Source organism: Microbispora triticiradicis, from assembly GCF_005864065.1.
Lineage (GTDB): Bacteria > Actinomycetota > Actinomycetes > Streptosporangiales > Streptosporangiaceae > Microbispora > Microbispora triticiradicis.
In genome coordinates this window covers 57,672-114,690 of record NZ_VANP01000021.1, presented here as the reverse complement: position 1 = coordinate 114,690, position 57,019 = coordinate 57,672, and the positions used below count along the sequence as shown (strand labels likewise).

The window sequence follows — 57,019 nt, the reverse complement described above, 5'->3', positions numbered from 1 at the left end:
AGCGAGAAGCCCTCGTACAGGGAGGGGACCACCGCCACCTCGGAGGTGGCGATCAGCTCGGCCAGCTCCTCGTCGGGGATGCCGTGCACGAACCGCACCCGGTCGTGCAGCGACAGCTCGCCGACGAGCTGTTCGGTGGGCCCGCCGGGGGTGGGCCTGCTCACCACGGTCAGGTTGACCTCCCGCTCGGTGGCGAGCTTGGCCACGGCCCGCAGCAGCGTCGCGACGCCCTTCATCGGGGAGTCGGCGCTGGCCACGGCCACGATCGAGTTCTCCCGCTTCGGCAGTTCCGGCCGGGGGTGGAAGAACCGCGTGTCGACGCCGAGGGGGATCAGCCGCATGTTCGACTGCGGCACGTTGAAGTCGCGGTGGATGTCGGCGAGCGACGACTCGCTGACGGTCAGGATCGGGCTGAGCCGGGGGGCGACGACGCTCTGCATGCGGACGAACCCGTACCAGCGGCGCATCGACAGCCGCTTCCACCCCTTGGCGGCCTTGAGTTCGATCCGCCGGTCGACGCTGATCGGGTGATGGATGGTGCCCACCACCGGCAACAGCTTCTGGATGCCGAGCAGGCCGTACCCCAGCGTCTGGTTGTCCTGGACGACGTCGAAGTCGCCCCGCCGCCTCCTGAGCTCGCGGAAGGCGCGCAGGCTGAACGTCAGCGGCTCGGGGAACCCGGCCGTCCACATGGTGGCGACCTCCAGCGCGTCGATCCAGTCGCGGTACTCCGCGAGCTTCGGCGTGCGGAACGGGTCCTCGTCGCGGTAGAGGTCCAGGCTGGGGACCTTGTTGAGGATCACGCCCTCGTCCAGCTCCGGGTACGGCTGGCCGGAGAAGACCTCGACGTGGTGGCCCAGGGCGACGAGCTCACGGCTGATGTGGCGCAGGTACACCCCCTGGCCGCCGCAGGTGGGCTTGCTGCGATAGGACAGCAGCGCGACTCGCAGCCTCTCCGCCAAGAGGCACCCCTTTCCAGTCGTGCCCCCGTGGGGCTGCTGCCAGGAACACTACCATTTGACCTTATCCGGGGTGCTGTGAGGTGGAAGTGGTCCTCGCTCGACCCTCACCCTCCCCGACCTGGGGTGTTAGGTTACCCGAACGGGATTCGGTGTAACGCGTTCTACTATCGGCCAGGTGGGTGAGGTCGGGCAGGGCGGTACATTCGCCTCTCATAGGCCGAGTTGGATGGTATGAGGAGGATCCGTTGGCCAGGCGTGCGCTGATCACCGGCATCACCGGTCAGGACGGCTCCTATCTCGCCGAGCACCTGCTGCGTGAGGGATACGAGGTCTGGGGGCTGGTCCGCGGCCAGGCGAACCCGCGCGTGCCGCGCGTGCGCCGCCTCCTGCAGGACGTGCGGCTCGTACGGGGCGACCTGCTCGACCAGGGATCGCTGATCTCGGCGGTCGAGAAGGCGCAGCCGGACGAGGTCTACAACCTGGGGGCCATCTCGTTCGTGCCGATGTCGTGGGAGCAGGCCGAGCTCACCGGGGAGGTGACCGGCATGGGCGTGCTCCGGGTGCTGGAGGCCATCCGCGTCTGCTCCGGGATCACCGCCGCGCGCCGCTCGCCCGCGGGGCAGATCCGCTTCTACCAGGCGTCGTCCTCGGAGATGTTCGGTCAGGTCAGGGAGACGCCGCAGACCGAGCGCACCCCCTTCCACCCCAGGTCGCCGTACGGCGTGGCCAAGGCGTACGGGCACTTCCTCACGCAGAACTACCGCGAGTCGTACGGGATGTTCGCGGTGTCGGGGATCCTGTTCAACCACGAGTCGCCCCGGCGCGGGGCGGAGTTCGTCACCCGCAAGGTCTCGCTCGGCGTGGCGAGGATCAAGCTCGGCATGGCGTCGGAGCTGCGCCTCGGCAACCTGGAGGCACGCCGCGACTGGGGTTTCGCGGGCGACTTCGTCCGGGCCATGCACCTGATGCTGTCGGCCGCCGAGCCCGAGGACTACGTCATCGGCACCGGGCGTACGCACTCGGTGCGCGAACTGGTCGAGGCCGCCTTCGGCGCCGCCGGGCTGGACTGGGAGCGGCACGTCGTCTGCGACTCCTCCCTGCACCGGCCGGCGGAGGTCGACCTGCTGTGCGCGGACCCGAAGAAGGCCCGCACCCAGCTGGGCTGGGAGCCGACGGTGTCGTTCGAGGACCTCGTGGCGATGATGGTCGAGGCCGACCTGCGCCTCCTCGCCGACGGGCGTGACCCCGAGCAGGACAATCCCTCCTGGCCGTGACCGTCCCGCCCGGGGCGGCGCGTTTCTGTCGGTGCGCTCTGGTACGACGGACACATGGGTGTGAGCGTCGAGGAGTTCCTGGGCATGCTGGACCGGCTGCCCGAGGTGCGGCAGAGCGAGGGAGGCGACTGGGTCTCCTTCAAGGTGCGCGACAAGGGTTTCGGCTACCTCTGGGAGCGGACCCGGACGGTCGGCCTCAAGGCCACGATCGAGGAGCAGATCGCGCTGGTGGCCGAGCGTCCCGAGGTGTTCGAGCCGCAGTTCACCGCCGGGCGGTTCGGCTGGGTCGTCGTCCGCCTGGACGGGATCGATCCGGACGAGCTGTTCGAGCTGGTCACCGAGGCGTGGTGCCTGACCGCGCCCAAGGCCCTCGTCGAGGCATTCGAATGACGTCCCGATGAACTGGAACTCGTTCTAGCCCAATTCCCGGCCTGGCTGCGGGGATGATTCCGGGAGCGGGCGGTGAATTCTAGAAACCGGCGAGCAGCCGCTCGGCGGCGAGTTCGATCCGGTGCTGGATCTGCTCGTAGGTTCGCCGTCCGCGCAGCATCTCCAGCAGCTCCTGCACCCACACCCCCACCAGGGACCCGGTGAGAGCGAGCTGGTCGTCGGGGGGAAGGTCCGCGGTGCGGCCGCCGGTGGCGACGCGCAGCACCAGGCTCGCCATCCGGTCGCCGAACGGCGCCTCCACCTCCGCGATGATCAGGGAGCGGATCAGCGCGTCGGCCAGTTCCGGCTCGCGCATCAGTCCCCGGGTCGCCCGCATCAGCACGTCGGCCGCGCGGCCGGCGGGATGGGCGGCATTCGGGGGCCGCCGCTCGATGCTGGACTCCAGCAGGTCGATCTCCTCGCCGACCACCGCCACGACCAGGTCCATCTTCGAGGGGAAGTAGCGGTAGAGCGTTCCCAGCGCGACGCCCGCACGTTCGGCCACCGTGCGCATCTGCATCGCCTCGACGCCCCCGCGGGAGGCGAGGGCCGCGGCCGCCTGCACAATCCGACGGCGTCGCTGGTGCTGGCTCCGGGTGCGGACTCCGGGAGTGGCCGGAGCCGCATGCGCGCCCGTGCCGGAGGGCGCGTCGGGACGCGGCGGCGGGACGTCGGCGACCACATGCGAAGTGCGCATGAGAACACGCTATCCGACTCCCGCCCGCTCAGACTGGTTACCCACCAGTCACAGAAACGCGGGCATTTCGCGGAATGTAATCGGTTCTACTTCACTTGTCCCGAGCGGGAAGGTCAGTGCGTGACGATCGTCGGCACGGTGAAGAAGACGACCAGCGCGATGATCAGGCAGATCAGGAAGCCGACGACCTCCCACAGCCAGTCGTAGTGCCGGTCGCTCTTCTTGCGCGGTCCCTTCCCCGCGGGCCTGACGCCGGTGGCCTCGGCGTTCCCGGCGCTACCGGCGTTCCTGGTGGTCGTCTGCTTCTTGGCTGTCTGCTTCTTGGTCGTGCGCTTCTTGGCCGGGCGCTTGCCGTCATTCCGCGCGGGCGCGACCGGCGAGGCGGCAGGGACGGCAGCAGGGACGGCGGCCGGTGCGGCCGACGCGGCTGCCGGTGTGACGGCAGGGTCGGGGACGGGGTCCACATCGGCCTTCGCCGCAGGCGCGTCGACGGCCTGCTCGCCGCCCGCCTCCTGCGCACCGTTCGTCGTCGGCGCACTGTTCGTTTCCGGCGTGCCGGGGGCGTCGTCCTCGGGGAACGCCGCCGGATAGCCGCCGACGGGATGCTTCACCTGCTCCTCGACCCGCGGGAACTGCGTTTCCGGAAACTGCGGGAACTCAGCCTCCGGAAACTGCGGGAACTCCGCCTGCGGGAACACAGCCTCCGGGAACACGGTTTGCGGGATCGCGGTGCTCTCGGCCGGGCGGAACGCCTCAGTCGGCCCGGACGCCTCGGGCGGAGCGGCGGCCTCCGTGACAAGCCGGGAGTCCGGCCCAGCGGCCGCATCAGCGGTCACGTCAGAGGCAGGCTGAGCAGCCGGCTCGCCGGCCGGCCTGGCGGGTGCCTCGGCCGGGGCCGCGAAGGCGTCGAAGGGTTCGGCGGAGCGGAGCGTCTCGAACAGGAGCGTGTGCGCCGCCTCGAACGGCTCGGCGGGCGTGGCGGCGGTGGCCGGGCCGGGGGGTGTGAACGCGTCGAAGGGCTCACCGGGCGGGAGTGCGCCGGGAGATGCGAAGGCGTCGAAGGACTCACCGGGCGGAAGCGGGCCGGCGGGCGCGAACGCGTCGAAGTCGCGCCGTTCGCCCGGCGTCTGCCGCTGCGGATCGTCCGCGAAGACGGCGGGGGCGGGTGGCGGGTCGGCGGGCCGGGCCACCCCGGGAGGGGTCGCGGGAGCGAAGGCGTCGAACGGGTCGGCCGGGCGGAAGGCGTCGAACCTGTCAGCCTCGAACCTGTCGGCGTCGAACCTGTTGGCCTCGAAGCCCTCGGCTTTGAACCACTCGACGGCGGACCTGTCTGTGGCGGGACCTTCGGCAGCCACAGAACCGCCATGACCCGCGTGTCCCGCCGACTCCGGGACACCGAAGCCGGGCACGGGAACGCCCGACGCGGACTCCGCAAGGCCGGAGCCAGGCGGCTGCGACCCAGGCGGCTGCGACGAGGCCTGAGACTGCGGCCGAGACGGCGTGGACGCCTGGGACGGCGCCTGAGATGGGGCGTCGGACAGAGCCGCCTGGGACAGGGTGTCGGACAGAGCCTGGGACGGGAACCGTGGGGGAGTCCGCGGCTCCACCGGCGCCGCCAACGCCTCCTGCCCCGGGCTCTCCTGCGCCGACGTTCCCTGTGCCCGGCTTTCGCGTGCCTGGGCTTCGCGTGCCCGGGTTTCGTGTGACCGGGTCTCCTCTGACCGCGGCTCCGGCCGGGTGGCGCGCTTTCTGCGCAGGCGGCCCTCGGTGAGCGAGTTGAGCAGCGCGCCGCGCAGCCGGGGCATGGGCTCGGTCGTCGCCTCGTGCTTGGCCCTGCGCCGGGGCTCCTGGGGCGTGAGGGCCTCGGTCTTGACCACGCAGGTGTTGGTCACCTGGTCGGGGTCGCTCAGCGGCAGCGGCCAGGTCGGGGTGGTCGGCCACAGCCTCTTGGTGACGAGCCCGCCGGACCCAGGCTGAGCACCGGACTCGTCCGCCACCTGCTCGGCACCGGTCGCGGCCGGGTCGCCGGGCTCCTCGTACGGCAGCGCCGCCAGCACCCGGTTCCGCACGGAGGCGGACGGATGACGCCAGGGCAGCCGGGCCAGCACGTCGGCGACGGGGGCGACCCCGATGGCGTCGTACACCTCCGCGACGGAGGGAGGCACGAACGGCGCGGACCTCGCCGCGGCGACCGCCGTCGCCAGCGTCTGGGTGAAGCGGCGCTTCGCTCCGGCGGCGAGTTCCTCCGCGGTGTCGACGGCCACGTCGAGCACCAGCGACAGCTCCGGGGGCGTGAGGCCGCAGACCTCCGACAGCAGCAGGACCTCCCGCTGGTGCGGCCGGATGTCGCGGAACACCCGCTCGATCAGCGCGGTGGCCGGGTCGGCGACGGAGTCCACGGCGGGCAGCGCGTAGCTGACGTCCCGGCGGTAGATCTCCCGGCGGGCCAGCGCGTACAGCACAGCGCGCGAGGGGGGTTCGGCGGCGGCCGGAGCGGTGGTGAAGACGGCCACCACGGCGTCGGCCGCCGAGGCGGTCTCGCCGAGCTGGTCGTGGCAGTACGCGAACAACCCCGCGGCGTGACGCTCGAAGAGCTCGGCGATCAGCTCGCTCCTGGAGCGCTGACCGGTGAGCGGTGATGTCACGACCGGCTCCTCTGGGGTTCGTGGCTGGTCCCTACGGGAGGAACGGAGCGGAGGGACAGGAGAGGCGTGAGAGTAATCATGCCAACACATCGGCGCACCCCGCATCAGGAGATGCCCTATTGATAGATATTCAGGCCCGGATCCCGCGAGTATCCTCCATGGCTGTCGGCCGGGCTGACGAACGCGGTGGGGGCCGCCACGATTTCCGGGGCGCTGACGGGGAAGAGCGAGGGCGCCTCCTGTGTTGCCTTGATCGCACACTCTTTCGAAGGGCAGATACGGCGTGATCACATTCGAAGGTGTCACCAAGCGCTACCGGGACGGGACGGTGGCCGTGGACGACCTGAGCCTCGAGGTGCCCACAGGTGCGATCACCGTGTTCGTGGGCCCCTCCGGCTGCGGCAAGACCACCTCGCTGCGGATGATCAACCGCATGATCGACGCCACCTCCGGCCGTATCGCCCTCGACGGCCAGGACGTGCGTGAGATCGACCCGCCCACGCTTCGGCGCGGCATCGGCTACGTCATCCAGCAGGCGGGCCTGTTCCCGCACCGCAGGATCGTGGACAACGTCGCGACGGTGCCGTACCTGCTGGGCTGGAACAAGAAGAAGGCCCGCGCCCGGGCGATGGAGCTGCTCGAACTGGTCGGGCTCGACGCGGGCCTCGCGAACCGTTATCCCTTCCAGCTCTCCGGCGGCCAGCAGCAGCGGGTCGGCGTGGCCCGGGCGCTCGCGGCGGACCCGCCGGTGCTGCTGATGGACGAGCCGTTCAGCGCCGTCGACCCGGTCGTCCGGGCCAGCCTTCAGGACGAGTTGCTCCGCCTGCAGTCGGAACTGCGCAAGACGATCGTGTTCGTCACCCACGACATCGACGAGGCGGTCAAGCTCGGCGACACGGTGGCCGTCCTACGAGTCGGCGGGCGGCTGGCCCAGATGGCAGGCCCCGCCACGCTGCTCACCGAGCCGGCCGACGACTTCGTCCGCGGGTTCCTCGGGCGCGACCGGGGCATCCGGCGGCTGTCGTTCATCTCGGCCAAGGAGGTGCGGCTCGGCCCGGCGCCGCCCGACCTCGTTACCGGCGAGGACGGCAGGCCGCTCGGCTGGCGGACCGGCGACGGCCTCGCGGCGTACGGCACCTTCGACCCCGAGACCGACTCGCTGCGGGCGGCGCTCGACGCGGCGCTGCTGTCGCCGAACGGCGTCGCGGTCGCCGTGGACGAGGAGGGCCGCGTGCGCGGGGTGGCCGGGCGGGACGCGATCGACGAGCTGCTCGCCGAGTACGCGCCGCCTGTAAAGGGCGCAGGCTCCGCCGAGGAGGCGCCCGCGTGATCGAGGAGCCCCTGGTCCGCTGGGACTGGATCGCGCGCAACTGGGACAGCGGAAGCCCTTCGGCGATCAGCACGCTGCTGGAGAACCATGTCGTGACGGCCTTCCTGCCGGTGCTGCTCGGGCTGGTGGTGGCGCTGCCGCTCGGCCTGGCCTGCGCCCGGTGGCGGTGGCTGTACCAGCCGACGGCGGCGCTGATGAACGTGACCTACTCCCTGCCCTCCCTCGTGCTGTTCTCGGTGTTCCTGTCGGTCACCGGGCTCACCCGCGCGACCGTCGTCATCCCGCTGACGTTCTTCGCCCTGGCGATCCTGATCCCCGCCGTCGTGGACGGGCTGGCCTCGGTCCCCGACCCCGTACGGCAGTCGGCCGTGGCGATGGGCTTCCGGCCCGCGCGCCGCCTGCTCCGGGTCGAGCTGCCGGTGGCGGTGCCGGTGGTCCTGGCCGGGCTGCGGGTCGCGACCGTGTCCAGCATCAGCCTGGTGAGCGTGGGCGCGCTGATCGGCCAGGGCGGGCTCGGCAACCTGTTCATCGACGGCTGGCAGCGGCAGTTCTACACGCCGATCGTGGTCGGGATCGCGCTCATCGTGCTGCTCGCGGTGCTCGCCGACGGGCTGCTCGTGCTCGCCCAGCGGCTGCTGACCCCCTGGTCCCGGGCGAGGAGCACGGCATGAACGGGAGCGGCGTGAACGGGGGCACGGCATGAACTGGCTGGCCGACTTCTTCGGCGACGCGGCGCACTGGTCCGGCCCCGACGGCATCCCGGTCCGGCTGCTGGAGCACCTGGGATACTCGGCGGCGGCCTTCCTCGTCGCGGCGCTGATCGCCGTGCCGCTCGGCATGCTCATCGGTCACACCGGCCGCGGCGCGCTGCTCGTCGTGGTCGCGGCGAACGCGGCCCGGGCCCTGCCGACGCTCGGCCTGCTCGTGCTCGTCGTGCTGCTGGCCGGGGTGGGGACCGTGCTGCCGGTGCTGGTCCCGCTGATCGTGCTGGCGGTCCCGCCCATCCTGGTCAACACGTACGAGGGACTGCGCGGGGTGGACGCCGACCTGCGCGACGCGGCGTACGGCATGGGCCTGCGCGGGCCGCAGGTGCTGTTCCGGACGCTGACGCCGGTCGCGCTGCCGCTGATCCTGCTGGGGCTGCGCCTGTCGGCCATCCAGGTCGTCTCCACCGCCACCGTGGCGGCGTTCGTCGGCCTCGGCGGGCTCGGCCGGTTCATCATCGACGGCCTGGCCACCAAGGCGTACTCCAGCGTGATCGGCGGCGCGGTCCTGGTCGCGGCCCTCGCGCTGGCCGTCCAGTTCGGCTTCCTCCTCCTCGACCGGGTGGTCGTCTCGCCGGGAGTCCGACAGACCCGCTAATCTCCGTATTATCTCCCAAAAATGAAGGGTTTTTCCTTATGAGGCGTATGTTCGGCGTCGCGGCGGTCGCCCTGACCACGGCGCTCACATTGTCGGCCTGCGGGGGGTCCGACCCGCTGTCCACCACCGCGTCGGCCGCCCCTTCGGCCTCCGGGTCCGGCGGCGCGGCCTCCGCCAAGGTGGTCGTCGGCTCCTTCGACTTCCCCGAGAGCGTCCTGCTCGCCTCGATCTACGCCCAGGCGCTCCAGGCCAAGGGCGTCACGGTCGAGGAGAAGCCCAACATCGGCAGCCGCGAGGTCGTCTACGACCAGATCAAGAGCGGCGGCCTGACCGTGCTGCCCGAGTACGCCGGGTCGCTGCTGGCGTTCATCGACAAGTCGAGCACGGCCAGGACCAAGGACGACATCCTCGCCGGGCTGAAGGCGAAGCTGCCGCCCGAGCTGGAGATCCTGGAGCCCGCCGCGGCCGAGGACAACAACTCGCTCACCGTCACCAAGGCGACGGCCGACAAGTACAAGCTCGCCACGATCGAGGACCTCGCGAAAGTCTCCAAGGACCTCACGGTCGGCGGGCCGCCGGAGTTCAAGGACCGCCAGGAGGAGAACTTCAAGACCGTCTACGGCCTGGAGTTCAAGCAGTGGAAGCCCACCGGGGCCACCACCGCGGACGCGATCAAGAGCGGCACGGTCCAGGTCGGCAACGTGTTCACCACCGACCCCAAGATCGTGCTGAACGACCTCGTGCCGTTGCAGGACAACAAGAACGCCTTCGGCTCGGAGAACGTGACGCCCCTGGTCCACAAGGCCGAGGCGAACGACACCGTGGTCTCCACGCTCAACGCGATCTCCGCCAAGCTGGACACCGAGACGCTGGTCTCGCTGATGAAGCGGATCGCCGTCGACAAGGACGACCCGCCGGCGGTCGCCAAGGACTGGCTGACCCAGAACGGCCTCCTCTAGGTGGGTCGGGAGTGAGGACCGGGTGAGTCCGGTGCAGGGGCTGTTCACCGAGGCCATGCGGCAACTCGCCGCGGGCGTCGCCGTGCTGACGGTGAAGGACGACCGTGACGACCTCGGCACGACGGTCGCGACCCTGATGTCGGTGTCGCTCGACCCGCCGCTCGTGCTGGTCAGCCTCGACTCGGCCGGTTATCTCGCCGAGGTGCTCCTGCGCCGGGACCGGTGGGCCGCCAGCCTTCTAGCCGACGGTCAGCAGGCGGTCGCCTCCCGCTTCGCCGCCGCGGGGCGGCCGGGGGCGCGGCTCCTGCTGGCCGGGGCCGCCCACCACCGCGGCGCGCACAGCGAGGCGCTGGTGGTGGACGGCGGAGTGGCGGCGATCGAGGCCGAGACGACGCAGGTCGTCCCGGCCGGCGATCACACCCTGTTCGTCGGCGCGGTTCTGGGCGTCGACTACGTCGACGCCCAGAAATCCCCGCTTGTACGGCTGCGCTCCCGCTACCGGACGGTCCAGTAGCCCGGCAGCACGAGCGGGCCGTACGCCGGTAGGCCGAGCTCTCCGGCGAGCCGGGCGAGTGGCCCCCACGCCTCCAGGCGCACCCGGGATAGGGCGGCCGACCTGTCCTCGCTCGACTCCGCCGGCCGCAGCCGCTCCAGCGGGTGCATGCGGGGATAGGTCCGCACCGGGGCGGCGGTGGCGAGCCCGGCCCGGCGGCGGGCCAGGGCGAGGGCGTCCTCCAGGCCGCCGAGCTCGTCGGCGAGACCGGCCGCCCGGGCGTCGGCGCCGGTCCAAACCCGGCCCCTGGCCAGCTCGTGCGCCCGCTCCCTGCTCAGGCCGCGGCCGTCGGCCACCTTGCCCACGAAGTCGTCGTAGATACGGTCGAGCCAGGCGTTGACCCGCTCCCACTGCGTCTCGGAGAACGCGGTCGTCGGCGAGAACATCCCGGCGTTGGCGCCCTCGGCGACCGACTCCGTCACCACGCCGAGCCTGCCGAGCAGCTCACCGACGACGGGCTTGCCGCCGAACACGCCGATCGAGCCGGTCAGCGTGCCCGGCTGGGCCACGATCACGTCGGCGGCCATCGACACGAAGTAGCCGCCGGAGGCGGCCAGGTCGCCCATCGACACGATGACCGGCTTGCCCGACTCGCGGGCCAGCACGACCTCCCGCCAGATGGCGTCGGAGGCGACGTACGAGCCGCCGGGGCTGTCCACCCGGAACACGATGGCCTTGACCTTGTCGTCCCGCCGGGCCGCGCGCAGGGCGGCGCAGACGGTGTCGGAGCCCATGGCGCCTCCGCCGCCGAGGGGAGACCTGCCGCTGCGCCCGAGGCGGATCGTGCCGGTGCCGTGCACCAGGGCCACGGTGTCGGCGCCGGGATGCGGCAGCTTCCCGGACAGCGCGCTCTTGGCGTACCGGGACACGTACTGCAGGTGGGCGCCGTCCTCGACCGTCTCCGCGTAGACCTCGTCGCGATACTTCAGTCCGTCCACGAGTCCGGCCTCGACGGCCTCGGCGCCGATGAACGGGCCCTGGTCGATCAGCTCGCGCACGCGCTCGGGGGTGAGCCGGCGCGCCTCGGCGATGCCGGCGGTGATCTGCTCGGTCACCGACTCGGCGATGCGGGTCGCCGACTCGCGGTGCGCGTCCGTCATGTGGTTCTGGGTGAACATGTTGGCCGCGGTCTTGTACTCGTGCCGCTGGCCGAGCTGATACTCCACCCCGGCCCTGGCGAGCGCGTCGCGCAGGAAGCGCTGCTCCAGCGCCACCCCGGTCAGCCCGACGTCGCCGGAGGGCTGGAGGTAGACCCGCTCGAACGCGCTGGCCAGATAGTACGGAACCGTGCCGGCGCCGAACTCCCCGAAGGTCTCGGCGAACGCGACGGTCGGCTTGCCCGCCGCGCGCAGCTTCACGACGGCTTCGCGCAGTTCCTGCACCGTCCCCAGGCCCAGGGGGTTCCCGCCGATCTTGACGATGAGTGCGGCGACCCGGGGGTCCTTGCGGGCGCGGCGCAGGCCCGACAGCACCTCCGCCAGGCGTGGCTTGCGCATCGACAGCAGGGCGGTCACAGGGTCGGCGGGCGGTCCCTCGGACAGCCCTTCGGTCAGGTCCAGCTCCAGCACCAGCGGCCCGGTGCGGCGCTGCCGCAGCTTGCCCACGGTCTCCACGATCGTCCTCGACGCGTCCATAAATGCCACCATAAGCGACGGTTTTCGCCTGTATGCCCCGACGATCAGGGGCCCCCGCGTGAGTGGGACACGCGGGGGCCCTGATCGGCTCGAAGCGGTTACCTCAACCCGTTGGACATCGCGGTGATCAGTTCGCCGTTGGCGGTGTCACCGCTGAACTCCCAGAAGAAGGCCCCGCCCAGACCCTGGTTCTTGGCGTAGGTCATCTTGCCGCCGATGGTGGCGGGGGTGTCGTAGCTCCACCAGTTGGAGCCGCACTTGGCGTACGCGGTGCCGGCGACCGTGCCGGTGGCCGGGCAGCTGTTCCTGAGGACCTTGTAGTCCTCGATGCCCGCCTCGTACGTGCCGGGCGCGGCGCCGGTGGCGGTGCCGCCGGGGGCCGACTGGGTCACGCCGGTCCACCCGCGGCCGTAGAAGCCGATGCCCAGCAGGAGCTTGGCCGCCGGCACGCCCTTGCTCCGGAGCTTCTGCACGGCCGCGTCGGAGTAGAACCCGGCGGTGGGGATGCCCGAGTAGGAGGTCAGCGGGGAGTGCGGAGCCGTCGGGCCCTGGGCCGCCCAGGCGCCGAAGTAGTCGTAGGTCATGACGTTGTACCAGTCGACGTACTGCGCCGCGCCCGCGTAGTCGGCGGCGTCGATCTTGCCGCCGTTCGTGCCGTCCGCGGTGATGGCGGCGGTGACGAGATAGCTGGAGCCGAACCTGGCGCGCAACGCGGCCATCAGGTTCTTGAACGCCGCCGCGCCGCTGGAGTCACAGCTCAGGCCGCAGGCGTTCGGGTACTCCCAGTCGATGTCGATGCCGTCGAACACGTCGGCCCAGCGCGGGTCCTTCAGCAGGTTGTAGCAGGAGTTGGCGAAGGCGGTGGGGTTGGCCGCGGCCTGGGCGAACCCGCCGGACCAGGTCCAGCCGCCGAAGGAGTAGATGACCTTGATGTTCGGGTACTGCGCCTTGAGCTTGCGCAACTGGTTGAAGGCGCCGCGCAGCGCGCCGGCGTCCCAGGTGTCGGCCTTGCCGTCCACGCTGTTGGCCGTCGTGTACGCCATGTCGTAGTCGGCGTAGGAGTCGCCGATCGCGCACTGGCCGTTGGTCACGTTGCCGAACGCGTAGTTGATGTGGGTGAGCTTGGCGGCCGAACCGCTGGTCACGATGTTCTTCACGAAGTACTGGCGGCCGTAGACGCCCCAGTCGGCGAAGTAGCCGAGCACCTTCTTGCCGCCCGGAGGGGGAGGCGTCGGCGTCACGGTGGGCGTCGCGCTGGGGCTGGGGCTCGGGCTCCTGCTGGGGCTCGGGCTCGGGGAGGGGCTCCTCGTGGGGGTCGCGCTCGGAGAGGGGGACGAGGTGGAGCCGCCCGGAAGGAGCTTCCACAGGGCCGGCACGTTCGGCGGCTCCCACCCGGTCAGGGACGTGTGCGCCTGGATGCACTCGTAGTCCTTGCCCCCGTACGTGACCCGGGCGCCGACGGCGTACCAGGTGTTGGGGGCCCAGGCCGCGTAGGCCAGGGTGACGACTCCGGTCTTCGGGGCGGCGACGGGGGCGGCAGTGGTGGTGGCGCCGGTGGCGGAGGCGGTCCCGATCGCGAGCGGCGCGAGCAGCGCGGCGCCGGCGATCACGGACCCGAGGAGGATCTTTCGCAATGGAAACTCCCGGTCTGGGGGGTAAACGATAGGAAAGTTTCCTATTAGTTCGCAGCGTAAATACCGATCGCCGGAGGGTCAACGCCCCGGCGGCCGGTTAATCGCCGGTTAACTCCTCGCTAAGGTCGCACCCGGACGTCACCTGCACCGGAGGTGCGGACTCCCGTACGATGATGCGGTGAGCGGTCTCGTTCGCTCGGTCTGGCACGAGCCCCGTCCCCCCGATGCCCCCAGGCGGGTGTGGCGCGACTGGGCGCTCGTCGTGGTGTTGGTGCCGCTCGCGGTGCTGGAGGGGGTGCTGCGGCCGGATCTGCCGTGGCGGGTCTTCTCGGTGGTCGTCACCGCCGGGCTGACGCCCGCGCTGCTGTGGCGCCGGACCCGGCCCCTGGAGGCGCTGGCGGTCTGCTTCGTCACGACGAGCCTGGTCCCGGTCGCCCTGCACGGCGCGATGCTCGACATGTACTCCCTGGCCTACCTGCTGATCCTGCCGTACGCGCTGGTGCGCTGGGGGTCGGGCCGCGAGATCGTGATCGGCCTCGCGGTCATGCTCGCCGGGGCCGGCCTGTCCGTGCTTGTCGAGCACGCCGCGCCCGCCGACGCGATCGGCCCGTTCGCCGTCGTGCTCTCCACGACCACGCTGGGCGGGGCGTTCCGCTACCGGTCCAGGGCGAGGGCCCGCGAACTCGACCAGGTCAAGCTGCTCGAACGCGAGCAACTGGCGCGCGAACTGCACGACACGGTCGCCCACCACGTCTCGGCGATGGCGATCCGCGCGCAGGCGGGCCTCGCCACGGCCGCGGCACGGCCCGACGCCGCGACCGATGCGCTGCGGGTGATCGAGGCCGAGGCGGCGCGCGCACTCGACGAGATGCGGGCCATGGTCCGCATCCTGCGCCGCGACGAGCCGGCGGACCTGACCCCCGGCCGCCATATCGCCGACATCGAAGGGCTCGCGGCTCCCGGCGGGCCGGATCACCCGTCCGTCGGGGTCGAGATCTCCGGTGACCTCGGCGGCCTCTCCCCGTCGGTCGAGGCGGCGGTCTACCGCATCGCCCAGGAGGCCGTCACCAACGCGCTGCGGCACGCCCGCCACGCCACCCGGGTGGCGGTGCACGTCACCGGGGACGGGCCCTCGGTGTGCCTGCGCGTGAGCGACGACGGAGACGGCGGCTCCGCTCGCCCGGCGGGCCCGGCGGGGTACGGCATCGTGGGCATGGCCGAACGCGCCGACCTGCTCGGCGGCACCTGTGTGGCGGGCCCGGACCCCGGCCGGGGCTGGACCGTGACCGCGGTGCTGCCCAGGAACGGGGTGGCCACGTGAGCATCCGGGTGCTCGTCGCCGACGACCAGGAGATCGTCCGCACCGGGCTCGCGATGATCCTCGACGCCCAGCCCGGCATCGAGGTCGCCGGCACGGCCGCCGACGGGCGGCGGGCCGTCGAACTCGCGCGGCGCCTGCGCCCGGACGTGTGCCTGTTCGACATCCGCATGCCCGGCCTCGACGGCATCGAGGCCACCCGCTGCCTCGCCGGGCCGGGGGTCGCCGACCCCCTCGCCGTCGTGGTCATCACCACGTTCGACCTCGACGAGTACGTCTACGCCGCGCTGCGGGCCGGCGCCCGGGGGTTCCTGCTCAAGAACGCCGGCGCCGAGATGCTCTCCCAGGCCGTGCACGCCGCCGCCGGCGGGGACGCGCTCATCGCCCCGAGCGTCACCGCGCGGCTGCTCGGGGCCTTCGCCCGGTCCGGCCCCGCGGCGCCGGCGGCGCGGCTCGTCGAGCCGCTGACGTACCGGGAGGAGGAGATCCTGGCGGCGGTGGCGCGCGGGCGGACCAACAGCGAGATCGCCGACGAGATGCACATCTCGCTCAGCACGGTCAAGACGCACGTCGCGAGCCTGATGGCCAAGCTCGGCGCCCGCAACCGCGTCGAGATCGCGATGTGGGCCTATCAGACGGGCCGCGTCACGGGCTGACGGGCGCCGAGCTTACGGGCGCCGGGCCGGCGCCGCACGGCCCACTCGGCCACGGCGAGGTTGATCACCCATGCGAGGGTCATGAGCAGCGCGCGGGGGAGCGGGCCGGGCTGCCCGCCGGTCAGCACGACCCAGGGCATGATGGTCAGCACCTGGGTGCCCGCGCCCATGCCGAGCGCGTAGCCGCGCGCCATCCACGCCCGGTGGCGGGCGACGTCCCGCCGCCGGATCGCCGCGAAGCCGAGGACGATCGACACGATCATGCCGCCGCCCACCACCAGCCGTACGCCGACGAGCAGGGCGCTGTCGTCCGGCAGGTGTGGGTAGAACAGCGTCATCCACAGGCCCGACAGGGCCGTGACGAGCCCGGCGGGCACCAGCACCCGTCCCGAGATCCGGTGCCAGCGCGGAGCGCGGCGGCGGAGCGCGGGGGCGAACTGCAGGGCGCCGAGGAGGCTGAACAGCGTGACGGCGACGATGTGCGCGACCACGGGGAAGGGCGTCGCGAAGTACCGGGCGCTGTTCGCGGTGACCGGCCCGCCGCCGGTCAGCTGCGACAGCCGGGTCGCGCCGGCGACCACGGGGACGGCGCTGAGCGCGATCAGCCCCGCCGGCACCAGCCATTCCCTTTTCCTCCGGCCGCCTCGTGTGGGCACGGACCGTCGCGTCGATGTCAGTTCTGTCATGGCCCGATCGTCGTACGCGGAGCGGGTGCGGATCATCGGCGGAACGGCTCGATCCGCACCGGCCCATCGGCTGCCGATCGGGCGTACTTTCGGCTGATGAGTCCCGGGCGCGGCGCTTCCTACGCTGGCCTCCCAGCCACGACCCAGCTACAGAGGCGACGAGGAGAGATGCGATGAAGGCCTACGTTCTACGCTCGTACGGCCCGCCCGAGGTCCTGACGCTCAGCGACGTCGCGACGCCGGAGCCCGGCCCCGGAGAGGTGCTGGTCCGGGTCCGAGCCACCTCCGTCCAGCCGTACGACTGGCACCACATGCGAGGCGAGCCGTACGTCGCGCGTCTTATGGGCGGCACGCTCGGCCCGCGCGGGCCGCGTCTCAGCGTGCTGGGCGCCGACGTGGCGGGACAGGTCGAGGCGGTCGGCGCGGGCGTCACCGCGTTCGGCCCGGGCGACGAGGTGTTCGCGCTGGTCACCGGGGGCGGCTTCGCCGAGTACGTCAGCGTGCGGGAGAGCGATCTGGTCCGCAAACCGGAGAACCTGTCGTTCGAGCAGGCGGCGGCGGTGCCGCTGGCCGCCGCCACCGCGCTGCTGGCCCTGGACGAAGGGCGGGTCCGGCCGGGGCACGAGGTGCTCGTGAACGGCGCGTCGGGCGGGGTGGGCACGTTCGCCGTGCAGCTCGCCAGGGCGTTCGGGGCCGAGGTCACCGGCGTCTGCGGCCCCCGCAACGTGGACCTGGTCCGGTCGCTCGGCGCGGGCGAGGTCGTCGACTACAGCAGAGCCGACTTCACCCGGACCGGCCGGCGGTACGACGTGCTGCTCGACATCGCGGGCACCAAGCCGCCGGCGGCCTGCCGGCGGGTGCTGAGGCCCCGGGGGACGCACGTCGTCGTCGGCGGGCCGGCCGGACGGTGGCTGCAACCCGTCGGCCACACGATCGCGGCGCTCGCGACGTCGCCGTTCACATCCCGGCGAGTGGTCCTCGCCGACGTGACCCGATGCCGCGAGAACCGGGCGAACCTGGTCAAGCTGGCCGGACTCATCGAGCAGGGCGACCTCACCCCGGTCGTCGACCGCGTCTACCCGTTCGACGACCTCCCCGCGGCCGTCCGCTACGTGGAGGAGGGGCACGCCCGCGGGAAGGTCGTCGTCACGCTCTGAACGGCCTGCCGCGGATCAGGACTCCGCGACCAGGCCATCGGGCTCCGGCTCCGCCGGCGCCGCGTCCTCCGGCTCCGGCTCCGTCCCCGGCAGGGCCCTCACGGTCCGCTCGTCCATCTCGGCGCTCACCGGGGTCGGCGTCTCCACCGGCCGCAGCCACACCACGCCGAGCGGCGGCACGCGCAGCCGCGCCGAGCAGGGCAGGCCGTGCCGCGGCGTCTCCACCGCCTCGACCGAGCCCATGTTGCCGACCCCGCTGCCCGCGTACTCGTACGCGTCGGTGTTGAGGACCTCCTCCCACCGCCCCGGGGTCGGCAGGCCCAGGTGGTAGTCGTCGTGCGGAGCGCCGGAGAAGTTGGCGACGCAGGCCAGCACCGAGCCGTCCGCGCCGTACCGGAGGAACGACAGCACGTTGCCCGAGGCGTCGTCGGCGTCGATCCAGCGGAAGCCCTCGTGGGTGTTGTCGCGGGAGTAGAGCGCGGGCGACTCGCGGTAGACGTTGTTGAGGTCCCTGATCAGCCGCCGCACGCCCTGGTGGAAGTCGAAGTCGAGCAGCCACCAGTCGAGGCCGCCCGCCTCCGACCATTCGGCGCCCTGGCCGAACTCGCCGCCCATGAACAGCAGCTGCTTGCCGGGATGGGCCCACATGAAGCCGTACAGCGCGCGCAGGTTGGCGAAGCGCTGCCACTCGTCGCCCGGCATCTTGCCCAGCAGCGACCCCTTGAGGTGGACGACCTCGTCGTGCGAGAGCGGCAGCACGAAGTTCTCCGAGAAGGCGTACATCAGGGAGAACGTCATCTGGTGATGGTGATACTGCCGGTAGACCGGCTCCCGGGACATGTAGCTGAGCGTGTCGTGCATCCAGCCCATGTTCCACTTGAAGCCGAAGCCGAGACCGCCGAGGTAGGCCGGGCGCGAGACCCCGGGCCAGGCGGTCGACTCCTCCGCGATCGTCACGATCCCGGGCTCCTCGCGGTAGACGACGGCGTTCATCTCCTTGAGGAACTCGATCGCGTCGAGGTTCTCCCTGCCGCCGTACTCGTTGGGCGTCCACTCGCCCTCGCGGCGCGAGTAGTCGAGGTAGAGCATCGACGCCACCGCGTCCACCCGCAGGCCGTCGACGTGGAACTCCTTCAGCCAGAAGAGCGCGTTGGCCACCAGGAAGTTGCGCACCTCCTTGCGGCCGAAGTCGAAGACGTACGTGCCCCAGTCGGGGTGGGTGCCGCGGTGCGGGTCGCCGTGCTCGTAGAGCGGCGTGCCGTCGAAGCGGGCGAGGGCCCACTCGTCCATCGGGAAGTGCGCCGGCACCCAGTCGACGATCACGCCGACGCCGGCCCGGTGCAGCTCGTCCACCAGATGGCGGAAGTCGTCGGGGGAGCCGAACCGCGAGGTCGGGGCGTAGTACGACGTCACCTGGTAGCCCCACGAGCCGCCGAACGGATGCTCGGCGACCGGCAGGAACTCCACGTGCGTGAACCCCATGTCCGTCACGTACTCGACCAGTTCCCGGGCGAGGTCGCGGTAGGACAGGCCGGGCCGCCAGGAGCCGAGGTGCACCTCGTAGGTGCTCATCGGCTCGACGAGGGCGTCCCGCGACGCCCGGGCGGCCATCCACTCCTCGTCACGCCACTCGTACGCCGGCTTCTCCACGATGCTGGCGGTCGCCGGCGGGATCTCGGTGCGCCGGGCCATGGGGTCGGCCTTCTCCCGCCAGACGCCGTCGAGGCCGAGGATCTGGAACTTGTACCGGGCGCCCTCGCCGATCTCCGGGACGAACAGCTCCCACACCCCGGTCCCGCCGAGCGAGCGCATGGGGTGGGCGCCGCCGTTCCAGTGGTTGAAGTCGCCGATCACCCGAACGCCCTGCGCGTTCGGCGCCCACACCGAGAACGCCGTGCCGTCCACGTCCTCGTGGCGGACGACCCGCGCTCCGAGCACCTCCCACAGCCGTTCGTGCCTGCCCTCGCCGATCAGGTGCAGGTCGAGCTCGCCCAGCGTCGGCCAGTGGCGGTACGGATCGTCCGTCTCGTACGGCGGGGCGTCGGCGTAGGTGACGCGCAGGCGGTAGTCCGGGACCTTGTCGACGCCGGGCAGTGTCACCTCGAACACGCCGAAGGCGGTGTGGCTCATCTCGTGCGCCGAGCCCTCGGCCAGCACCTCGACCTTCTCCGCGAAGGGCCGCAGAGCCCTGATCGTGACGCCGTCAGGCCCGGGATGGGCCCCCAGAATCGAATGGGGGTCGTGATGGGCGCCCCCCGCCAGCCGGTCCAAATCCATGTCGCAAACCTGCCCTAGATATATCCCACCGAACACTGCGATCTTGTCAGCGGAAGGCGGCGAGCGGTATGGGCAACCAGGTCGGCCGGTTGCGCGCCTCGTAGACGACCTCGTACACGGCCTTGCTCAGCTCCAGCGCGCGCAGCAGGACCGCCTCGTCGCCGCGGACTCGCCCGCCGCCCTCGGAGTAGCCGGCGAGGAACGCCGCGCGGTTGCGTTCCGACCACTCCCGGGCCCGGTGCTCCAGCCCGTCGGCGTCCGGGTGGTCGGCCAGCAGGTGCCGGGCGGCGTACTCGAACGAGCGCAGCATGCCCGCCACGTCGCGCAGCGGCGAGTCGAGCGCCCGGCGCTCGGCCAGCGGCTGCCCCGGCTCGCCCTCGAAGTCGAGCACGACCCAGTCGGTCATGGTGCGCATGACCTGGCCGAGGTGGTAGTCGCCGTGGACCCGCTGCACCGGCACCTCGTGCGCGAGGTCGCCGAGCCGGTCGAACGCCTCGGCGGCGACGTCGGCGTGCTCGCCGAGCCGCGGCACCTCGGCGATCGCCCGGTCGAGCCTGCGGCGGAACCGCTCGGTCATCCGCTTGAGCTCCGGCGGCTCGATCGTGCCCGTGGGGAAGGCCCGGGCCAGCTCCCGGTGGACCTGCGCGGTGGCCGCCCCCAGCCGCCGGGCCTCGCCCGCGAAGTCGCCCCCGGCGTCCTCCGCCGGCATGCCCTCCGGGGACGCGTAGAGGTCGCGCACGCTGGTCAGCGCCATCGACCAGCCCTCGTTGGCGTTCCGCAGGTACTCCTGCATGATCGCCAGGGTGGTCGGCTCGTCCTGCAGCGTGGTCTCGATCCAGCCGTACGGCCGGGCCACGTGGGACGAGCCCGCGCCGGCGAGCGCGGTGATGATCTCCAGCTCCGGGTTGGTCCCCGGGCTGAGCTGCCGGAACAGCTTGAAGATGTACGTGTCGCCGTACACCAGCGAGGTGTTCGACTGCTCGGCGGTCAGCACGAGGCTGCGCTGCGAGGTGTCGATCTCCACGCCGTGCGCGCGGTGGAAGGCGAGGCCGTCGAACCCGTGGTCCGTGGCCATCCCCTCCAGCAGGTGCGCGGTCAGGGCGGAGTCGTGCAGCGCGTCGTAGACCTCGGCCTCGCGGCCGTCGCGGCGGCACCTGCCGATGCGCACGTGCTCCAGCCGGTCGGGCAGGTGCTCGCGCAGCCCGACCGGGATCTGGTAGCGCGTGCGGCGGTCCCCCTGACGCACGCACACGACCAGATGGAGCAGCGCCGGGTCCCCGCCGGCGATCTCGATCTCGGAGTCGATGGACAGGTCGTCGATGGCGCGCCCCTTGCCGGCGAACCACCGTTGCCCGGTGATCCAGCCGGCCAGAAGCTCCTGAAGTGAAGTCGTCACTCCTCCTTCGTGCCGGCCGTCCGGTGCGTGACGGGCAACGTGAACCAGTAGAACCCATGCCCAGGGAGCGTCAAAAGATACGGAAGTTCGCCGATCGGGGGAAAAGGAACTCCGCCCATGCACTCGACCGGTGTCGATCCCTCGAACCTGCGCAGGTCGAGCTCGACCGGCTGGGGGAAACGGGAGAGGTTGTTGACGCACAGCACCCGGTCGTCGCCGAGCTCCCGCACGAACGCGAGCACGCTGGGGTTGGAGGAGTTCAGCTCGGTGAACTCGCCGAGGCCGAACACGGGGTGCCGCTTGCGGATCTCGATCATCCGCTTGGTGAAGTGCAGCAGCGAGCTGGCGCTCTTCTGCTGGGCCTCCACGTTGATCGCCTGGTACCCGTAGATCGGATCCATGATCACCGGGAGGTAGAGCCGGCCGGGGTCGCAGCTGGAGAAGCCCGCGTTGCGGTCGGGGGTCCACTGCATCGGCGTGCGCACGCCGTCGCGGTCGCCGAGCCAGATGTTGTCGCCCATCCCGATCTCGTCGCCGTAGTACATGACCGGCGAGCCGGGCAGGCTCAGCAGCAGCGCGGTGAACAACTCGATCTGGTTGCGGTCGTTGTCCAGCAGCGTCGCCAGCCGCCGCCGGATGCCGACGTTCGCCCGCATCCGCGGGTCCTTGGCGTACTCCGAGTACATGTAGTCGCGCTCTTCGTCGGTGACCATCTCCAGCGTCAACTCGTCGTGGTTGCGCAGGAAGATCCCCCACTGGCAGTTCTCGGGAATCTTCGGCGTCTGGGCCAGGATCTCCGAGATCGGATAGCGCGACTCGCGCCGCACCGCCATGAAGATGCGCGGCATCAGCGGGAAGTGGAAGGCCATGTGGCACTCGTCGCCCCCGGTGACCGGGTCGCCGAAGTACTCCACCACGTCGGCCGGCCACTGGTTGGCCTCGGCCAGCAGCACCCGGTCGGGGTACAGGCGGTCCACCTCCGCCCGCACCCGCTTGAGGTAGGCGTGCGTCGGCGGCAGGTTCTCGCAGTTGGTGTCCTCCTGCTCGAACAGGTACGGGATCGCGTCCAGGCGGAACCCGTCGATGCCCAGGTCCAGCCAGAACCGGATGACCTCCAGCATCGCGTCCTGCACCGCCGGGTTCTCGAAGTTGAGGTCCGGCTGGTGGTGGAAGAACCGGTGCCAGTAGTACTGCCCCCGCACCGCGTCGAAGGTCCAGTTCGACGCCTCGGTGTCCACGAAGATGATCCGCGCGCCGGGGTACTTCTCGTCGGTGTCGCTCCACACGTAGAAGTCGCCGAACGGGCCGTCGGGATCGTTGCGGGAGGCCTGGAACCACGGGTGCTGGTCGCTGGTGTGGTTCATCACCAGGTCGGCGATCACCCGGATGCCCCGCTTGTGCGCCTCGTCCACCAGCCGGATGAAGTCTCCCAGGTCACCGAAGTCCGGGAGGATCTTCATGTAGTCGGAGATGTCGTACCCGCCGTCCTTGAGCGGGGACTCGTACAGCGGGAGCAGCCAGAGGCAGTCGATGCCGAGCCACTGGAGGTAGTCCAGCTTCTCGATGAGGCCGCGGATGTCTCCGGTGCCGTCGCCGTTCGAGTCGGCGAAGCCGCGGATCAGCACCTCGTAGAAGACGGCCCGCTTGTACCAGCGCTGGTCCCGCGGCTCCTCCTCGGTGAAGGTGTTCGGGATCGGCTGGGTGTGGCTGGGCTGGCTGTGGCTGGGCTGAGGCGTGGTCGAGCTCACCTGTTGACTCCCCGTAGTGTGCAGGGCTGCGTCACGGGCGGAGCGCTGACCCGTGGCGGAGCGTGAGGATGTGTGCGGGTTGTACGTGCGGGTCGAGGCGCACGTAGTTCGCCTGCCCCCAGCGGTACGACTCGCCCGACAGTTGGTCGTCCACGACGAAGTCGGCATGCCAGTCGAGACCGAGGGCGGGCATGTCGAGCCGGACCGTCGCCTCATGGGTGTTGTATGGATCCAGGTTGACGACGGCCAGTACGACATCGCCTAGTCCGTGCCGTCGTGAGGCCGTGTCATAGGCGCCGGGCAGCCGCTTCGAGAAGCAGATCACGTCCGGCTGGTCGACGTTGTGAAACCGTAGGTTACGCAATTCCTGGAGCGCCGGGTGCGCTCTTCTCAACAAATTGAGCTGGGTAATGAACGGGGCAAGGCTGCGGCCCTCACGCTCCGCCGCCGCCCAGTCACGCGGACGGTACTGGTACTTCTCGCTGTCGAGATACTCCTCACTGCCCGGACGGACCGGGACGTTCTCGGCCAGCTCGTATCCGGAGTAGACGCCCCAGGTGGGGGCCGTCAGCGCGGCCAGCACCGCCCGGATCCTGAACGCCGGCACCCCGCCGTGCTGGAGGTACTCGTGCAGGATGTCGGGCGTGTTGACGAACAGGTTCGGCCGCAGGAAGTGCGAGGTCTCGTGGGACAGCTCCCACAGGTACTCCTCGAACTCCTGCTTGTGGTTGCGCCAGGTGAAGTACGTGTAGGACTGGTGGAAGCCGACCTTGCCGAGGGTCCGCATCATGGCGGGACGGGTGAACGCCTCGGCCAGGAACAGCACGTCGGGGTCGGTCGCGTTGATGTCGGAGATCAGCCGCTCCCAGAACCGCACCGGCTTGGTGTGCGGGTTGTCCACCCGGAAGATCCGCACGCCGTGGTCCATCCAGTGCCGGACGACCCGCCTGACCTCCGCGTAGATCCCCTCGGGGTCCTTGTCGAAGTTCAGGGGGTAGATGTCCTGGTACTTCTTCGGCGGGTTCTCCGCGTACGCGATCGTGCCGTCGGCCCGGATGTTGAACCACTCCGGGTGCTCCTTGACCCACGGGTGGTCGGGGGAGCACTGCAGCGCGAGGTCGAGGGCGATCTCCATGCCCAGCTCGCGGGCCTTCGCGACGAACTCGTCGAAGTCCTCGATCGTGCCGAGATCGGGGTGGATCGCGTCGTGGCCGCCCTGCTCCGAGCCGATGGCCCACGGCGATCCGGGGTCGTACTGGTCGGGCGTCAGCGTGTTGTTGCGGCCCTTGCGGAACTGCGCGCCGATGGGGTGGATCGGTGGCAGGTAGACCACGTCGAAGCCCATCTGGGCGATCGCCGGGAGCCGCCTGGCCGCCGTCCCGAACGTCCCCGACTTGGGGGCGACGCCCTCCTGCCCCACCACGGCCCCCTCCGAGCGGGGGAAGAACTCGTACCACGAGCCGAACAGCGCCCGCCGCCGGTCCACCCGCACGCGCTGGCGCCCGGAACGGGTGAGCAGGTCGCGCAGCGGATGCGCGGCGATCAGTTCCGCGGTCTCCGGCAGCTGCGTGACCGCGAAGCGCGCCCGGGGGTCCACCGCGTCGTCCCGCAGGCGGGCCGCCAGGGCCAGCAGCGCGGCCCGGTGCCCGCAGGTGCCGCCCGCCTCCGCCGCCACCCGGCAGTCCGCGGCCCGCACGCCCTTGGCCGCCCGCTCGAACAGCCGGGCGCCCTCCTCGCACATGAGGTCGGCGTCCAGGTTGCGGGGGATCTTGATGCCCGCGTCGTGCGTCCATGTGGCGATCGGGTCGCTCCAGGCCTCCACCCGGAACTGCCACAGCCCTTCGGTGGGCAGCGACACCTCCACGCTCCACCGGTCGGTGCCCGGCCCGGCCTCGCGCATGGGCAGCATCCGGCCCGGCGCGCCGTCCGGGTCGATCAGCACGACGCCGGCGGCGACCGCGTCGTGCCCCTCGCGGAACACCGTCGCGCTGATCTCGAAGGTCTCTCCCGCGGCGGCCTTCGCGGGCCACTGGCCGCAGTCGACGACGGGCTGGATGTCCTGGATGGGAATTCGTCCGATCATCGTCACTTCGTACTCGGGGGCGGCACACCGGGTACCGCCGGCAGGCGGGCAGCACGACAGAAGGGACCCGTAGACCGGAGTCCCACCTCGCTCTTACAGGGGTTGCCCTAATAGTCCACTCTTACCCCTGCCGAACGAAAGAGCGCTCGCCGTGTTTGGCGCGACGACGCCTGGAGATCGATCACTGGTGCCGGGCTAGATCGTCCGGCATGGACATCACCAGGTCAAGGGTACTTTGGTGAGGTTTGAACCTGTGTGTTGGGGGTGAAAGCGTTCAACGAAGAACTCGATCCGCAGTACGACAGGTATGTTTTCGGTCGCGCGTCGTGGCGCTGAGTAACTAGGGTCTGACCTCGTGAGAGCTATCCGCAGGTTCACTGTCCGAACCGTTCTTCCCTCGCAGCTCGCACCTCTGGGTGAGCTGGTCCAGAACCTCCGCTGGTCGTGGCACCCCGAGACCATGGACCTGTTCGCGGAGGTGGATCCCGAGGTCTGGGAGCGTGTCGACCACGACCCCGTCGCGCTGCTCGGCGCGGTCGAGGCCGACAGGCTGCGCGTGCTCGCCCAGGATCGGCGCTTCCTGCGCCGCCTGGCCGACGCCGCCGACGACCTGCGGGAGTACATGACCGCCCCCCGCTGGTACCAGTCGCTGGAGGCCGCCCCCAAGGCGATCGGCTACTTCTCGCCCGAGTACGGCATCGCCGCCGCGCTGCCGCAGTACTCCGGCGGCCTCGGGATCCTCGCCGGCGACCACCTCAAGGCCGCCAGCGACCTCGGTGTGCCGATCCTCGGCGTCGGTCTCCTCTACCGGCACGGGTACTTCACCCAGTCGCTGTCGGCGGAGGGCTGGCAGCTTGAGCACTACCCCTCCCTCGACCCCGGCGGCCTGCCGCTCACGCTCCTGAAGGAGCAGGACGGGGCGCCGGCGCGCGTCGCGATCAGCCTCGCGGGCGGGCGCACCCTGCACGCCCAGGTCTGGGTGGCCCAGGTCGGCCGGGTGCCGCTGCTGCTGCTCGACTCCGACGTCGCCGAGAACGACGCGGTCGCCCGGGACGTGACCGACCGCCTGTACGGCGGGGGCGGCGACCACCGGCTGATGCAGGAACTGCTGCTCGGCATCGGCGGCGTGCGGGCCATCCGGGCCTACTGCCGGATCACCGGGCACCCCGAGCCCGAGGTGTTCCACACCAACGAGGGGCACGCGGGATTCCTCGGCCTGGAGCGCATCCGCGAGCTCACCGAGGCCCGGCTGTCGTTCGAGGAGGCGCTGGAGGCCGTACGGGCCGGGACGGTGTTCACCACGCACACGCCGGTGCCCGCGGGCATCGACCGGTTCCCCGCCGAGATGATCGCCCGCCAGTTCGGCGGCTCGAACGCCTGGCCGACGGTGTCGGTCGACCGGATCCTGGAGCTCGGCGCCGAGCCCGAGGGGCCCGAGTCCGACCCCGCGGTGTTCAACATGGCCGTCATGGGCATGCGGCTGGCCCAGCGCGTCAACGGCGTGTCGGAGCTGCACGGCAAGGTCAGCCAGGAGATGTTCCAGGGGCTGTGGCCGGGCTTCGACGTCGACGAGGTGCCGATCGGCTCGATCACCAACGGCGTCCACGCCCCGACGTGGGTGGGCCGGGAGATGATGGAGCTGGCCGGCAAGGAGCTGCCGTCGCTGATCGACAAGGCGCAGGGCTGGGAGGGCGTGAACAAGCTCTCCGACGCCGACATCTGGGGCATCCGGGGCACGCTCCGGGCCCGCCTGGTGGAGGAGGCGCGCCGGCGGCTGCGGAAGTCGTGGCGCCAGCGCGGGGCCACCGAGGCCGAGCTGACCTGGGTGGACGAGGCGCTCGACCCGGACGTGCTGACGATCGGCTTCGCCCGGCGGGTGCCCTCCTACAAGCGGCTCACCCTCATGCTCAACCAGCCCGACCGGCTGCGCAGGCTGCTGCTCGATCCGGACAAGCCAGTTCAGATCGTCATCGCCGGCAAGGCGCACCCCGCCGACGAGGGCGGCAAGAAGCTGATCCAGCAGATCGTGCGCTTCGCCGACTCCGAGGACGTGCGGCACCGCATCGTCTTCCTGCCCGACTACGACATGGCGCTCGGGCAGCTCATGGTCACCGGGTCGGACGTGTGGATGAACAACCCGCTGCGCCCGCTGGAGGCGTGCGGCACGTCCGGCATGAAGGCGGCGCTCAACGGCGGCCTCAACCTGTCCATCCGCGACGGATGGTGGGACGAGTGGTACGACGGCACCAACGGCTGGGCCATCCCCAGCGCCGACGGGGTGGACGACCCCGAGCGGCGCGACGAGCTGGAGGCCACGGCGCTGTACGACCTCGTCGAGCGCGAGGTGGCCGACCGGTTCTACGACCGGGCCGCCGACGGCCTGCCGCGGCGCTGGCTGGAGATGGTCAAGCACACGCTCAGCTCGCTCGGGCCGAAGGTCCTCGCCGGCCGGATGCTCCACGACTACGTCACCGACCTCTACACCCCGGCCGCGGCCGGCGCCCGCGTGCTCGCGGCGGACGGCTACGACAACGCCCGGCTGTTCGCCGCCTGGAAGCTGCGCGTGGTCAAGGCGTGGCCGGGTGTGCGGGTCGAGCACGTGGAGGCGACCGGCGTGGGGGACACCCCCGAGCTGGGGGCCCAGCTGGAGCTGCGGGCCACGATCGCCCTCGGCGAGCTGTCCGCGGAGGACGTGCGGGTCGAGGCGGCGTACGGCCGCGTGGGGGCGCACGACGAACTGCTCGCGCCCTGCTACGTGACGCTCAAGGCCGACTCGGTGGGCGACGACGGCCGGGCCCACTACACCGGCGCCGTGCCGCTGGACCGCACCGGCGCGTTCGGCTACTCGGTGCGGGTGGTCCCGTCCCACCCGCTGATGGCGTCCCCGGCGGAACTGGGCCTGGTCGCCGTACCGGAGGAGCCGGTCGGGATGACCAACGGCACCCTGCGTTAGACCCCTGCGCCTAGGCGCGGGTCGTCCCCCCTCATCCTGCTTTCGCCGCAGGTGAGGGGGGTAGACCCGCACCATGGCACAGGCGCTGCACATCGGGATGGTCGCGCCGCCGTGGTACGACGTCCCGCCCCGGGCGTACGGCGGCATCGAGACGGTCGTGCACGGGCTGGTCCAGGGTTTACGGCGCCGGGGCCACCGGGTGACCGTGATCGGGGCCGGCCGGACCGTGGACCTGCGGACCTACGACGAGCCGCCCTCGGCGCGCATCGGCGACCCCTTCCCCGAGGTGGTGCACGCGGCCGGCGCGGCCCGCCTGCTGCGGAGCCTGGACGTGGACGTCGTCCACGACCACTCGCTGGCCGGGCCGCTCACCGCCGCCGCCCGGTTCGTGCCGACGATCGTCACCTGCCACAACGACGTGGGGGGTGAGCTCGGCGACTACTACCGCGGGCTCGGGCCGGACGTGGCGCTGGTGGCCATCTCCGCCGCCCAGCGCGCCTGCGCGCCCGACCTCAACTGGGTGGGGCGGGTGCACAACGCGGTGGACGCCGCGGCATGGCCGTTCCGGGAGCACAAGGACGACTGGGTCCTGTGGCTGGGGCGGATGAGCCCCGACAAGGGCGCGCACCTCGCGGTCGAGGCGGCGCGCGCGGCGGGCCGCCACATCCTGCTCGTCGGCCGGCAGGCCGAGCCGGTGGAGCTCGCCTACTTCCGCCGGCGGGTGTCGCCGCTCCTCGGCCCGGACGCCGAATACCTGGGGGAGGCGGATGCCGCCCTCAAGAGCGAGCTGTTCTCGCGGGCCCGGTGCCTGGTGCTCCCGCTGCTGTGGGACGAGCCGTTCGGCATGGTCATGATCGAGGCGATGGCCTGCGGCACGCCGGTGGTGGCGCTGCGCCGGGGCGCGGTCCCGGAGATCGTGGTGGACGGGGTGACCGGGTTCGTCCGCGACACGCCGGCCGAACTGCCGGCCGCGATCGAGGCGGTCTCCGCGCTGGACCCGCACGCGGTGCGCGCCCGGGTCAACCGGCACTTCGACCTGCCCGTCATGGTGCAGGGATACGAGCAGGTGTACCGCAAGGTGCTGGCGCAGGCGGCCGGCGCTCCCCGGCAGCCCCTCCCGCTCGGACGCTGATCTCCGTCCCGGGGCGGGGGTCTTAGGGTGAGGCTCATGGGTGAAGGTGAATTCGTCAGGGTCGAGACCTCCGGGCACGTCGCCACGATCCGGCTCGACCGGCCGAAGATGAACGCGCTGAACCGGCAGGTCCAGGAGGAGATCGCGGAGGCCGCGCGGCTCGTGGACGCCGATCCGGACGCGCACGCGGTCGTCCTGTACGGCGGTGAGCGCGTCTTCGCCGCCGGGGCCGACGTCAAGGAGATGGCGGTCATGTCCTACGCCGAGATGGCCGTGCACTCGCGTGCGCTGCAGGGCTGCTTCACCGCCGTCGCCCGGATCGGCAAGCCCGTCATCGCGGCGATCACGGGCTACGCCCTGGGCGGCGGCTGCGAACTCGCGCTGTGCGCGGACCTCCGGGTGGCGGGCGAGAGCGCGAAGCTGGGCCAGCCGGAGATCAACCTGGGGATCATCCCGGGCGCGGGGGGCACCCAGCGCCTGCCCCGGCTCGTCGGCCCGGCCAGGGCGAAGGACCTGATCTTCACCGGGCGGCACGTGTCCGCCGCGGAGGCGCTCGCCATCGGACTGGTGGACCGGGTGGTCCCCGACGAGGAGGTCTATCCGGCGGCGCTCGAACTCGCCGCGACGTTCGCCGGGGGACCGGCCGCCGCGATCCGGGCGGCCAAGCTGGCCGTCGACCACGGCCTGGAGACCGACCTGGACACCGGCCTGGAAATCGAGCGGCTCCAGTTCTCCGGTCTGTTCGCCACCGAGGACGCCCGGGAGGGGATGACGGCCTTCGCCGAGAAACGCCGTCCCACCTTCACCGGCCGCTGAGACCGCCTCCGGAGTTGAGCCGAGATCGCTCCAAAATGCCGCTATCGTGGCGGTTCATGATGCGGTTGCGAGTCCTGACCCCGTCGCGGTTGCGCCGGGCGCTGCTGTCCCGGCTCGATTCGCGGTACGTCACCAAACCCGACCACCGGCAGGACCTCAAGGACGCCCTGTGGGAGGTGCAGATGCTCCGCCGGGAGGTCGTGGCGCTGCGCGACGAGATCGACCGGCTGCGGCGGGGGAACGCGGCGCCGGCCAGGGCGGCCACCGACCCGAAGGCGGCCGAGGCGCACCGCCTCGCGACCGAGACCGCCGAGGCGGTCGACACGCTGCTGCAGAACGAGATGCGCATCTGGCAGGCGATCGACTACCTGTCGGCGCGCGTGGGCGACTCCGGGCGCGTGGGGTAGCCGGTCATGCGGGTGACATGGACGCGTGACGAGGGCGTGTGGCGGCTGGTCTTCCTGCTCGACCCCGAGGACGGGACCACGGGGGCCTGCACCGACGGCACCCCGGTCGAACTGCGGACGAACTCCTGTCACGTCCACACGGGAGCCGGTGGCGGGTCCCCCCACCCCGACCTGCTCGCGCTGTCCGCCTGGACGGTCGTCGCCCCGTGGACCCGTCGCCGGGTGACCTTCGACCGGCCGATCTCCCCGGGACTCGCCGAGGCGCTGCGCACGGGATGGGGGGTGGACGCCGGGCCGGTGGGAGAGGACGCCAGGAGTGGCGCCCGCCTGGCCGTCTCCTACAGCGGTGGCGCCGACTCGATGGCTGTGGCCGCGATGTTCCCCGACGCGCCTTTCGTCCACTTCCAGCGGGTGAGCCACCCACGCGTGCCGAACAGGTGGACGCACTACCGCGCCGAGGTGCTCGCGGATCTCGCCCGGCGCTCCGGCCGGGAGCTCCACATCGTCCCGTCGGACCTGGAGTTCCTGCTCAGCCGCCCCCGGCCCGGCTACCCGGAGCACCACGCCGTCACCGTGGGGGCGCTGCTCCTCGCCGACGATCTGGATCTGGGCGGCGTCGCCCTGGGCTACGAGATGGGGTCGCGATGGCTCGACAACGGCCGGCAGGCCGACCGCTTCGCATCGGACAACCCCATGTGGGCGACGCACGGGCCGTGGGGCCGGCTGTACGCCGCCGCCGGGGTTCCGCTGGTGCTCCCGGTGGGCGGGGTGAGCGAGCCCGTGACCATGCGCATGGCGCTGGGCTCCGACCTCGCGCACCTGGTGCGCTGGTGTCTGCGTGGCGACATGTCGGGACCATGCCAGAAGTGCGGCAAGTGCCTGCGTAAGGAGCTGATCCTCGCCGCCGTCGAGGGCCGCCCGCTCAAGACGACACTCACCGCCGCGTCGGTCCCCGCCCGCGTCTGGCAGCAGCCGCCGCCGTACCCTGGCCAGGAGACGATCGAGTACGGCTGCGCGCGGGTGCCGGGCATCGAGACCACGCCGTTCGCCAGGGCGGCGGAGCATCTCCGGGCGACCGTGGAGTCCACCCGCTGGATGGACCGCTGCTATCCCCCCGCGATCGACGAGACGCCGGAGCCCTGGCGCGGGGAGGTCGGCGCCTACATGCGGGAGCACATCGGGCTCATGACCGCGGACGAGCAGCGCCAGGTGGAGGCATGGACGGCGGTATGAAGATCTACCTCTCGGTGGACATGGAGGGGGTCACCGGCCTCACCGACCCCGAGGAGATGCACCACGGCGGCCGGGGCTACGAGCGCGGCTGTGAGCTGATGACGGGGGACGCCAACGCGGTCGTCCAGGGCGCCTTCGACGCCGGCGCCGAGTCCGTGCTGGTGAACGACGCGCACGGGTCCACCAAGAACCTCAGGATCGACCTGCTGGACGAGCGGGCCACCCTCATCAGAGGGCCGGGCAAGCCGCACCGCATGGGGCAGGGCCTCGTCGCCGGCATGGACGCCGCCTGCCTCGCCGGCTACCACGCCCGCGCGGGGGTGGCGCACGGCGTGCTCAACCACACCTGGATGGGCAAGGAGATCCAGAACGTCTACCTGAACGGCGAGATCTGCGGCGAGACCCGGCTGGTCGCCGGGTTCGCGGGGTCGATGGGCGTGCCGGTCGCGCTCGTCGCCGGCGACGAGGCGGTCTGCGAGGAGGCGCGGGAACTGCTCGGCGACGTCGAGACCGTCGCCGTGAAGAAGGGCGTGGACAGGTTCTCCGCCGAGCTGCTGCCCCCTGCCGTCGCCTGGCGGCGGATCCGCGAGGGCACGGCGCGGGCCCTCGGCCGGCTGGCCGACTTCCGGCCCTACGTGGTCGAGCCGCCGTACACCCTGGGCGTGGAGTGGAACTCCACCGCCATCGCGGCGGCCTGCGCGATCATCCCCGGCGTGCGGCTCGCGGACCCCCGGCACACCGAGTTCGACACCGGCGACTACCACGAGATCATGGCCCTGTTCGGGCTCTTCTCCATGATCGGCGGGCAGGTCGCCTGCGGCAGCGGCCGGTACGGCTGACGCCCGGCCCTCCCGGCGCCCGTAACCCCAACTGCACCTGCGCGGTCAAGGAGGACCGAATGCCACTCGACTGGGTTCCCGTCTCCGAGCGGCCGGATCTGCTCGCCGATCCGGTGGCCAAGGCCGTCGCCTCGCTCGGCGTGCCGCCGCGGGTCGCCGAGATCGACCCCGGCCTCTCCGACACCGCGGCCTTCTGCGAGCGGTACGGCGTGGCGATGGAGGACTCGGCCAACTGCGTCGTCGTGAGCGCCAGACGCGGCGGGGAGACGAGGTACGCGGCCGTCATGGTGCTCGCCACGATGCGGGCGGACGTCAACGGGGTCGTACGCCGTCATCTGGACGCCAGGAAGGCGTCCTTCGCCCCGCAGGCGGAGGCCGTCGAACTGACCGGCATGGAGTACGGCGGCATCACCCCGATCGGGCTGCCCGACGGCTGGCCGGTGCTCGTTGACGAAAACGTGACCCGGCGGCCGTTCGTCGTGATCGGCAGCGGCGTCCGCCGCTCCAAGCTGGCGCTTTCCGGCGAGGCGCTGGTCGCGGCGACCCGGGGCGAGGTCCTCGCGCTCACCATGTGATCGCCCGCCCGGAAACCGTTCGCGTCATTTCTCCGTTGTGCTGAGCGGAGATGTGGCGCGATGGTTCACTCATGGGCGTTCTTTTAGTCGGTATGGTGCTAAGGCGATGAATCAAGACGACCGACTCGGCCCGTACCGGCTGCTCCGGCGGCTCGGTGAGGGTGGCATGGGGGTGGTCCACCTCGCCCTGGACCCGCAGGGCCGGCAGGTGGCGGTCAAGGTCCTGCGCCCGGAGGTGGCGGGGGACGACGTGGCGCGCAGGCGGCTGTCACGCGAGGTCGAGACCATGCGCAGGGTGCGCGGACGGCACATCGCGGAGGTCGTCGACGCCGACGTCACCGGCCGCCGGCCGTACATCGTCACGCGGTACGTGCCGGGACGGGCGCTGGACGAGATCGTCAAGAAGGACGGCCCGCTGCCCCTCGACGGTGTGCTCAAGATCGCCATGGGGGTGGCCGAGGCGCTCGCCGCCGTCCACGCCGCGGGGGTCATCCACCGCGACCTGAAGCCGGGCAACGTGCTGATGCTGGACGGCCAGCCGGTCCTCATCGACTTCGGCATCGCCCAGGCGGTGGACGCCACCCGGCTCACCCAGACCGGGATGTTCATCGGCACGCCCGGCTACCTCGCCCCGGAGATCATCGAGGGCCACGAGGCCGGGCCGCAGGTCGACGTGCACGCCTGGGCCGGCACCGTGCTGTACGCCGCGACCGGCCAGCCGCCGTTCGGCAAGGGCACGCTGGAGATGATCTTCTTCAACATCACCTCCGGCCGGGCCAACGTGGACGCCGCTCCGGGGCCGATCCAGCCGGTGCTGCGCGCCGCGTTCAACCGCGATCCGGCCAGGCGGCCGACGTCGGCCGAGCTGGTGCGGCAGGTCGGCCGGTTGATGCCGCAGGGCGCGGGGGGCAGGCCACGGGTGCCCGACGAGATCATGACGGTGCCCAACGTCGACGACACCGGCAGCCAGCGGATGCCCGACTTCGGCGGCCGGCCGCCGGTGCGACCACAGGCGACCGGGCCGGCGGTGACGCCGCCGGTCGCGCCCGTGGCGACGCCGCCGGTCACGCCGTCCCGCCCCGCCGACCGGGCGGAGGAGTTCGTCTCCCTGCTGCGGGACACGCCCGTGGCGGGTCAGGGCGGCGATCCCTTCCCGACCGTGCGGGTCACCGGGGAGGACCTGCGGAAGGCGGGCCTCGGGTCGCCGGCGGAGGGCGACATCCCCACCCGGACGCCCCCGCACCGCCCCGGCCCGCACCCCGGCACAGGCCCTGCCACAGGCGCCGGTACAGGCCCAGGCACAGGAGCCGGCGCGGGCCGGTCGGCCACGGGGCCCGACGAGTGGCCCACGCCGATGCTGCGGCCGGAGGGGGACGTCCCCACCCGGCGGGTCACCTCCGAGGAGGTGCGCCAGGCCGTCACCGGCGGGACGGCCCTGCCGCACGACACGGCGCCGCCACGCCAGGCCCCGCGCGAGGCGGGCCCGCCCGGGCCGGGGCACCGGGACGTCGCGGCCCGCGACCAGGCCCTCTTCGGGCACGCGCCCGAGATCTACGAGCAGACGCCGCACATCCACCAGCACTATCCGCCCCAGCAGAACCTCGACCGGCAGAACGCCCACCAGCAGAATCCGGTGGCGTACATGCCGACGGTCCGGGTGCCGCCGCCGACCGTGCCGCCGTTCCCGCCCGGCGGGCTGCTCCAGCGTTCCAGGGCGTACGGCGTGGCGAGCGCGCTGCTGCTCGTCGTGATGACGAGTCTCGCGGTCGTCGCGCCGATGCTGGTCTGCCTGGTGGCCGTGCCGGTCGCGGTGCTGCTCCGCGCCGCCGACCTCGACCAGGCGCACCTCAACACGCGCCGCGCGGCGGGCGCCGCGGCCACGGACGTGCTGCGGGTGCTGGGCCGGCCGGCGGCGCTCGTCAGGTCCGCCGGGATCACGCTGGCGCTCGTGCCGTACGCGCTGGTCCTGGGGCTGGCCGTGACGCTGGCGCTCACCGTGCTCGTGGGGTCGGCGCCCCTGCTCGCCGCGCTGAGCTGGGGCGTCGCGGTGGCGCTGTGGACGTTGTGCGCCGGGCCGGGGGTGACCGGCCCGAGCCGGCAGATGCGGCGGACCCTCGCCTCGCTCGCCCCCGGCGACGGCGCGGCGCAGGGGCTCGCCTGGGGGATCGGCGCGGTCGCGGTGCTCACGGCGGCGATCGCGCTCGCCGCCCTCCTGGGTAAACAAACAGCAGGGCACTTCTGGGGCCCTATCGACGTTCTGTCAGTACTTGATCGGCTCAGGGACCTGCGGAACCAGGCGGGGTATGGGTGACGGGGGACGAGATGTCGGCTACTGAGGCTCCCGAGAGGATCGGCCCCTACCGGCTGCTGCGGCAGCTCGGCGAGGGCGGCATGGGGGTGGTCCACCTCGGCCTGGACGCGGAGGGGCGCGAGGTCGCGGTCAAGGTCCTGCACCCGCACGTCGCCTCCGATCTCAAGGCCCGCGACCGGCTGACCCGTGAGGTCGAGACCATGCGGCGGGTGCGCAGCAGGCGCGTCGCCGAGGTCCTCGACGCCGACCTGACCGGCGCCGCGCCGTACATCGTCACGCGGTACGCCCCCGGGCGGACCCTGGAGCAGACCGTGCTGGAGGACGGCCCGCTCCGGGGCGACGCCGTGGTCCGGCTCGCCCGCGGCCTGTGCGAGGCCCTGGTCGCCATCCACGCGGCCGACGTGATCCACCGCGACCTCAAGCCGGCCAACGTCATGCTTGTGGACGGCGAACCGCTGGTCATCGACTTCGGCATCGCCCATCTCGTCAACGCGACGCGGCTCACCCAGACCGGGATGTTCGTCGGCACGCCCGGCTACCTCGCCCCCGAGATAATCCGGGACACCCAGATCACCCAGGCGGCCGACGTGCACGCGCTGGCGGCCACGGTGTTCTTCGGCGTCACCGGCAAGCCGCCGTTCGGCTCGGGCACGTTCGAGTCGGTCTGCTACAACATCCTCGAGGGCAAGGCCCAGGTGGATTTCGCGCCGGTCTGGCTGCGCGGCTGGCTCCGCCTCGCGCTGGCGTCCGACGCCGCGTCGCGTCCCACCGCCGCGTCGCTGCTGCGGCTCACCCGGTCGCTCGACCCCACGGTCACCGTGTTGCGGGAGACGCCGCAGGACGGCGGGACGAGGGTCCTCGACGGCACCCGCCTGCTCGACGAGACGACGGCCCCCGGCAGCGGCCAGGGCAACGGCAGCGGCAACGGAGGCCGGACCAGCGTGCTGCCGTCGGACGACGACAGCTACTCCGACCTGCTGCCGCCGGTGAACTACGTGGCGCCGGAGCGGCCCTACCGGGAGCCCCGGGCGCCGAAGCAGCGCCGCCCGGTGTCCGCGCCGCCTCCGGCGCACCCGCAGGCCCCGCCGTACGGCCAGGGGGGCCCGCCCCCGCCGCCGTACCAGCCGGCGGTCTTCCAGCCGCACACCGACCAGCGGGTGGCGGGCTATCCCGAGCCGCAGGTCGCGCGGCCGCCGGCCCCGGAACCGGCCGCGCCGTACGCGCCGGAGCCCCTGCGGGCTCCCTACCGCGCGCGGCATCCGGTGCTCGCGGCCCTGCTGCTGGCCACGCTCGTGGCGCTGGCCTGCCTGCTGCCGGTGGTGGTGAGCCTGCTCGCCGCCGTGGCGGCGCTGTGCCTGAGGGTGGGGCAGTACCTGCTCGGCGACCTCGCCGACCGCCGGGCCGCGCGGGGCAGCAGCGGCGCCGACCCGCTCCTCGCGGTGCTCGGCATGCCGTGGGCGCTGATCCGGGCCGGTCTGGCCACGGTGGTACAGGTGCCGCTGGCCGTGATGTTCGCCATGTGCTGCTGGGGCGGTTTCCACTACCTGGGCGGAGTGCGTCCCGACCCCGCCGCGGCCTACGCGGCCGGCGCCTTCGTCGCCGGGCTGTTCCTCCTGCCCGGCGGCAAGGCCCCGCGCAGGGCCGTGGCCCGTACGCTCACCGCGGTGATCCGCAGCCCGGGCGCGGGCATGATCGTCACGATCGTGGTCGGCATGGTCGCGCTGTTCGCGGTCATGACGGCGCTGTCCGCGGACGCCTCCTGGGTTCCCTGGCGGCCGCCGTCGGTGGCGATCGACAAAATCGTCGGGGATCTCCAACGGAAGGGTGAGGACACCGTCGTCAACCTGATCGGCGGCGTCGTGGGCGACATCATGGACCGCATCGGCCTGGGCTTCCTGACCTTCTGGACCTGATCCCCGCCCCGACGAGCGAAGCGGGAGACGCAATGGGCACGACGGAAGAGATCGGTCCTTATCGCTTGATCTCCGCGCTCGGGTCGGGAGGGTTCGGAGAGGTCCATCTCGCGCTCGACGCCGACGGGCGCACGGTCGCCGTCAAGATCCTGCATCCCCACGTCGCCTCCGACGCGTTCGCGATCACCCGTCTGGCGCGCGAGGTGGAGACCATGCGCCGGGTGCGCGGGCGGCACGTCGCCGAGGTGCTCGACGCCTCGCTGTCGGGGGAGCGGCCCTACATCGTCACCCGGTACGTGCAGGGCAGGCCGCTCAGCACGGTGGTGGCGAAGGACGGGCCGGTCGCCGGCGCGGCCCTGCTGCGGCTGGCGCTGGGGCTGGCGGAGGCGCTGGAGTCGATCCACGCGGCCGGGGTCGTCCACCGCGATCTCAAGCCGGCCAACGTGATCGTCTCCGACGGCGAGCCGTACGTGATCGACTTCGGCATCGCCTGCGCGCTGGAGTCGGCGTCGGTGACCGCGTCGGGCGCGGTGGTGGGCACGCCCGGCTATCTGGCCCCGGAGGTGCTGGAGGGCCGGGACGCCGGGCCGGAGGCCGACGTGTTCGCCTGGGGGGCGACGGTGGCCTTCGCCGCGTCCGGGCGGCAGCCGTACGGGACGGGGCCCGCGGCGGCCGTCGCCTATCGGGTGGTGCACCGGGAGCCCGACCTGTCGGGCGTGCCGTCGTGGCTCGCCCCGCTGGTGGAGCGGTGCCTGAGCGGCGATCCGGCCGCCCGTCCGGAGACGGCCGGGCTGGCCGCCCGCCTGAACGAGGCCGCGCCGATGCCGGACGGCTTCGAGGCCTCGCGTCGGGCCCTCTCCGAGGCGTCCACCCGCGAGTGGCGGCCGGGTGATCGGCGGCCCGGCCGGAGCGCGAAGCGGGCGGAGGTGGACGACCCGCGGGCCGCGCGCCGGGAGAAGCTGCACCGCCGCTGGGTCGTGGGCTCCGCGGTGGTCGTGGGCCTGTTCGCCGCCGCCGCGCGGGCGAACCTCCCGGAGGTGTCGCTTCTCCTGCTGGTCCTCTACGGCATCGCCCTGGTGGCCGACGCGGGGTTCGTGCTGCTGGCGCGGTCGCGGCGGCGCAGGCTCGTGGTGGACGCCGCCGGCGGTGCGGGCGCCGTCGGGGTCTGGGCGCTGCTCAGCACGCTGTTCAGCACCACGACGCTGCTCATGGCCGTCGGCACCGTGGTGTTCATCCTCGTCATGCTCGTGTTCGCGAGCTGACCCGCACACCGGCGGCTTGCGGACCCCGGATTCCGGAACAAAGTTCGGTAGTGTGAGATGGGTCCGTAAAGACCTGGGGGTTTGCACCTAAGCTACCGATGGGTAACATTGTGCGTGGGGGACCAGGGACATGCTCGACACCCGGGCCACCTGCGCACTCGCGCCCGCGAGCACCTGGCAGTCTTGCAGCACGTGCGCGTACCCCGCGCCACGTACCGAAACCGCGGCGTCAGCCGTACGGAAAGGGGAGGTCGGCCACCGGCCATGAACATCGTCGTCTGCGTGAAGCAGGTCCCCGACACGGCGACCGAGCGCAAGCTGAGGTCCGATGACAAGACGCTCGACCGCGACGCCGCCGACGGCGTCGTCAACGAGCTCGACGAGTACGCGGTCGAGGAGGCGCTGCGGCTCAAGGAGGCCCACGGCGGTGAGGTCACCGTCCTGAGCATGGGCCCGGCCAAGACCACCGAGACCATCCGCAAGGCCCTGGCGATGGGCGCGGACAAGGCGGTCCACCTGCACGACGACGCGCTGCACGGCTCGGACGCCCTGGGCACCTCCTACGCCGTCTCCCAGGCGTTGAAGAAGATCGGCTTCGACCTGGTCATCCTGGGCTCGGAGTCGACCGACGCCCGCACCGGGATGCTCGCCGCGATGCTGGCCGAGCGGCTCGGCGCCCCCCAGCTCACCCTGGCGAGCAAGGTCGAGGTAGAGGGCACCGCCATCCGGGTCGAGCGGATCACCGACTACGGCTACGACAAGGTCGAGGCCTCGCTGCCGGCCGTCGTGTCCGTCGTGGAGAAGATCAACGAGCCGAGGTACCCGTCGTTCAAGGGGATCATGGCCGCCAAGAAGAAGCCGGTCGAGACGCTCGGCATCGCCGACGCGGACATCGCGGCCGACCAGGTGGGCCTCGCCAACTCCTGGAGCGAGGTCGTCGACTTCGCCGCCGCCCCACCCCGGGCCGCGGGCACCGTGATCAAGGACGAGGGTGACGGCGGCGCCAGGGCCGCCGAGTTCCTCGCGTCGAAGAAGTTCATCTGAGGGGCTGCGAGATGAGTGAGATCCTGGTTCTCGTCGACCACGTCGACGGAGACGTCAAGAAGGTCACCTTCGAGCTGCTGACCCTGGCCCGGTCGCTGGGCGCACCGGCCGCGGTGTGGGCCGGCCCCGGCTACTCGGACAGCGCGAAGGCCAGGCTCGCCGAGTACGGCGCGGAGAAGATCTACGTGGCGGCGGCCGACGAGATCGGCGACTACGTGGCGGCGCCCAAGGCCGAGGTGCTCGCGCACCTGGTGGCCGAGCGCTCCCCGGCCGCGGTCTTCCTCGCGGCCACCGGTGAGGGCAAGGAGGTCGCGGGCCGGCTCGCGATCAAGACGGACTCCGGTGTGATCGCCGACGCCGTGGGCGTCGGCGAGGGCTTCGTCGCCGAGCAGTCGATCTTCGGCGGCGGCGTCAACGTCCACAGCCGGGTGACCAGGGGCATTCCGATCATCACCGTCCGGCCGAACAGCACCGCTCCCGTCGCGGCGGCCGGGGCCGGCGCCGAGGAGAAGGTGGAGGTCGCCCTGTCGGACGCCGCCCGCGCCGCGCGGATCGTGGAGCGGGTCGTGCAGGAGAAGGGCGGCCGGCCCGAGCTGACCGAGGCCGCGATCGTGGTCTCCGGCGGCCGGGGCGTGGGCTCGGGCGAGAACTTCGCGATCATCGAGAAGCTCGCCGACTCCCTCGGCGCGGCGGTCGGCGCCTCGCGCGCCGCGACCGACGCCGGGTGGTACCCGCACCAGTTCCAGGTCGGGCAGACCGGCAAGACGGTGTCGCCGCAGCTCTACATCGCGGCCGGCATCTCCGGCGCGATCCAGCACCGGGCCGGCATGCAGACCTCGAAGACGATCGTGGTGATCAACAAGGACGCCGAGGCGCCGCTCTTCGAAGTCGCCGACTACGGCGTGGTGGGCGATCTGTTCCAGATCGTCCCGCAGCTCACCGAAGAGATCGAGAAGCGCAAGTAGCACCTGGACCGGAAGCGGCGCCGCGCGGCTGACGCGGCGCCGCTTCCGGCGTTCATGAGGTTGTATGAGGGTAGTGGGGCGATCTCGCTCGAAATCACCGCGATCCCTGGCAATTTGTCTTATACATACGTATGATACAGACAGACGGCCAGATTCGAGGGGATGGTTCGGATGGCAAGCGCGATCAAGATGCTCATACGTGGTTCGGCCGGCACGGCGGTTATCGCCGCGACGGTGGCCGCGCTCGGAAAACTGCGCACCACGCACCTCATCACGGTCACGCGGCAGACCACGGCCGAGCCGGAGCACATCTGGCCCCTCTGGGAGGACGTTCCCGCGCGCGTCCGCTGGGACGACGGGCTGGACTGGATCCGCCTCGACGAGGGGCCGTTCGCCCTCGGCGCCACCGGTCACGTCAAGCTGAAGGGCCAGTCGGCCGTCCGCTTCGAGATCATCGAGTGCGACCCCATGCGCAGGTACACCGACCGGTTCTTCCTGCCCGGGGGCACCTTCATGGACTGGGAGCACACCATCGAGGACCGCGGCGACGGCACGCGCGAGGTGACCTTCAAGGTCGTCGTGAAGGGACCGACCGCGCTCGTGCTGACCCCCATCATGAAGAAGATCCTGGGCGGCGCGCTGCCCGAGACCGTGGACCGGCTCGTCTCCCTCGCCGAGGAGACCGCCAAGGCCGGCCGGGGGTGACCGCCGTCCCCGGCCGGTTCCCGGGCGGGCCTAGGCGCGGGTGTCAGGCGGCCAGCGGCAGGTGAGGCTCCTCGCCGCCGTCCCGGGCGGACGCCCGCAGCGGGACGATCTCCGTACGGGACGTAGGCAGCAGCCGTCCCGCAGCGGCGATGACGACGCCGAGGACGACGGCCACGCCCATGGCCAGCCGCAGCGACGCCGAGGCGGACAGGAAGCCGATCACGACCGGCCCGAGCAGCAGTCCCGCGTAGCCCATGGCGCTCACCTGCGCGATCGCGGGGCCCGGCTCGGCCGTCGCGGTGCCCGCGAGCGACAGCGCCATCGGTGAGATCGTCGCCACCGCGAGCCCGACGAAGAACAGCCCGGCCACGGCCGCCGCCGTCACCGGCGCGGCGATGACGGCGAGGAACGCCAGGGCAGTGGCCCCGCCGGAGAGGGCGATCAGCGCGCGGGCGCCGAGGCGTCCACGCAGCCGGTCGCCGCCGAGCCGCGCGACCAGCATGCCGGCCTCGAACACCGGGTAGCCGAGCGCGGCGACCGCCTCGGAGGCGTGCAGCGTGCCGAGCAGGTAGAGCCCGTTCCAGTCGGCCACGACGCCCTCGACCATGAAAGCGGCGAAGGTGATCGCACCGAGCAGGTAGACGACCCCCGGCAGCCTCCGCCGGGCCCGGCCGCTCTCCCGTGCGGCGCCGGTCTCCGGCGCGCGGTCGGGCAGGTGGGTGCGGCTGAGAGCCAGCGCGGCGGGCGCCGAGATCAGGGCCACCAGGAGGATGTGGGTGGTGAGGGACAGGCCCAGCGCGATGGCGGCCGTGCCCAGCAGGCCCGCCGAGATCGCGCCGACGCACCAGCCCGCGTGCATGCCGATCATGATCGGCCGGCCGTACGCGCGCTCGACCAGGGAGCCCTGCGCGTTCATGCCGACGTCGACCGCGCCGAACGCCATGCCGAACAGCGCGGTGGCGGCGACCAGGGCGGGGAAGGTCGGCGCGAGCGCGACGAGGACCAGTGATGCCGCGCACAGGGGAACGGCCGCGCGCAGGACGCCGCGGCTCCCGGCTCTGCCCAGCACGACGCGCATGATCTGCATCGTCAGCAGCGCGCCGACTCCCCAGCCGAGCAGGGCGAGGCCGACCGACGACTCCGGCAGGCGGAGCCGGTCGGCCAGCGCGGGGAGGCGCACGGTGAACGTTCCGCACATCAGGCCGGCCAGGACGAAGGTGAGGACTGCCCCGTGACGGGCCTTCCTCAAAGCGCGGGTCATCACAGCTTCCTTTCCATGTGTGTCAAGTGGGTTTCCGAACCCGGAGAAGTGGGCACACAGCAGCAGGTCGCCCTTTCACGGCATCAGCCGGAAGGAAGGGCGACCACCAGTCGCGCGTGCGGCTCGGTGTAGTGGGCACGGTCCGCGCCGGTGCGGCGCGTCATAGATTCCGCGCGGGCGCGCACGGGTTACGCGGGCGAGTTGCGCAGACAAGATGCCCAGAGCGCCGCGACGGCGCCTGCTGAGAAGGGCCCTATAACAGGGCGAGCAGCCTGGCGCGGACGGCGGCGAAGTCGATGATCGCCGCACAGTGGGTGGCGACCTCCCAGACGCCCTCGCAGGCCAGCCGTACGATCTGGGACGCCGGCGGGTCGGGCTCGTCGTCCAGGCCCTGCCGCATCCAGTGGGCCATCGCCTCGCGCAGCGGCGCGAGCAGCGCGGGATCGCCGGCGGCGCCCGTGACCACCGCCCAGCGCCGGAGCCGGCCGGTCTCCACCGCCTCGAACGTCGCGGCGAGGTAGGACCGCGTGTAGGTGCTCTCCCCCTGGGCCTCGATCAGCGCGTCGAAGTCGGCGATCAGGCGCTCGATCATCCCTTTGACGAGCGCCTCCTTGCTGGCGAAGTGGTAGAGGAGGCCGCCCTTGCTGACGCCGGCGCGCTCGGCCACCGCCGCCAGGGTCAGGGCCTGGGCGCCCTGGTCCTGCAGCAGGGCCTCGGCCGCGTCGAGCAACTCGTCTCGCCTCATGCCACCCTCCTCATGCCGCCTACTGTACCGTCTGGACGGTTAACTTGCGACACCGTTCCGGTGTTCCCCTTCTCCCCGGCTACGCTTGGTGCGCACGAAAAGGCGTTCAGGGGAGGGGTCATGGGATCTGCGTACTTGGACCATGCCTCGACCACCCCGATGCGGCCCGAGGCGATCGAGGCGATGACGGCCCAGCTCGGCCAGGTGGGCAATCCCTCCTCCCTGCACGCGGCGGGCCGCCGCGCCCGTCGGGTCGTCGAGGAGTCGCGCGAGACGATCGCCGGCGCGCTCGGCGCCCGGCCCAGCGAGGTCGTGTTCACGGCCGGCGGCACCGAGGCCGACAACCTCGCCATCAAGGGCCTGTTCTGGGCGAGGAAGCGGCCGAGGATCCTGGTCAGCGCGATCGAGCACCACGCCGCCCTCGACCCTGCCCACTGGCTGGGCGACAACCATGACGCCCGGGTCGAGTTACTCCCGGTCGACGAACAGGGCCGGGTCCACCCCGAGACGCTGCGCGAGGCCATCGCCCGCGACCCGGACGACGTCGCGCTGGTGAGCGTGATGTGGGCCAACAACGAGGTGGGAACCGTTCAGCCGGTGCGCGTGCTGGCCGCCATCGCGCACGAGCACGGCATCCCGTTCCACACCGACGCGGTGCAGGCGGTCGGCCAGCTTCCGGTCTCGTTCGCCGACTCGGGCGTGGACGCCATGACCGTCTCCGGCCACAAGGTCGGCGGGCCGGTGGGCGTGGGGGCGCTGCTGCTGGCGCGCGGCGTCGATCCCGTCCCCGTCCTGCACGGCGGCGGGCAGGAACGCGACATCCGCTCCGGCACGCTCGACGCCCCCGCCATCGCCGGGTTCGCCGCGGCCGTCGAGACCGCCGTCGCGCGGCAGCCCGCGACCGCGGAGCGCCTGTCGGCGCTCCGCGACGACCTCGTCGAGCGCGTACGGCGGGCCGTCCCCGACGTCGTGCTGAACGGCGACCCGGCGGACCGGCTGCCGGCCAACGCCCACTTCTCGTTCCCCGGCTGCGAGGGCGACGCCCTGCTCATGCTGCTCGACGCCAAGGGCGTGGAGTGCTCCACCGGCTCGGCCTGCTCGGCCGGGGTGGCCCAGCCGTCCCACGTGCTGCTGGCGATGGGTCAGGACGGCGTGCGCGCCCGTGGCTCGCTGCGCTTCTCGCTCGGTCACACGTCCACCGAGGAGGACGTCGACCGGGTCACCGAGGTCATCGGACAGGTCGTGGAGCGCGCCCGCCGCGCCGGCCTGTCGTAGCGCGCCATCGCCGTACACCTCCGCCGTACGCCGCTATCGGGCGGTCCGGCGCAGCAGCGCCCGTTGCAGGCGGAGGACCATCCGCGTGCGCCGTGACGAGCGCAACCGCTCCAGCCGGTCCCGGAGCCGGTCACCCAGCTCGACCAGCAGGTCCTCGTCGGCGAAGCGCTCGATCTCGGGGAACATCTCCCGTTCCTCGTCCAGGTGGGCGTGTGACTCCAGCGCGTCGTGCATCACCCCCAGCTCCCGGTCGAACCGCCCGGTGCGCGGGTCGGCCCGGACCAGCGCCGCGAGCTGGTCGCTGAGCTGGCGGTGCTCGGACCAGGCGGCCGCGATGCCCGGGGTGACGTCCCGCATCGCGGGATAGAAGATCTCCTCCTCGATCACCTCGTGCATCCGCAGCTCGTCGAACAGCTCGTCGGCGAGCGCGCGCCGCCGTCCTGGCTGGGAGCGCGGCGTCGCCAGCAGGCGCCGCATGAGCCCGCGCAGCACCTCGTGGTGCTCCACGAGCACCCGCGTCGCCTTCTCGCGCTCCGGCGCCTCCCGCACCTCGGTGAGCACCTCGGGCCGCCTTCTCATGGCCGCACCTCCTGCTGGTGGACGAGGGTGCTTCCGGGCGGCGCGGTGACCACCCTGGGCGCCCGGCGCACTTCGACCCACCCGTCGCGTACGCGGGTCTGGAAGCAGGGCGCGGGCGTGACGGCCGGGCCGTTCAGGCTCTCTCCGCTGTGCAGCTCGAACGCCGAGCCGTGCCAGGGACAGGTGATGGAGCCGTCGCGGAGCCAGCCCTGGGACAGCGGGCCGCCCAGGTGCGGGCAGGCGTCCTCCAGGGCGTGGACGCGGCCGTCCGAGCGGACCAGGACGACCTCCACACCTCCCGCCAGCGCCCGGTGCGGCCTGCCGTCGGCCAGGTCGCGCTCGGCCAGCACCCGGGTGAAACGGCGTGGTTCGAGCCGCCGGTCCGTCTGGTCGACCCCGATCCGGTGGTTGTAGGTGAGCGCGCCGCCGAGGTAGCCGCTGACCATGATCACGGGATAGCCGAGCAGGGCGGCGAGCCGCCCGCGCAGATGGCGGCCCCGGCCCCGCTGCCACCACGACCAGCCGTACAGGCCGAGGGCGAGCGCGTTGAGCGTGCCGTGGACCAGTCCGACCCGCCGGGCGTTGTCGTGGGTGTGCTGCCAGTCGTGCAGGCCGGTCACGGCCGCGGCCAGCGCTCCGGCGAGGCCGACTCCCACGGCCGTCCGCGCGGCCCGCCTGCGCCCGGTGACGTCCAGGACCAGCGCCGTCGTCCACGAGCCGATCGGGACGTCGGTGAGCAGCGGATGAAGGGGGTGTCCCAGCCATACGCCGTGCAGGAGGCCGCGGGCGCGGCCCCTGGTGACCCCGAGGAGGTTCTCCGTGAACGCGAGACCCTGTTCGAGCCGATGGCCCGGCCGGTCGAGGCGGCCTTCGCCCTCGATCGCGTCCATCATCCGGTCCAGTGCGCGGTGAGCCATGTCCGACCCCAATCCCATCGGATCGGCCCCGCAGGCTGCGGGAACGGGTGGAACGCGGGCGCCCGCCCGCGCGTCGCGTCTATCGCGGCGTGCCCATCCCGTATGTCATGAAACGCGCTGAATTTCTGGTTCGGGGCAGGAAGCCGGTTCAGGTCAGGAAGGGGGCGACCGCGCTCCAGGAGGGATCCTCGGCCGTCTCGATCCGGGCGGGTCCCTCCTTCCAGCCGGCCGCGACCTCCTCGATCACCGGCGGCACGTCCCCGGAGGGGTCGGCGTAGAGATGCAGCGTCCGGGTGCGGTCGGCGCTCAGGTGGGCCGCCAGCACGGCCGAGCCGTGCGCGGCCAGCCGTCCGGTCAGCCGCTCCTCGAACTCGCGCAGCGCGTCCAGGGAGGCCCCGGCGGGCTGCCCGTCCGCGTCCGCGTGCTCGTACGGCAGCGTGACGGCGATGTGCTGGTCGAACAGCGGGAAGTCGACCGGGCGCAGGGGATAGCGGGCCGCGGCGGTGAGGCGGGCGCCGGTGGCCGTGTGGCCCTCCAGCAGCGCCCACTGCTCCTCCTTGAACCCCTCCGCCACGTCGGCGACGACCGAGGGCAGGTGGATCGCCGGGAGGGCGTCGATCGGCTCGAACTCGGCGGCCCGGATCTCGCCGACCCAGCGGGCCACCTCGTCCTCGCCCAGCAGCCAGTCGAGGGCGGTGAGGGCCGCCTCCATCCGGGCGTCGTCATCGATATCCGGAAATATGGGGTGAAAGGCGGTGACGTCCACGCGCGGCGTGCCGGGCGGCACGCGCAGCGCCACCACCAGCCGGTCGAGCCCGAACTCCCGCCCGCCGACGTCGATCGTGACGTTCTCGGCCTGCGGGTTCGCCTGCCGAGAGGGGTGGAACTCCCACATCGCGTCGACCGGCGGCGCGGCCAGGGCCCAGCGGTGGGCGAACGGCCGCAGTTCCGGATCGCCCGACGCGCTGACTACCAGGGCGTGCACGGCGAAGCGCCCGGGCACGACCTCCCAGACGAGGGACGGGTGCAGCGCGGCCACGGCCGGGCCGATGGTCTCGGCCAGGGCCTCGGGATCCTCCGCCTCGACGTGCGCGTCGATCCCCGGACGGGCCTGGTCCCACCAGGCCCAGAACGCGGCGATGGCCTCGGCGGGGTCGGCGGACTCGCTCTCGCGCCCGAACAGTCGCATGACCCCGCATCCTCCCAGCCCGCCCGCCCCGATGCCAACGCGGGCGCGCGCCCGTGCCGGCATCGGGGCGGTAACCTCGAACTGTTATGGCTCCCACAGCAAAGCCCACCGGAAAGCCCACGGGAAGGCTCCGCGTCCTCGCCGCCATGTCCGGCGGGGTCGACTCCGCGGTGGCCGCCGCCCGGATCGCCGAGGCGGGGCACGACGTGACCGGCGTCCACCTGGCGCTGTCGTCCAACCCGCAGTCCTACCGCACCGGCGCGCGCGGCTGCTGCACCCTTGAGGACGCCCGCGACGCGCGCCGCGCCGCCGACGTCATCGGCATCCCCTTCTACGTGTGGGACATGGCCGAACGGTTCCACCGCGACGTGGTCGAGGACTTCGTCGGGGAGTACGCCGCAGGGCGCACCCCCAATCCCTGCCTGCGCTGCAACGAGAAGATCAAGTTCGAGGCGGTGCTCGACCGGGCGCTCGCGCTCGGCTTCGACGCCGTCGCCACCGGCCACCACGCGCGGCTTGAGGACGGCGTGCTGCGGCGCAGCGTCGACGACGCCAAGGACCAGTCGTACGTGCTGGGCGTGCTCACCCGTGAGCAGCTCGCGCACGCGATCTTCCCGCTGGGCGGGTCGACCAAGGCCGAGGTGCGCGAGGAGGCCGCGCGGCGCGGGCTGACCGTGGCCGACAAGCCGGACAGCCACGACATCTGCTTCATCGCCGACGGCGACACCCGGGCGTTCCTCGCCGAGCGGCTCGGCGCGGCCGAGGGGCCGATCGTCGACGCGCTCACCGGCCAGGTGGTCGGCAGCCACCAGGGGGCGTACGGCTTCACGATCGGGCAGCGCAAGGGCCTGCGCGTCGACCGGCCCGCCGCCGACGGCAGGCCGCGCTACGTGCTGTCGATCGAGCCGGTGTCCAACACGGTCACCGTCGGGCCGCGCGCCTCGCTGGAGGTGCGCGCCGTCGTGGGCGAGCGTCCGGTGTGGAACGGGCCGCTGCCGGAGCCGTACGAGCCGATCACGTGCCGGGTGCAGCTACGCGCGCACGGCGAGGTGTACGACTGCCGCGCCCAGCTGTCCGGCGGCGAGCTGCACATCGAGCTGGACCGTCCGGCCACCGGCGTCGCGGCGGGCCAGGGGGCCGTCCTCTACGACGGGGACGCCGTCCTCGGCTCCGCCACGATCGCCTCGGCCGTCTGAGGTCAGACCTCCACGCTCTCGCCGACCGGGATGCGGCGGAAGTCGGCCTTCTGCCGTCCGGCCTCCATGCCGAGCCAGTTGTCGATCAGCGTCGCGCCGATGTCGTTGACGATGCCGTCATGGGTCGAGTACGCCCGCGCGGGACGGACGTACCGCAGGTAGAGCAGCATCTCGGCGGCCTTGAGCCACGGCGCGCTGGTCGGCACGAGCAGCGTCGGGACCTCGCGTCCCGGCGGCGTGAGGGCGTCGCCGGGGTAGAACACCTCGTCGTCCACGAAGAAGCCGATGTTCTGCACCGGCGGGACGTCGGGCAGGTTGAGCGCGTGCCACTCGCCGATCGCGCTGACGTGGAAGCCCGCCGTGTCGAAGCCGTCGCCATGGGTGACGACCTGGACCTTCGCCGGGATGTCGCCGAGCTGGTCGGCGACGGCCCGGCAGGTGAAGACCTCCAGGTCGGGGCTCGCGTTCCCGAGCAGGCCGGCGTCCACGTGGTCGAAGTGCTCGTGGGTGATCAGCACCGCGTCCGCGCCGTCGAGAAGCCCCGGGCCGCTGAATGTGCCGGGGTCGATGACGAGCGTCCGCCCGTCCTTCTCCAGCCGCCAGCACGCGTGACCGAGTTTGGTGAGTTTCATACTCCCTAAGCTAGTGACCGTGAGCGAGTATCCGTGGAGCGAGGCCTCGGCCACCGGGGTGGGGTCCTACCCGGGCGAGGACCATCTTGAGGCGTTGCGCACCGCGTTCGGCGAGCTGCCCATGCCGTATCTGCCCGAGTTGCCCGCCCGGGGAGTCGGCGCGGACATGATCGGCCGTACGGCGTCGCTGCTGGTCGAGCTGCCCGTCGAGGTGCAGCCGTCCGGCTGGCGGCTCTCCGACCGGCCGGGCCGGGATTTCAAGCGGGCCAGGGACCATCTCACCCGCGACCTCGACGGCCTGGAGGAGGTGGCCCAGGGCTACCGGGGGCCGTTCAAGATCCAGGCGTGTGGCCCGTGGACGCTCGCCGGGGCGATCGAGCTCAGGTACGGCGACAAGGTGCTCGCCGACGCCGGAGCCGTACGCGACCTGACCGAGTCGCTGGCCGAGGGACTGGCGCAGCACGTGGCGGAGGTCCGGCGGCGGGTCCCGGGTGCGGACCTCGTCGTCCAGATCGACGAGCCGGGGCTGCCCGGCGTGCTGGCGGGCACGGTGCCGACCGCGTCCGGCTTCGGGCGGCTGGCCGCCGTCGAGTCGCCCGTCGCGGCCGAGCGGCTGCGGACCGTGCTGTCCGCGCTCGCGCCCGCGTTCCCGGTCGTCCACTGCTGCGCGCCGGGCGTGCCGTACGAGGTGATCCGTACGGCGGGCGCGCGCGCCGTCTCGGTGGACGCGGGGCTGCTGCGGCGCAGGGACGAGGACGAACTGGGCGAGACGATCGAGAAGGGCCTCGCGCTGCTGCTCGGCGTGGTGCCCGGCACGGACACCCGGCTGGCGGACGTCGGCGTGGTGGCCCGGCCGGCGGTGGAGCTGTGGCGGCGCCTCGGCTTCCCGCCCGCCCGGCTCGCCGAGCAGGTCGTGCTCACCCCCGCCTGTGGCCTCGCCGGAGCCTCGCCCGCGTACGCCAGGGCGGCGCTGGCCCGGTGCCGGGAGGCGGCCCGGGTTCTGCGCGAGGACCCCGGCGAGTAAGAGGGGCGAGTGGGGGCGCCAGGGTGATCCAAGCGATCTCCCAGCCCGTTCCCAAGTGATTCACAAGCCTCGGGGCCTATCTCTTGACGTGCTGGAAGTTCACCCGTCAGGAGAAAGACCCATGCGAAGCGCCGCGCGCCTTCTGCTCCCTCTCGCCGCCACCGGCCTGTCCGCCGCCCTGTCCGTGGGGCTCGCCGCCGCTCCGGCCTCGGCCTCGGCTGCCACGTCGGCCATGTCGGCCACGGCCGCTTCCACCGCTGCGGAGACCTGGAAGTGGGGGCCGACGGCGTCCTCCGACTACAAGGGCTGGGCGAGCGGATCGGTCCGGTCGACCTCGTCCGGCCTGCGTGTCGCCGGCGACCTCTACGACGCGGGCGGCGCCAGGACCTGCTCGTGGGTGACGATCAAGTGGCTGACCGACCACGGCAGGTACCGCACCGCGACCTTCCGCAACTGCTCGCAGTCCACTCCGCGCTCTTTCAGGGTGAACGCGGGATACATGCTGCTCGCCAAGGCCAGGGTCTGCCGGGGCACCGCGACCCGCGTCACCGGCCGTTGCTCGCGCTGGGAACGGGTCTGGACCCAGGGCGGCTGAGCTCTCGGGCCGGTCCCCCTCCATCCACCCTGACCGGCCCGAGTTGACCCGGACAAAAAGGAATGAAAGTGGGCTGCAAGCGGTCTACCGTAATTCTCGATCGCTCCTGAAAACGAGGGGCCGCGCGGTCTGGAGCGGTCCCCTCGCGGAGTGGTCCGGCGGGAGCCGTTCCTCGTCCTCGGCGCGGCTCCCGCCCCCGTCCTTCGCGTTCTGTCGGCCGCCGGGGATACGGTTGGCCTGGGTCGTTGACGAGGGGAGACGGGCGACGTGACCGACAGGGCGGACGGGCTCGACGACATCGTGGACGAGTTCGGGGATATGACGGACGAGCTCGCCGAGAGCGGGCAGGAGCAGAGCGCGGAGAGCGCGGCGAATGCGCAGAGCGCGCCGAGCGAGGCGCGGGAGCGGCACGCCGAGCTCGCGGAGCTGCTTGATGAGGCCAACTGGCGCTACTACGTGCTCGACTCGCCCACGGTGAGCGACGCCGAGTACGACGGCTGGATGCGGGAGATCCGCGCGCTGGAGGAGCGGCATCCCGACCTGAGAACGCCCGACTCGCCCACCCAGCGGGTCGGCGCGCCCATCTCCTCGGACTTCCCCGAGGTCACGCACCTACAGCGCATGGAGAGCCTCGACAACGCGTTCAGCCAGGAAGACCTGGCCGCCTGGCAGGCGCGTGCGCAGCGGCTCATCGAGGCCGATCCCGGGCCCTATCTGTGCGAGCTGAAGATCGACGGGCTTGCCGTCGCGCTCGTCTACGAGAAGGGCCGCCTGGTGCGGGGGGCCACCCGTGGCAATGGTCGTACGGGTGAGGACGTCACGCCCAACGTCCGGACCCTGCGCGACGTGCCGCAGCGGCTCACCGGAGACGACGTGCCGGACCTGGTCGAGGTGCGTGGCGAGGTCTTCCTGCCGGTGAAGGGCTTCGAGCAGCTGAACGAGCAGCTCATGGACGCCGGCAAGGCGCCGTTCGCGAATCCCCGCAACTCGGCCGCCGGTTCGCTGCGGATGAAGGACCCGCGCATCACCGCGCAGCGCCCGCTCCGGATGATCGTCCACGGGGTCGGCAAATGGGAGGGAACCACACCGCCCGCCACCCAGTCGGAGATGTACGAGCGGCTCGCGTCCTTCGGGCTGCCGGTGAGTGACCGCTACAAGGTCGTGGAGACGCTCGACGAAGTGCGCGAGTTCGTCGAGTACTACAACGACCACCGCCACGATCCGGAGTACGAGATCGACGGTGTGGTCGTGAAGGTCGACCGGGTCCCCATTCAGCGGCAGCTCGGCTCCACGAGCCGGGCCCCGCGCTGGGCGATCGCGTACAAGTACCCCCCGCAGGAGGTCAACACCCGGCTGCTCGACATCCAGGTGGGAGTAGGCCGGACCGGCCGGGTCACACCGTTCGGCGTGATGAAGCCCGTCGTGGTTTCCGGGTCCACCGTGGAGCGGGCCACGCTGCACAACGCGTCGGAAGTCAAGCGCAAGGGGGTGCTGATCGGCGACATGGTCGTGCTGCGCAAGGCGGGAGACGTCATCCCCGAGATCGTCGGGCCGGTCGTGGACCTGCGGCAGGGCGACGAGCGGGAGTTCGTCATGCCCACGCACTGCCCGGAGTGCGGCACCGAGCTGGCCTACGAGCGGGAGGGCGACGCCGATCTGCGCTGCCCGAACGCCCGCTCGTGCCCCGCGCAGCTCCGTGAGCGGATCTTCTTCGCGGCCGGGCGCAACGCGTTCGACATCGACGGGCTGGGCTATGTGGCCGCGACCGCGCTGACCCAGCCGCTGCCGCCGCAGGAGCCGCCGGTCCGCACCGAGGCCGACCTGTTCGACCTGACGATCGACAAGCTGCTGCCGATCAGGTCCGTAGTCCGCGACGCCGACACGGGCCTGCCGAAGACCGATCCGGAGACCGGCGAGCCGAAGGTGGTCTCGTTCTTCGCCAACATGTCCGGCGAGCCCAGCAAGCACGCGGAGCTGATCCTCCAGCAACTGGAGGAGAAGAAGGACCAGCCGTTGTGGCGGGTGCTCGTGGCGCTGACGATCCGGCACATCGGGCCGCCGACGGCCCGCGCCCTGGCGGACGAGTTCCGTTCGATCGACGCCATCGCCAAGGCGTCGGAGGAGGAGCTCGCGGCGGTGGAGGGCATCGGCCCAAGGGTCGCCGCCACGATCAAGGAATGGTTCGAGGTCGACTGGCATCGGGAGATCATCGACAGATGGCGGGCCGCCGGAGTCCGGATGGCGGACGAGTCGGCGGCCGACGAGGGGCCGCGCCCCCTTGAGGGGCTGACGTTCGTCGTCACCGGCACGCTCGCGGACTTCAGCCGCGACGAGGCGAGCGAGGCCATCGCCGGCCAGGGGGGCAAGGTCACCTCGTCGGTGTCAAAGAAGACCAGCTTCCTGGTGGTGGGGGACAACCCCGGCTCGAAGTACGACAAGGCGGTCAAGGCCGGCGTGCCCATCCTCAACGAGGAGGGCTTCCACACGCTCCTCCGTGAGGGCCCGGACGCCGCCCGCGCCGCCGCCGTCACCCCCGAGGAGTAACCCCGAGGAGTAACCCCGAGGAACGCCCAGCGCCCGTATTCGGAGTCGCCAGTGCCCGCGCCCGGAGCCGCCGCGAATCAGACCAGCACGACACGAGGCGTACGGCTGCCGAGACGGCCCTGGGCCGTCATGGCCAGGCGGCCAGCAGCTCTTCGGGGCCCCAATGCGCGGCGAGCGGCAGGTTGTCGTCGACACCCGACCGGGAGACGGCCACGCCCACAGGATTGCATCGCCTCAATCACCGAGAGGTGGCTGCCGACTAGGTCCCGGATATACGTAGAACCGATCTAACGTAGATGCGATCTTACTTTGTGCGGTCCAGGTGCCTCCTGAGCCGGTGTCCGCAGAGCAGCAAAACGGCGCGCCCCGTCCTATGTGGATCGGGGCGCGCTGTCGTCCGGGCGGCTGCCCGAGGGAGCCGTCGTCAGCAGTCGACCAACTGCGCCATCGCGTTCTTGGTCTCGCTCGCGATGTCGAGGCCCATCGAGAGTTGATCGAATACCGCTTTCAGCAGCCCCAGGTGCCGGATCGTCTCACCTTCGACGGGAGCGCCCGACCGAAGTCGCGCGTTGATGGCGAGAGCCGCCATGATCTGCTTGTCGGTGAAGGCTTGATCGAGCAGACGAGTGAAGTCCTCACCCTGGGCTTCCTGAATTTTCTGCGCCTCGGCTGCGTCGACGTGGGCATACACCCACACGTTGCCTTCCATGGCGTGGCCTTCGAGGCAGTCGAACACGAAGAGCTTGTGGTTCTGCCTGATCAGGCCGGCGGTAGGCATGTTGAGACGGTCGAAGACCTCGATCATCGTCGAGTCGAGGGTAGGCAGCCAAGGGCGCTCTCCGATACCCAGCTTGATCAGGTCGCTCACAGGATGCCTTCCTTCCAGTTTGTCGACTCGAAGCAGGCGTCGAACCTGTCCCTCTCATCATTGGTCCACAGCCGGTCGTCGTCTACCAGCGCTACGGAGACATGCCCCGGTATACGTCTCGTTGGACTGGCCCATACCCGAAACCCGGCAGCTCGCAGCTTGCCGACCAGCGCATAGCGTACGCCCTCTCCCGGGATCGCTCCTTGAGCGCGTCGATGGTTCACCGCCGTCGCTGCTTCGTCTGGCGTCTTCTTGCCCCTGAGGAGGGAAAGCTCGCGTGGGACTTCATGAGCCGAGGGACACCGTTTGAACGGCGTACCTTCGATCGGCTTGTGGATCGTTCCATACTGTGTGACCCAGTCCTCATCGCTGAGGTCGTCATTCATCTGCTCGCCTGTGGGGTCGTCTTCGATCAGGAGTTGATGGGGGCGCTTGACTCGATGAGGTTGTCGAAGGCGAGGGCGGCCATGGAGGGCCTGTCGGCGAAGAGTCCGTCCAGCAGGCGGATGAGGTCGTCACCCGCGGCGTTCTGGAGGCGGCTCACCTCGATCGCGTCGACCTGGGTGTAGGCCCAGAAGCTGACTTTCGACCCGCGACCGTCGATGCAGTCGAAAACGTAGAGCCTGCCGTCCTGTTCGATCAGTCCCGCGGTGGGCGGGTCGCATTCCTCGTAGATCTCGACCACACGGGTGTCGGAAGTAGGCCGCCAGGGACGCTCTCCGATCTGCAGCCGGACCGGGTCACTCCCTCGCCGCCTGAAGGGGCGCAGCTCGACCACTTTGCCGTCGATCGCGTCGCGCCGGCTTGCCTGCTCTTCGCACAGGGCGTCGTCACCCATGAGCACCTACTGGGGGAGTAGTGGCGGTAGTTGCAAGACATCCTAAACGCTTCGCTGTCGATCGATCACCCAATGTGAGTGCCGGTGGGTAAAGCGAAGGCGTGCCGTACGGCTGGGGAGGACCGTACGGCACGCCTGGTATCACGCGAAGATCAGGAAGCGGTGCAGCTCAGCGGGTTGGGAGTGGAGGGGGTTCCGCTGGAGTTGCCGAGGAAGCCGAACGTGGTGCTGGCACCCGGGGCGAGGTTCCCGTTCCAGTTCAGGTTCGAGGCCGTGATGCTGGTGGTGCCGGTCAGGTTGGCGTTCCACGACTGGGTGATGGACTGCCCGCTGGGCATGTTCCACTTGACCGTCCAGCTGCTGATCGCCGAGGAGCCCGCGTTGGTCACGGCGACCTCACCCTGGAATCCGCCTCCCCACGTGCTGACGACCTTGTAGACCGCCGTGCAGCCCTTGCCGCCGAAGGTCGGAGACGTTGAAGGCGACGCGGAGGGCGACTGGGACGGAGAGGCGGACGGCGAGGCGGAGGGCGACTGAGACGGAGACCGCGTCGGGCTCTGCGACGGCGAGGCCGACGGGGACTGCGGCGGGGTGTACGGGGCGGCGATCGCCAGGTCGTACGCCCGCTGCGGGACGAACTGACCCGCCGGGGCGATGCAGCCGTCGGACTCGCCCGGAGGCTTGACCCACAGGTACGCGGCGATCGCCGAGTCGCCGGTGTTGGTGGTGCTCCAGGTGCCGGTGGCGCGGCCGGCCGGGTCACACCACTCGCTGCCGACCGGGCCGTTGCCGTTGCGGCTGGTGTCGATCACGGCCTTCAGCCAAGACAGGCCGGTGGCCCCGATGACGTTCTTGGCGTAGGAGACCGTGGCGGAGGTGTACCGGTAGTTGGAGACGTTGAGCGAGATGCCGTCCGCGCTGTTGGCGATGTCGGCACCCCTCAGGCGGTTGGCCATGTCGGAGGCGCCCACCCAGGCCTCGTTGCCCGCGTCGAAGTAGACCTTGACCTGCGAGGAGGTGGCCTTGAACTTCTTCCCGGCGTACGCCATGGAGGCCTGGACCTCGGCCTGCTGGGAGGAGTTCATGCAGTTCGGCATGATCGACAGGGCGTCGGGCTCCAGGATGATGTAGGCCGGACGCCCACCGAGGCCCGCGGCGACCTGGTCGATCCAGGCCCGGTACGACGCGTGGTCGGGAGCGCCACCCGCGCTCGCGCCGCCGCAGTCGCGGTTCGGCATCTCGTAAACCACCATGATCGGGATCTTGCCGGCCGCCGCGGCCGCGCCCACGTAGGCGTCGACCTGGCTGCGCACCGTGGAGGGGTTGTAGCTGGCGAACCAGCGGCCCTGCGGGACGGCGGCGATGCGGTCCCGGATGACCGCGGTCTTGCTGTCATTGGGGTTGGCGGCGACCCACTTGGCGGCGCTGGTCGTCGGATCCACGTAGAAAACGGAGTCGGCGGCCTGGGCCGCGGTGGAGGTCACAACGGCCGCTCCCACGGCGACCGTGGTGGCCGCGGCGAGAATGGCCGCCGTCAAGGGCCTTCTGCGAGACATGGAATTACTCCGTCCGGTAATGTGGGAGCGCTCCCACAGTTCCCTCGGATCGTAGGGACCGGGACGGGGGTCCAAGAAGGGCCGATGTGGGTTCGGCTGGACGATCAACCTAATAGGCGCAGGCGGGCGGGGGAATGGGCGCGTGGATCACTTGAAACTTTCACCACGAGTCCGGCCGTGCCGTGATTTCTCCGGAAATCATGGTGACTCAGTGTGCCCAACCGGTTTCGCGAAGTGGCCCACAGGCCGTACCCTCCGATAGTGACCTCTTGGGGGGTTTCTTACCTATGACGCTTTCACGCGGTCTCATGCCGCTCACCGGGGTGCCACGCGTTCTCCTCCCGGCCGCCGACCTGGGCGAACTGAGTGCGCCCGTCGACACCCGGGACACCGGACCACGCCCCGGATCGCCTTTATGGGCGTACCTCACGGTGGTCAGCGCCGCCGGCGTCTCCGCGCTCGCCATAGCCGAGTTCGGGCTGGGCGCCGGCCCGCTGGCCGAGGCCGCGCGCACCCCGTTGTTCTGGATGCTGACCGTCCTCGTGGTCCTCGGCGAGTTGCGTCCGATCATGTTCAGCTCCTCGACGCTGGTCGGGGGCACGCCGACCTCCACGATGTTCACCTTCGCCGTGCTCATGTACCAGGGCCTGCCGACGGCGGCGCTGATGCAGGCGGTCGCCGTTGTGGTCAGCGGGCTGGTGCACCGCAGGGCTTGGCACCGGGTGCTGTTCAACCTCGCCCAGGTGACCCTCGCCTGCACGGCCGCGGCCGGCGCCCTGGCCGCGTTCGGCGCGCACCCGGGGCCGCGCTCGCCGTGGACGCCCGACGGCATGGACATCCCCGCC

General features: G+C 71.6%; 49 protein-coding genes (2 of these 49 only partly in view). 29 read left to right on the top strand and 20 right to left on the bottom strand.

What is annotated here, in order from left to right:
* Positions 1 to 962, bottom strand: partial view of a glycosyltransferase family 4 protein gene (locus tag FED44_RS33460; RefSeq protein WP_138463173.1) — the 5' portion only. Its footprint begins 280 nt before the window's first position; the window shows 962 of its 1,242 coding nt (coding positions 1-962); it begins with the start codon at positions 960 to 962; its stop codon lies off the left edge, out of view.
* A gap of 245 nt (positions 963 to 1,207) precedes the next feature.
* Here FED44_RS33460 and FED44_RS33455 point away from each other — a divergent pair, with 245 nt between their 5' ends.
* Both FED44_RS33455 and FED44_RS33450 read left to right on the top strand, forming a co-directional pair.
* Positions 1,208 to 2,236 (top strand): GDP-mannose 4,6-dehydratase, encoded by a 1,029-nt coding sequence (locus FED44_RS33455; protein WP_111698890.1) that lies wholly within the window; start codon positions 1,208 to 1,210, stop codon positions 2,234 to 2,236.
* 54 nt (positions 2,237 to 2,290) lie between these two features.
* Positions 2,291 to 2,626: an MmcQ/YjbR family DNA-binding protein gene (locus tag FED44_RS33450; protein WP_111698889.1), complete on the top strand. Its 336-nt coding sequence runs from the start codon at positions 2,291 to 2,293 to the stop codon at positions 2,624 to 2,626.
* 79 nt (positions 2,627 to 2,705) lie between these two features.
* On the opposite strand, the gene FED44_RS33445 is transcribed toward FED44_RS33450, so the two are convergent.
* Together FED44_RS33445 and FED44_RS33440 are read right to left on the bottom strand one after the other, a co-directional pair.
* Complete coding sequence (locus tag FED44_RS33445; protein WP_138463172.1) at positions 2,706 to 3,362, bottom strand: TetR family transcriptional regulator; 657 nt, start codon at positions 3,360 to 3,362, stop codon at positions 2,706 to 2,708.
* Between the two features lie 113 nt (positions 3,363 to 3,475).
* Positions 3,476 to 6,007: a hypothetical protein gene (locus FED44_RS33440; RefSeq protein WP_138463171.1), complete on the bottom strand. Its 2,532-nt coding sequence runs from the start codon at positions 6,005 to 6,007 to the stop codon at positions 3,476 to 3,478.
* Between the two features lie 283 nt (positions 6,008 to 6,290).
* On the opposite strand from FED44_RS33440, the gene FED44_RS33435 reads away from it, so the two are divergent.
* From FED44_RS33435 to FED44_RS33415, 5 genes are read left to right on the top strand one after another with little or no spacing between them, the layout of a single operon-like run.
* Positions 6,291 to 7,337, top strand: a complete 1,047-nt coding sequence (locus tag FED44_RS33435) for an ABC transporter ATP-binding protein (protein ID WP_138463170.1) — start codon at positions 6,291 to 6,293, stop codon at positions 7,335 to 7,337.
* Positions 7,334 to 8,008 carry an ABC transporter permease gene (locus tag FED44_RS33430; protein WP_111698875.1) on the top strand — a complete coding sequence of 225 codons (675 nt, stop codon included), beginning with the start codon at positions 7,334 to 7,336 and terminating at the stop codon, positions 8,006 to 8,008. Before FED44_RS33435 ends, FED44_RS33430 begins: the two co-directional genes overlap by 4 nt.
* A 28-nt stretch (positions 8,009 to 8,036) precedes the next feature.
* Positions 8,037 to 8,699, top strand: a complete 663-nt coding sequence (locus FED44_RS33425) for an ABC transporter permease (protein WP_138463169.1) — start codon at positions 8,037 to 8,039, stop codon at positions 8,697 to 8,699.
* A gap of 38 nt (positions 8,700 to 8,737) precedes the next feature.
* On the top strand, positions 8,738 to 9,658 hold the full coding sequence (locus FED44_RS33420; protein WP_187406110.1) for an ABC transporter substrate-binding protein: 921 nt from the start codon (positions 8,738 to 8,740) through the stop codon (positions 9,656 to 9,658).
* Between the two features lie 55 nt (positions 9,659 to 9,713).
* Positions 9,714 to 10,172: a flavin reductase family protein gene (locus FED44_RS33415; RefSeq protein ID WP_138463183.1), complete on the top strand. Its 459-nt coding sequence runs from the start codon at positions 9,714 to 9,716 to the stop codon at positions 10,170 to 10,172.
* Here the strand turns inward: FED44_RS33415 and FED44_RS33410 are convergent.
* Positions 10,154 to 11,845 carry a S49 family peptidase gene (locus FED44_RS33410; RefSeq protein ID WP_138463168.1) on the bottom strand — a complete coding sequence of 564 codons (1,692 nt, stop codon included), beginning with the start codon at positions 11,843 to 11,845 and terminating at the stop codon, positions 10,154 to 10,156. The two genes, FED44_RS33415 and FED44_RS33410, sit on opposite strands and share 19 nt — an antisense overlap.
* Before the next feature lie 98 nt (positions 11,846 to 11,943).
* Positions 11,944 to 13,479 (bottom strand): glycosyl hydrolase family 18 protein, encoded by a 1,536-nt coding sequence (locus FED44_RS33405; protein ID WP_138463167.1) that lies wholly within the window; start codon positions 13,477 to 13,479, stop codon positions 11,944 to 11,946.
* Between the two features lie 178 nt (positions 13,480 to 13,657).
* Here FED44_RS33405 and FED44_RS33400 point away from each other — a divergent pair, with 178 nt between their 5' ends.
* Both FED44_RS33400 and FED44_RS33395 read left to right on the top strand, forming a co-directional pair.
* A complete protein-coding gene (locus FED44_RS33400) occupies positions 13,658 to 14,800 on the top strand; it encodes a sensor histidine kinase (protein ID WP_138463166.1) in 1,143 nt (380 codons plus the stop codon).
* Entirely contained in the window at positions 14,797 to 15,453 is a 657-nt protein-coding gene (locus FED44_RS33395) for a response regulator (protein ID WP_138463165.1), read from the top strand. The genes FED44_RS33400 and FED44_RS33395 overlap by 4 nt, the downstream gene beginning before the upstream one ends.
* Here the strand turns inward: FED44_RS33395 and FED44_RS33390 are convergent.
* A complete protein-coding gene (locus FED44_RS33390; RefSeq protein ID WP_187406111.1) occupies positions 15,429 to 16,070 on the bottom strand; it encodes a DUF2306 domain-containing protein in 642 nt (213 codons plus the stop codon). The two genes, FED44_RS33395 and FED44_RS33390, sit on opposite strands and share 25 nt — an antisense overlap.
* Before the next feature lie 242 nt (positions 16,071 to 16,312).
* Between FED44_RS33390 and FED44_RS33385 the strand changes: the two genes are divergently transcribed.
* On the top strand, positions 16,313 to 17,296 hold the full coding sequence (locus FED44_RS33385) for an NAD(P)-dependent alcohol dehydrogenase (protein WP_138463163.1): 984 nt from the start codon (positions 16,313 to 16,315) through the stop codon (positions 17,294 to 17,296).
* Between the two features lie 15 nt (positions 17,297 to 17,311).
* Here the strand turns inward: FED44_RS33385 and glgB are convergent, their stop codons facing one another.
* The 4 genes from glgB to FED44_RS33365 all read right to left on the bottom strand — a co-directional run bounded on the left by glgB (position 17,312) and on the right by FED44_RS33365 (position 24,800).
* Entirely contained in the window at positions 17,312 to 19,573 is a 2,262-nt protein-coding gene (gene glgB, locus FED44_RS33380; RefSeq protein ID WP_138463162.1) for a 1,4-alpha-glucan branching protein GlgB, read from the bottom strand.
* Between the two features lie 46 nt (positions 19,574 to 19,619).
* Positions 19,620 to 20,969, bottom strand: coding sequence for a maltokinase N-terminal cap-like domain-containing protein (locus FED44_RS33375; RefSeq protein ID WP_138463161.1), 1,350 nt, complete (start codon positions 20,967 to 20,969; stop codon positions 19,620 to 19,622).
* Entirely contained in the window at positions 20,966 to 22,663 is a 1,698-nt protein-coding gene (gene treS, locus FED44_RS33370) for a maltose alpha-D-glucosyltransferase (protein ID WP_244302484.1), read from the bottom strand. The genes FED44_RS33375 and treS overlap by 4 nt, the downstream gene beginning before the upstream one ends.
* 85 nt (positions 22,664 to 22,748) lie before the next feature.
* Complete coding sequence (locus tag FED44_RS33365; protein ID WP_111698853.1) at positions 22,749 to 24,800, bottom strand: alpha-1,4-glucan--maltose-1-phosphate maltosyltransferase; 2,052 nt, start codon at positions 24,798 to 24,800, stop codon at positions 22,749 to 22,751.
* A gap of 355 nt (positions 24,801 to 25,155) precedes the next feature.
* Between FED44_RS33365 and glgP the strand changes: the two genes are divergently transcribed.
* The 13 genes from glgP to FED44_RS33300 all read left to right on the top strand — a co-directional run bounded on the left by glgP (position 25,156) and on the right by FED44_RS33300 (position 40,955).
* Positions 25,156 to 27,753, top strand: a complete 2,598-nt coding sequence (glgP, locus tag FED44_RS33360; RefSeq protein WP_111698851.1) for an alpha-glucan family phosphorylase — start codon at positions 25,156 to 25,158, stop codon at positions 27,751 to 27,753.
* A 73-nt stretch (positions 27,754 to 27,826) separates the two neighbouring features.
* Positions 27,827 to 28,885 (top strand): glycosyltransferase family 4 protein, encoded by a 1,059-nt coding sequence (locus tag FED44_RS33355; protein ID WP_138463160.1) that lies wholly within the window; start codon positions 27,827 to 27,829, stop codon positions 28,883 to 28,885.
* Positions 28,886 to 28,921: 36 nt separating this feature from the next.
* Complete coding sequence (locus FED44_RS33350; RefSeq protein ID WP_138463159.1) at positions 28,922 to 29,701, top strand: enoyl-CoA hydratase/isomerase family protein; 780 nt, start codon at positions 28,922 to 28,924, stop codon at positions 29,699 to 29,701.
* Between the two features lie 56 nt (positions 29,702 to 29,757).
* Positions 29,758 to 30,108, top strand: a complete 351-nt coding sequence (locus FED44_RS33345) for a hypothetical protein (RefSeq protein ID WP_138463158.1) — start codon at positions 29,758 to 29,760, stop codon at positions 30,106 to 30,108.
* 6 nt (positions 30,109 to 30,114) lie between these two features.
* On the top strand, positions 30,115 to 31,341 hold the full coding sequence (locus tag FED44_RS33340; RefSeq protein WP_138463157.1) for a DUF6395 domain-containing protein: 1,227 nt from the start codon (positions 30,115 to 30,117) through the stop codon (positions 31,339 to 31,341).
* The gene (locus FED44_RS33335) at positions 31,326 to 32,180 is read left to right on the top strand and encodes a M55 family metallopeptidase (RefSeq protein ID WP_244302476.1); all 855 of its coding nucleotides are present in this window, start codon (positions 31,326 to 31,328) and stop codon (positions 32,178 to 32,180) included. Before FED44_RS33340 ends, FED44_RS33335 begins: the two co-directional genes overlap by 16 nt.
* A 59-nt stretch (positions 32,181 to 32,239) precedes the next feature.
* Complete coding sequence (locus FED44_RS33330; protein ID WP_111698842.1) at positions 32,240 to 32,755, top strand: YbaK/EbsC family protein; 516 nt, start codon at positions 32,240 to 32,242, stop codon at positions 32,753 to 32,755.
* A 106-nt stretch (positions 32,756 to 32,861) separates the two neighbouring features.
* Positions 32,862 to 35,066, top strand: a complete 2,205-nt coding sequence (locus FED44_RS36840) for a serine/threonine-protein kinase (RefSeq protein ID WP_208759314.1) — start codon at positions 32,862 to 32,864, stop codon at positions 35,064 to 35,066.
* 11 nt (positions 35,067 to 35,077) lie between these two features.
* Positions 35,078 to 36,979, top strand: coding sequence for a serine/threonine-protein kinase (locus FED44_RS33320; RefSeq protein ID WP_138463156.1), 1,902 nt, complete (start codon positions 35,078 to 35,080; stop codon positions 36,977 to 36,979).
* Between the two features lie 32 nt (positions 36,980 to 37,011).
* The gene (locus FED44_RS33315) at positions 37,012 to 38,241 is read left to right on the top strand and encodes a serine/threonine-protein kinase (protein WP_111698840.1); all 1,230 of its coding nucleotides are present in this window, start codon (positions 37,012 to 37,014) and stop codon (positions 38,239 to 38,241) included.
* A gap of 264 nt (positions 38,242 to 38,505) precedes the next feature.
* Positions 38,506 to 39,285, top strand: coding sequence for an electron transfer flavoprotein subunit beta/FixA family protein (locus FED44_RS33310; RefSeq protein WP_111698838.1), 780 nt, complete (start codon positions 38,506 to 38,508; stop codon positions 39,283 to 39,285).
* Between the two features lie 11 nt (positions 39,286 to 39,296).
* Positions 39,297 to 40,250, top strand: a complete 954-nt coding sequence (locus FED44_RS33305; protein WP_111698836.1) for an electron transfer flavoprotein subunit alpha/FixB family protein — start codon at positions 39,297 to 39,299, stop codon at positions 40,248 to 40,250.
* 171 nt (positions 40,251 to 40,421) lie between these two features.
* Entirely contained in the window at positions 40,422 to 40,955 is a 534-nt protein-coding gene (locus FED44_RS33300; RefSeq protein WP_165900513.1) for an SRPBCC family protein, read from the top strand.
* A 43-nt stretch (positions 40,956 to 40,998) separates the two neighbouring features.
* On the opposite strand, the gene FED44_RS33295 is transcribed toward FED44_RS33300, so the two are convergent.
* Positions 40,999 to 42,216, bottom strand: a complete 1,218-nt coding sequence (locus tag FED44_RS33295; RefSeq protein ID WP_138463155.1) for an MFS transporter — start codon at positions 42,214 to 42,216, stop codon at positions 40,999 to 41,001.
* Positions 42,217 to 42,469: 253 nt separating this feature from the next.
* Complete coding sequence (locus FED44_RS33290) at positions 42,470 to 42,961, bottom strand: TetR/AcrR family transcriptional regulator (protein WP_138463154.1); 492 nt, start codon at positions 42,959 to 42,961, stop codon at positions 42,470 to 42,472.
* Positions 42,962 to 43,081: 120 nt separating this feature from the next.
* Here FED44_RS33290 and FED44_RS33285 point away from each other — a divergent pair, with 120 nt between their 5' ends.
* Positions 43,082 to 44,236 (top strand): cysteine desulfurase family protein, encoded by a 1,155-nt coding sequence (locus FED44_RS33285; protein WP_138463153.1) that lies wholly within the window; start codon positions 43,082 to 43,084, stop codon positions 44,234 to 44,236.
* Between the two features lie 33 nt (positions 44,237 to 44,269).
* Here the strand turns inward: FED44_RS33285 and FED44_RS33280 are convergent, their stop codons facing one another.
* From FED44_RS33280 to FED44_RS33270, 3 genes are all read right to left on the bottom strand, one after another.
* Positions 44,270 to 44,815 carry a hemerythrin domain-containing protein gene (locus FED44_RS33280; RefSeq protein ID WP_111698826.1) on the bottom strand — a complete coding sequence of 182 codons (546 nt, stop codon included), beginning with the start codon at positions 44,813 to 44,815 and terminating at the stop codon, positions 44,270 to 44,272.
* Positions 44,812 to 45,732, bottom strand: coding sequence for a Rieske (2Fe-2S) protein (locus FED44_RS33275; RefSeq protein WP_208759313.1), 921 nt, complete (start codon positions 45,730 to 45,732; stop codon positions 44,812 to 44,814). Before FED44_RS33275 ends, FED44_RS33280 begins: the two co-directional genes overlap by 4 nt.
* 148 nt (positions 45,733 to 45,880) lie before the next feature.
* Complete coding sequence (locus FED44_RS33270) at positions 45,881 to 46,921, bottom strand: DUF695 domain-containing protein (protein ID WP_138463152.1); 1,041 nt, start codon at positions 46,919 to 46,921, stop codon at positions 45,881 to 45,883.
* Between the two features lie 86 nt (positions 46,922 to 47,007).
* Here FED44_RS33270 and mnmA point away from each other — a divergent pair, with 86 nt between their 5' ends.
* Positions 47,008 to 48,117 (top strand): tRNA 2-thiouridine(34) synthase MnmA, encoded by a 1,110-nt coding sequence (gene mnmA, locus FED44_RS33265; RefSeq protein ID WP_111698822.1) that lies wholly within the window; start codon positions 47,008 to 47,010, stop codon positions 48,115 to 48,117.
* A 2-nt stretch (positions 48,118 to 48,119) separates the two neighbouring features.
* Here the strand turns inward: mnmA and FED44_RS33260 are convergent, their stop codons facing one another.
* Positions 48,120 to 48,749, bottom strand: a complete 630-nt coding sequence (locus FED44_RS33260) for an MBL fold metallo-hydrolase (RefSeq protein ID WP_111698820.1) — start codon at positions 48,747 to 48,749, stop codon at positions 48,120 to 48,122.
* A 19-nt stretch (positions 48,750 to 48,768) separates the two neighbouring features.
* On the opposite strand from FED44_RS33260, the gene FED44_RS33255 reads away from it, so the two are divergent.
* The 3 genes from FED44_RS33255 to ligA all read left to right on the top strand — a co-directional run bounded on the left by FED44_RS33255 (position 48,769) and on the right by ligA (position 52,912).
* Positions 48,769 to 49,773 carry a methionine synthase gene (locus FED44_RS33255; protein WP_138463151.1) on the top strand — a complete coding sequence of 335 codons (1,005 nt, stop codon included), beginning with the start codon at positions 48,769 to 48,771 and terminating at the stop codon, positions 49,771 to 49,773.
* Between the two features lie 121 nt (positions 49,774 to 49,894).
* Positions 49,895 to 50,368 carry a hypothetical protein gene (locus tag FED44_RS33250; RefSeq protein ID WP_138463150.1) on the top strand — a complete coding sequence of 158 codons (474 nt, stop codon included), beginning with the start codon at positions 49,895 to 49,897 and terminating at the stop codon, positions 50,366 to 50,368.
* Between the two features lie 318 nt (positions 50,369 to 50,686).
* Entirely contained in the window at positions 50,687 to 52,912 is a 2,226-nt protein-coding gene (gene ligA, locus FED44_RS33245) for an NAD-dependent DNA ligase LigA (protein WP_138463180.1), read from the top strand.
* Positions 52,913 to 53,336: 424 nt separating this feature from the next.
* On the opposite strand, the gene FED44_RS33240 is transcribed toward ligA, so the two are convergent.
* The 4 genes from FED44_RS33240 to FED44_RS33225 form a co-directional block, all read right to left on the bottom strand.
* Positions 53,337 to 53,780, bottom strand: coding sequence for a hypothetical protein (locus tag FED44_RS33240; protein WP_138463149.1), 444 nt, complete (start codon positions 53,778 to 53,780; stop codon positions 53,337 to 53,339).
* Positions 53,777 to 54,166, bottom strand: a complete 390-nt coding sequence (locus FED44_RS33235) for a hypothetical protein (RefSeq protein WP_133305903.1) — start codon at positions 54,164 to 54,166, stop codon at positions 53,777 to 53,779. The genes FED44_RS33240 and FED44_RS33235 overlap by 4 nt, the downstream gene beginning before the upstream one ends.
* Before the next feature lie 26 nt (positions 54,167 to 54,192).
* Complete coding sequence (locus FED44_RS33230) at positions 54,193 to 54,618, bottom strand: hypothetical protein (protein WP_111698814.1); 426 nt, start codon at positions 54,616 to 54,618, stop codon at positions 54,193 to 54,195.
* Between the two features lie 152 nt (positions 54,619 to 54,770).
* Positions 54,771 to 56,174, bottom strand: coding sequence for a glycoside hydrolase family 6 protein (locus tag FED44_RS33225; RefSeq protein ID WP_111698812.1), 1,404 nt, complete (start codon positions 56,172 to 56,174; stop codon positions 54,771 to 54,773).
* Between the two features lie 287 nt (positions 56,175 to 56,461).
* On the opposite strand from FED44_RS33225, the gene FED44_RS33220 reads away from it, so the two are divergent.
* Positions 56,462 to 57,019 carry the 5' end (the start) of a putative bifunctional diguanylate cyclase/phosphodiesterase gene (locus FED44_RS33220; RefSeq protein WP_138463148.1) on the top strand. 1,581 nt of this gene lie beyond the right edge of the window, so 558 of the gene's 2,139 nt are visible here — the first part of the coding sequence; it begins with the start codon at positions 56,462 to 56,464; its stop codon lies beyond the right edge, outside the window.

Excerpts from the sequence above, each read along its gene's own strand:
- ligA (WP_138463180.1), top strand. The coding sequence starts at position 50,687 with ATGACGGACGAGCTCGCCGAGAGCGGGCAGGAGCAGAGCGCGGAGAGC.
- mnmA (WP_111698822.1), top strand. The coding sequence starts at position 47,008 with ATGGCTCCCACAGCAAAGCCCACCGGAAAGCCCACGGGAAGGCTCCGC.
- FED44_RS33260 (WP_111698820.1), bottom strand. The coding sequence starts at position 48,749 with ATGAAACTCACCAAACTCGGTCACGCGTGCTGGCGGCTGGAGAAGGAC.
- FED44_RS33310 (WP_111698838.1), top strand. The coding sequence starts at position 38,506 with ATGAACATCGTCGTCTGCGTGAAGCAGGTCCCCGACACGGCGACCGAG.
- FED44_RS33445 (WP_138463172.1), bottom strand. The coding sequence starts at position 3,362 with ATGCGCACTTCGCATGTGGTCGCCGACGTCCCGCCGCCGCGTCCCGAC.
- FED44_RS33305 (WP_111698836.1), top strand. The coding sequence starts at position 39,297 with ATGAGTGAGATCCTGGTTCTCGTCGACCACGTCGACGGAGACGTCAAG.
- FED44_RS33420 (WP_187406110.1), top strand. The coding sequence starts at position 8,738 with ATGAGGCGTATGTTCGGCGTCGCGGCGGTCGCCCTGACCACGGCGCTC.
- FED44_RS33350 (WP_138463159.1), top strand. The coding sequence starts at position 28,922 with ATGGGTGAAGGTGAATTCGTCAGGGTCGAGACCTCCGGGCACGTCGCC.
- FED44_RS33250 (WP_138463150.1), top strand. The coding sequence starts at position 49,895 with ATGCGAAGCGCCGCGCGCCTTCTGCTCCCTCTCGCCGCCACCGGCCTG.
- FED44_RS33415 (WP_138463183.1), top strand. The coding sequence starts at position 9,714 with ATGCGGCAACTCGCCGCGGGCGTCGCCGTGCTGACGGTGAAGGACGAC.
- FED44_RS33270 (WP_138463152.1), bottom strand. The coding sequence starts at position 46,921 with ATGCGACTGTTCGGGCGCGAGAGCGAGTCCGCCGACCCCGCCGAGGCC.
- FED44_RS33295 (WP_138463155.1), bottom strand. The coding sequence starts at position 42,216 with ATGACCCGCGCTTTGAGGAAGGCCCGTCACGGGGCAGTCCTCACCTTC.
- FED44_RS33335 (WP_244302476.1), top strand. The coding sequence starts at position 31,326 with ATGGACGGCGGTATGAAGATCTACCTCTCGGTGGACATGGAGGGGGTC.
- FED44_RS33280 (WP_111698826.1), bottom strand. The coding sequence starts at position 44,815 with ATGAGAAGGCGGCCCGAGGTGCTCACCGAGGTGCGGGAGGCGCCGGAG.
- FED44_RS33290 (WP_138463154.1), bottom strand. The coding sequence starts at position 42,961 with ATGAGGCGAGACGAGTTGCTCGACGCGGCCGAGGCCCTGCTGCAGGAC.
- FED44_RS33425 (WP_138463169.1), top strand. The coding sequence starts at position 8,037 with ATGAACTGGCTGGCCGACTTCTTCGGCGACGCGGCGCACTGGTCCGGC.
- FED44_RS33300 (WP_165900513.1), top strand. The coding sequence starts at position 40,422 with ATGGCAAGCGCGATCAAGATGCTCATACGTGGTTCGGCCGGCACGGCG.
- FED44_RS33275 (WP_208759313.1), bottom strand. The coding sequence starts at position 45,732 with ATGGCTCACCGCGCACTGGACCGGATGATGGACGCGATCGAGGGCGAA.
- FED44_RS33330 (WP_111698842.1), top strand. The coding sequence starts at position 32,240 with ATGCCACTCGACTGGGTTCCCGTCTCCGAGCGGCCGGATCTGCTCGCC.
- FED44_RS33365 (WP_111698853.1), bottom strand. The coding sequence starts at position 24,800 with ATGATCGGACGAATTCCCATCCAGGACATCCAGCCCGTCGTCGACTGC.
- FED44_RS33225 (WP_111698812.1), bottom strand. The coding sequence starts at position 56,174 with ATGTCTCGCAGAAGGCCCTTGACGGCGGCCATTCTCGCCGCGGCCACC.
- FED44_RS36840 (WP_208759314.1), top strand. The coding sequence starts at position 32,862 with ATGAATCAAGACGACCGACTCGGCCCGTACCGGCTGCTCCGGCGGCTC.
- FED44_RS33410 (WP_138463168.1), bottom strand. The coding sequence starts at position 11,845 with ATGGACGCGTCGAGGACGATCGTGGAGACCGTGGGCAAGCTGCGGCAG.
- FED44_RS33385 (WP_138463163.1), top strand. The coding sequence starts at position 16,313 with ATGAAGGCCTACGTTCTACGCTCGTACGGCCCGCCCGAGGTCCTGACG.
- FED44_RS33355 (WP_138463160.1), top strand. The coding sequence starts at position 27,827 with ATGGCACAGGCGCTGCACATCGGGATGGTCGCGCCGCCGTGGTACGAC.
- FED44_RS33285 (WP_138463153.1), top strand. The coding sequence starts at position 43,082 with ATGGGATCTGCGTACTTGGACCATGCCTCGACCACCCCGATGCGGCCC.
- FED44_RS33230 (WP_111698814.1), bottom strand. The coding sequence starts at position 54,618 with ATGGGTGACGACGCCCTGTGCGAAGAGCAGGCAAGCCGGCGCGACGCG.
- FED44_RS33450 (WP_111698889.1), top strand. The coding sequence starts at position 2,291 with ATGGGTGTGAGCGTCGAGGAGTTCCTGGGCATGCTGGACCGGCTGCCC.
- FED44_RS33315 (WP_111698840.1), top strand. The coding sequence starts at position 37,012 with ATGGGCACGACGGAAGAGATCGGTCCTTATCGCTTGATCTCCGCGCTC.
- FED44_RS33340 (WP_138463157.1), top strand. The coding sequence starts at position 30,115 with ATGCGGGTGACATGGACGCGTGACGAGGGCGTGTGGCGGCTGGTCTTC.
- FED44_RS33320 (WP_138463156.1), top strand. The coding sequence starts at position 35,078 with ATGTCGGCTACTGAGGCTCCCGAGAGGATCGGCCCCTACCGGCTGCTG.
- FED44_RS33235 (WP_133305903.1), bottom strand. The coding sequence starts at position 54,166 with ATGAATGACGACCTCAGCGATGAGGACTGGGTCACACAGTATGGAACG.
- FED44_RS33345 (WP_138463158.1), top strand. The coding sequence starts at position 29,758 with ATGATGCGGTTGCGAGTCCTGACCCCGTCGCGGTTGCGCCGGGCGCTG.
- glgB (WP_138463162.1), bottom strand. The coding sequence starts at position 19,573 with ATGGATTTGGACCGGCTGGCGGGGGGCGCCCATCACGACCCCCATTCG.